Below are 57,009 nucleotides of genomic sequence, written 5' to 3'. Positions count from 1 at the left end.
TTTTTGCTGCGGTAAAAATGGACACGGCTTCATGGCATTCAGGAGCGCTAACAATAGCTGCGATTCTCAACGTTCCGTTATTTATTGGCGCACTCTTTCTTTTGCAAACTAGGTTTCGTCCTGAACTGCAGGAAGACTCGTACTACTCTACATACTTAAGCAATAGAACAAATGAACCAATAAAAGTAACTCGTGATGAAGCCCTGATTAACATGTTGGAGAAAAGATTAGAATCGATTGAGCGAGATATAAAAAAAGGTGCGGCTCCTATCGAAGAGCATACCCCTAATTTATCCAAACTTTCTTTCGCAATTAATGTTCAACTTCCAAACAAAAGCGAAATTGTTTCCGAATTAAGTGCGCTGGGAGTTCTTGGGTACGAGGAATTTGGCGAAGAGTCGAGCCCACCAGAGCTATTGAAAGTCGCTATAGCCGAATCTATTTCGAAAGTAGAGTTAAATGAGATACTAAAATTAGCAAAGAAGCTAGGGTTCACTCATTACGGCTTTATTGAGCACTTTGAGGAAATTTATGAAGATGTGCTATTTGGTGCGTACGGAGAGGAACGTCGGCGTATCGCGTAAACACAACACATATGAGTCTTCCTGGAGCCAAGAACTAAAGCGCTCTTCTGACCGCATTAACGGCCAGTCTGTTGTCATGCTTGCCACGCGATAGCCAATAATTGGGGGCAGATAAAAATTAGAGCCTAGAGTTCAGCGCGGCAACAACCGAGTTATACCCCCCAATTATCTGAGCGAATAAACTTAGACAACACAGCTTGATGTTGTTGGACCCACAGGTTTATAGCCCGGCTGTCATCCGTGGTTATTTGTGCAATAAAAGCACTGGATAGCGCCTGGGTAGCGGCTTTGATCACCTGCTGCTGTGGCTTGGTATCTTTGCTGCCGCGCCAGCCTGAAAAAATATTGTGGCTGCCTGAGCTAAACACCGCCAGCACTTTGTAGCTGCTGGCCATGGCGTTATACAACTCATACCTGTCTTGTGGCGATGAATAAAAACCCGGTACCCGAATTTCATCTTCGGTGGTGGTGATATGCAAAGTGGGGATGCTCACGTCAGCCAGCACTTTATCCAGCGGCTGATCGTTATAAAAGGGCGGTGCTGAAATTAAAATAGCCGCTTTGATGCGATCATCTTTCAAGCTGACCAGGCTGCCGTTTTGCTCAACCAGGGCACCGCTTAATAACATGGCGGTATTGGCGCCATAAGAATGGCCGGCCATCACGATATTTTGGCTGTCAAAAGCAGCGGCATGGTCTGACGCCAGTATCTGGTCTAAAGCAAACTTTACATCCTGCACTCTGGCTAGTGCTTCGGTAGTATCTGCGGCGTCCATCAAGCGAAAAGGTAACATTAGCCTGCTGCCGCGCCAGACTTTTCTGTCGCTGCCGTCGTGTTGCACATGCAAGCTGGCATAGCCCTGACTGGCCCAATATTGGCCGAGGTAAGCGTAGCGCTCTTTTGAACCACCCAGACCATGAGAAAATATAATTAATGCGCTGGCTTTTTGCTGACGCGCGGGTTTAAACAGCAAAGCGGGCACAACGCGGTCTCTGCTTTGGTCCAGCCAGTTAAAATTGATTTCTTCAATATTCAGCCACAAGCGCTCAGTAACTTCAGCTGAGTACTTTACCGAGGGCAAATTCAGTTGCTGTTGCCAGACAACAGTATCGGCTACCGGTTTTTGCGCGCATCCGCTTAACGATATCAGCAAAGCAACAATAAATGCGGCAGCGCCTGACGCATTAATGATGAAATGAGAGCGCATAAAAGTCCTCTTGGGTGGCACCAACCTGCTTAATACGTTCTAAAGTGGTTTAGGGTTTGGTTTCAGGTTATTACACGCTAACAGTAGCCGGATAAACAGTAAAACAAGAAGTGGTGAAAGTGGTATGACGCCGGGTAAAGGCAGATTTAAGCAGGAACCAGCAGATTTAACGGGGCGAGGGCAGCGGCTACTGCAATTGCAACTGCCGCTGCCAGTCAGGTTTAATGCTTATCGTGATACAGCTCGCAGGCTTCCAGGGTATTCTCTATTAAACTGGCGACTGTCATCGGGCCTACGCCGCCCGGCACCGGGGTGATATAGCGCGCGTGTTTTACCGCAGCGCCGTATTCCACATCGCCTACCAGCTTGCCGCTGTCCAGCCGGTTAATGCCGACATCTATTACCAAAGCGCCCGGTTTTACCCAATCGCCCGGAATAAACTCCGGCCGGCCAACAGCAACAACCAGTAAATCAGCGCGGCGCACCTGGGCTTCCAGGTTTTTGGTAAATTTATGACATACCGTAGTGGTGCAACCAGCCAGTAACAGCTCCAGCGCCATCGGCCGGCCCACGATATTAGAGGCACCTACCACTACCGCATCCATACCTTTTACATTAACACCGGTGCTTTGCAGCAGTGTCATAATGCCTTTGGGCGTGCAGGAGCGCAGTGCCGGCATACGCTGGGCTAAGCGGCCGATGTTATACGGGTGGAAGCCGTCGACGTCTTTGTGCGGGTTAATGCGCTCTAAAATGGCAGACGAGTCTAAGCCGGCCGGTAATGGCAACTGTACCAGGATGCCATCGACGGTATTATCGTTGTTAAGGCTGTCAATTAACTCGAGTAACTGCTGTTCGGTGGTATCAGAGGGCAGGTCGTACGATACGGAGTGAAAGCCTACTTCTTCGCAGGCTTTGCGTTTACTGCCTACATATACCTGTGAGGCCGGGTTTACGCCCACCAGCACAACGGCTAAGCCCGGTGCTCTTTTACCTGCGGCAACCCGGGCGCGAACCTGGGCAGCCACTTTATCTTTTGTTGCCTGAGCAACGGCTTTGCCATCAATAATTTGTGCTGTCATCTGCTTACGTCTCTGCCATGATTTTACTGCGGCATATTTTCGCACAGCTACCGGCTGAACGCCATCCTGGCGTAGCCGGCGCGCAATAGGTTCAAATAATAGGCAATCAGTTGATTTGTGCAAAAAAAGGTTTGACGCTATTGCCGCCCGGCTGTAATATTCCGCCCCGTTGCAGCAGTGCAGCAAAGTCGGTGATTGGCGCAGCTTGGTAGCGCACTTGGTTTGGGTCCAAGGGGTCGCAGGTTCAAATCCTGCATCACCGACCATCTTCCTGATGGTAGCTTAAAATGCAATTTTAGCTGCCGTTAAGTAGCTTGGTAGGGTTTAGATTGTGCGCCCGTAGCTCAGCTGGATAGAGCAACGCCCTTCTAAGGCGTGGGTCATAGGTTCGAATCCTATCGGGCGCGCCATAACAAGCGCAAAACAGTTTCAGTGGTGGTTGTAGCTCAGTTGGTAGAGCCCCGGATTGTGATTCCGGTTGTCGTGGGTTCGAACCCCATCATCCACCCCATCTTTCTTTGAGTTCATATAGTCGGTGATTGGCGCAGCTTGGTAGCGCACTTGGTTTGGGTCCAAGGGGTCGCAGGTTCAAATCCTGCATCACCGACCATTCTCCCAGATTCAAAATAAAACAGCCTTAAGTTCTGCATCACAGATCATTCTCCCGGCTTCAAAATTAAATAGCTTTAAATCTTGCATCACCAATCATTTTTAAAACATAAAATCCTGTTTCCAAAGCCTTAACGCTTGATGTATGCTTTTGCCAGCCAGCAAATTAAGGATAATGATTTTGGTTATAGCAGAAACCCCACGCTTACGTATTCGCCACCTTACCGCGGCTGACAGCGCTTTTACCTGTCGTTTACTTAATGAACCGTCTTTTATTGAAAATATTGCAGATCGCGGTGTGCGCTCAGAGCTGGATGCTATGCATTATTTGGCAGAAGGGCCGATTAAAAGTTACCAGCAGTATGGTTATGGCTTGTTTTTAGTTGAGCACAGTGAAAGCCAAACCCCGCTGGGCTTTTGCGGTTTGTTGTTTCGTGAGTATTTGCAGGAAACCGATATTGGCTTTGCCTTTTTGCCGCAGTTTTGGGGCAAAGGCTATGCTTTTGAAGCGGCGTCGGCGGTGATGCAGTTTGGTTATCACAAGCTGAACCTGAAACGTATAGTGGGCCTGACCAGCGCCGGTAATACCGGGTCGGTAAAGGTATTGAACCGGCTGGGCCTGCAGTTTGAGAAGATGGTGCAAATGCAGCCAGCAGCAGAATATGTGCAGCTGTATTCCTGAGTAAATACATAAAAATGTAATTAAATTACATTTTTAGTCTGTTTTGTTGCCTGCGCTTTTCCTTATGGCGGGTATTCACATTCTTTATAGTTGATGTTAATCAGTGCTTTAATTTGCTATCTGCGTCGTTCACGGCTTTGCAAACTGTAACCCAAGTGGTGCCGGGTTACAGTTTTTGCTATCATAGCCGGCGGAACAACCATTGGAGGAGTTATGATTAACCCATCCTGGCGCAGGGTCGTGCTTAAAGTCGGCAGTGCCCTGATAGCGCCGGACAATCAGGGGTGTAGCGAACAGTATTTGCGTCCCATCGCCGAATTTATCCGGCAATGCCGACTACAGGGTCTTGAAGTGATCCTGGTTTCATCAGGTAGTGTGGCCGCTGGCCGTCATCATTTTAACTTTCAACATCAACGGGTGCCGCTGGCGTTAAAGCGGGCGATGGCAGCTGTTGGCCAGAATCAGCTGATGAATTTCTGGAGCCGTTGTTTTGATTTCCCCTGTGCTCAGGTGCTGCTGACACACGGCGATTTAAGTGACCGCGTGCGTCACGTCAATATTAAAAATACCTTACGCCGTTTGCTGGACCATCAGGTGCTGCCTATCGTTAATGAAAACGATACGATAGCCACCGCTGAGCTCAAAGTAGGCGATAACGATAATCTGGCAGCGATGGTGGCGACGGTGGCTAATGCCGATGCATTAATTATCTGCTCTGATGTTGACGGTTTGTATACCGCCGATCCGAATAAAGACCCTACAGCCAGCCTGATCCCTGAAGTGCGTACTATAGATCAGCGTATTTATGCTTTGGCCGGTGGGGTGTCATCTAAAGTCGGCACCGGTGGTATGTACACCAAAATTGAAGCGGCAGAAAAAGCGGCGGCACATGGTATCGATACCGTTATTATCGACGGCCATAAACCGGACGGCTTTCAGTGTATTTTAGCGGGTAAGAATCCAGGCACCATTTTCTATGGTCAGGCCAAACCCTTAACGGCTAAAAAACATTGGGTACGCCACACCTTAAGAGCCAAAGGCGAAATTTGGGTGGACGATGGTTGTATAGAGGCATTAAGCCGGCATGGTGCGTCGTTGCTTTGCAGTGGTATAGTTAGCATCAGTGGTGAGTTTGACTCTGGTGATGCGGTACTGGTGCGCTGCTCACAAGGCAAACGCAAAATTGCCAAAGGTGTCAGCCGTTTTAGTGCCAGTGAGCTGTTTTCGATTAAAGGTCAGCAAAGTCGCGATATTGCCGCCTGCCTTGGTTATTGTCCTACCGGCAGCGACGCGGTGATCCATCGCAGTGAAATGATGTTACTGGAGAGAATATGACTACCGATGTTGCGGCTTCAATTGCCGCCAAAGCGTCACGCGCAGCTAAAGCCGTGGCGAATTTAACTACCGAGCAAAAGAATTTTGTGCTGCAAAGTATGGCCAACCATATTCGTGCCGCCAGCGAAGCCATTCTGACGGCGAATAAAGATGAAGTGGCCACCGCCAATGCCAACGGCACCAGTGCGGCCATGCTGGACCGCTTGACGCTGAATAACGACCGCATTGACGCCATGGCCAAAGCGATAGAACAAATTATTGCTCTGCCGGATCCGGTAGGCGCCACGCGGCATATCGAACAGCGGCCAAACGGCATTAATATTGAAAAGCGCCGTATTGCGCTGGGCGTTATTTGTATGATTTATGAAGCGCGGCCTAATGTTACCGCGGATGCCGGTGCCTTATGCTTTAAATCGGGTAATGCGGTTATTCTGCGCTGTGGCCGTGAAGCGATTCAAACCAGTCTGGCGATAGCGGCGGCGATGCAACAAGCGCTGCGCGAGCATGATTTGCCCGATGAGGTGATCAGCATAGTGCCGGACCCGGACCGTGATTTAATGCTGGCACTGTTAAAACAGGATCAGTATATCGATTTAGTGATCCCGCGTGGCGGCGAGGGCTTAATCCGTTTTGTTACCGAGCACAGCCGCATTCCGGTGATTCAGCACTACAAAGGTGTCTGCCATCTGTATGTTGACCAAAGCGCAGATTTGGCCATGGCGTTGGGTTTATTGCTTAACGGTAAAGTACAACGCCCTGGCGTGTGTAATGCGCTGGAAGGCTTATTGGTGAATAAACATATTGCCGCCGATTTTCTGCCGCTGGTGGCCAATGCGCTGGCACAACACGATGTGATCGTGCATGCCTGCAGCCAAAGTATCGGCTACTTTAGTCAGGCACAGCCTATTGCGGATAACGAATTTGGTCAGGAATATCTGGCGCCGGAAATTGCCATCAGGGTAGTGGACGATCTCGATGCCGCCATGGCGCATATTGACCGGTTTGGCAGCCAGCATACTGAAGTTATCTGCACCAGCGACGAGGCCAATGCACAGCGTTTTATCCGTCAGGTGGATTCAGCCGTGGTGATGCACAATGCCTCGTCACGCTTCTCTGATGGCGGCGAGTTGGGCTTAGGTGCTGAGATTGGTATTTCTACCAGTAAGTTGCACGCTTACGGCCCTATGGGGCTTGAAGCGCTGACCACAGAAAAATATGTGGTAACCGGCAGCGGGCAAACCCGCAGTTAACAATAAAAGCCATAGAAAAAGCGCAGCGCAGCAATAGTAATTTATTGACTATGCTGCGTTTTTTCATTTGTCTGCACAGTGGCTTTAACCGCTGTGGTTAAGGGCTCGACGTCAGACATTTACCCCGCTATAATGCCGCGTCCTATTTTATAACAGGTCTGGTTCAGTGCTGCGTTTTGATACCAGATCACACCAGTAAGGCGTCAATTACACGCCTGTTTTTGAATTTGAGGTAACAAGATGCAAGTTTCTGTGGAAACCACTCAAGGTTTAGAGCGCCAATTAACTATCACTGTTCCGGCCGACAAAATTGATACAGAAGTAAAAAGCCGTTTACGTGATCTGGCCAAGCGTCAGCGTATCGACGGTTTCCGTCCGGGCAAAGCGCCGGTAACACTGATCCAAAAGCGTTACGGCCTGGCTGTATTACAGGAAGTGGCTGGCGAGCAAATGCAGCGTCATTTTTATGATGCCATTATTGCCAACAAACTGACTCCTGCCGGTTCACCTACTTTTGCCCCGGGCCAACTGGAGCAGGGCAAAGATTTAGAATTTAAAGCCACTTTTGAAGTGTATCCGGAAGTTGAAGTTAAAAACCTGGATAAAATTGAAGTGAACAAGCCGGTTGTTGAGATTGCCGACGCCGACTTAGACAAGATGCTGGACACGCTGCGTAAGCAACATGCCAAGTGGGAAGCGAAAAAAGGTAAGGCTGCTACCGGTGACCGTGTAATCATCGATTTCGTTGGTTCTATCGACGGTGAAGAGTTCGAAGGCGGCAAAGCCACTAACTTTACCTTAGAGCTGGGCCAGGGCCGGATGATCCCGGGTTTTGAAGATGGCATCGTCGGCAAAAAAGCCGGTGAGCAAGTTACTGTTGAGGTAACCTTTCCGGAAGAATACCACGCTGAAAACTTAAAAGGTAAAGCCGCCAGCTTTGCGGTAACCGTAAACACAGTAGAGCAGCAAGTACTGCCTGAACTGAACGACGAGTTTGCCGCTTTATTCGGTTTGGAAACCGCTACCATTGATGCACTGAAAGTTGAAGTGCGCAAAAACATGGAACGCGAGCTGAACCAGAATATTAAAGCTAAAGTAAAAGAGCAGGTGATCAAAGGTTTACTGGCCAACAACGAAGTTGACGTACCACAAGCCCTGATCAAAGGCGAAGTTGACGTACTGCGTAAGCAGGCATTACAGCGTTTTGGTAACAACGTCGATCCGAAGCAATTACCTGAACTGCCGGCGTCATTGTTTGAAGAGCAGGCGAAAGATCGCGTTAAAGTAGGCTTGTTATTAGGCGAAGTGATCAAAACCAACGAGCTGAAAGTGGACGATAAAAAAGTTCAGGCGTTAATTGAAACTGTCGCTTCTGCTTATGAAGATCCGCAAGAAGTGGTGCAGTACTACAACAGCAATAAAGAGCTGTTACAAAGCATGCGCAATGTGGCTCTGGAAGAGCAGGCACTGGATGTTATTCTGGCCGGTGCTAAAGTAACTGAACAAAAAGCGGCTTTTGACGAGATAATGAACCCGCAAGCTGCCAACTAACGTTGACTTATTTGGGCTTGACGGCTTTAATGGCTCGGACTACAGTTCGGGCCATTTTATTTTCTGCAACAGCAAAACCCAGCCATTTAGAGGGAACCCAATAATATGTCTATGCCGCAACATTTGAATGACATAGTAAGCGCTCTGGTACCAATCGTTATTGAGCAAACTGCCAAAGGCGAACGCTCGTTCGATATCTACTCACGTCTGTTAAAAGAGCGGGTAATATTTTTAACCGGTCAGGTGGAAGACCACATGGCTAACCTGATTGTGGCGCAATTATTGTTCTTAGAATCAGAAAATCCGGAAAAAGACATCTATATTTATATTAATTCGCCGGGTGGTTCAGTAACGGCAGGTCTGTCAATTTACGATACGATGCGCTATATCAAATCAGATATCGCCACAGTGTGTGTAGGCCAGGCCGCCAGTATGGGCGCATTTTTATTATCCGGTGGTACTAAAGGCAAGCGTTATTGCTTACCTAATGCGCGGGTAATGATCCACCAGCCGTTAGGTGGTTTCCAGGGCCAGGCAACCGATTTTGAAATTCATGCCCGCGAAATTTTAAGCATTAAAGAAAAGTTAAACCGCCTGATGGCCGAGCACAGCGGTAAAACTTACGAGCAAGTGTGTAAAGATACTGAGCGCGATAATTTCTTAAGTGCGCAGCAAGCCTTGGAATATGGCCTGGTAGATGCCATATTAACCAATAGAGAAACGAAGTAATTATATTAGGCCGCTCTGCATCACAGGGCGGCACCGTAGTGAAAGAGGTAGTTACATGTCTGATCACCGCACTGACGGCGATAAGAACGGTAAACTGTTGTACTGTTCTTTTTGTGGCAAATCACAGCATGAAGTGCGTAAGTTGATTGCAGGCCCACAGGTTTATATTTGTGATGAATGCGTTGATTTATGCAACGACATTATCCGCGAGGAAATTAAAGACATTTCCCCGAAACGCGATGCCGATAAATTACCGGTGCCGCGCGAGATCCGTACTCACCTTGATGATTACGTTATAGGCCAGGATCATGCCAAAAAAGTACTGGCAGTAGCGGTATATAACCACTATAAACGCCTGCGTAATGCCCAGCACAAGCAAGATGTTGAGTTGGGTAAAAGTAACATTTTGCTGATAGGCCCAACCGGTAGCGGTAAAACCCTGCTGGCAGAAACTCTGGCGCGTTTACTCGATGTGCCCTTTACCATGGCCGATGCCACTACGCTGACCGAAGCCGGTTATGTCGGTGAAGATGTCGAAAACATTATCCAGAAGCTGCTGCAAAAGTGCGACTATGACGTTGAGAAAGCGCAGCGTGGTATCGTTTACATTGACGAAATTGACAAAATCTCGCGTAAGTCTGACAACCCGTCTATCACTCGTGATGTGTCAGGTGAAGGTGTGCAACAAGCGCTGTTAAAACTGATTGAAGGCACTGTGGCATCGGTACCGCCACAAGGTGGTCGTAAGCATCCGCAGCAGGAGTTTTTGCAGGTTGATACCTCAAAAATTCTGTTTATCTGTGGCGGCGCTTTTGCCGGGCTGGATAAAGTGATCGAGCAGCGCTGTGCCAAAGGCTCGGGTATTGGTTTTGGCGCTGAAGTACGCAGCAAAGAAAGCACGCGCAGCTTAAGTGAATCTTTCCGTGATGTAGAGCCGGAAGATTTGGTGAAGTACGGCTTAATTCCGGAGTTTATCGGGCGTTTGCCGGTCGTGGCGACGTTAACCGAGCTGGATTTATCCGCGCTGGTACAAATCCTCAGCGAGCCGAAAAATGCGCTGGTGAAGCAATTTGCTGCCTTGTTCGCGATGGAAGATGTGGAGCTGGAGTTCCGTGAAGACGCACTCAAAGCCATAGCGCAAAAAGCCATGGAGCGTAAAACCGGTGCCCGGGGTCTGCGTTCTATTGTTGAAGGTGTATTGCTCGATACCATGTACGAATTGCCATCGATGCAGGATGTGATCAAGGTAGTGGTGGATGAAACCGTGATCCGCGGTGAAACCGACCCGATCCTGATTTATCAGAGCAGCGAGCCGGTCGCGGCAGAATCGCATTAAGCCGTCGCGCAAAAGAAAAAAGGAGCTGAATCAGCTCCTTTTTCGTATATGTAATTGAAGTTTTTAAAACGAACCCCATATACTGAAACATATTCGCGCCTGCAGTAACTAATTTCGAGAGAGAATCAATGACATCAGAACACGCTGAACGTTTGCATATGCCGGTACTGGCACTGCGCGACGTGGTCGTCTATCCCCATATGGTTATCCCACTGTTTGTTGGTCGGGCGAAGTCGATTAAATGCCTTGATGCGGCCATGGAAAACGACAAACAAATTTTTCTGGTGGCCCAAAAAGATGCCACCCTGGACGACCCGGCCGCTGCTGATCTATATGAAGTAGGTACGGTTGCGACTATTTTGCAACTGCTGAAATTGCCGGACGGCACTGTTAAGGTATTGGTAGAGGGTAGCCGCCGCGCCCGTTTAGCTGAATTTACTGAAACCGATAAAGCCTTTGCTGCTTATGTAGATATTATTGAAACCGCCGAGGTAGACAGCCGTGAGCAGGAAGTATTCCTGCGCTCGGCGATTAATCAGTTTGAAGGCTACATCAAGCTGAATAAAAAGATCCCGCCGGAAGTATTAACTGCTTTAAGTGGCATTGAAGAGCCGGCACGGCTTGCCGATACCATGGCCGCCCATATGCCGTTAAAAGTTGAAGATAAGCAAAAAGTGCTGGAAATCTTCGACGTCACCGAACGCTTAGAATACCTGATGGCGATGATGGAGAGTGAAATTGACATTCTTCAGGTAGAGCGCCGTATTCGCAGCCGCGTGAAAAAGCAGATGGAAAAAAGCCAGCGCGAATACTATCTGAACGAGCAGATGAAGGCTATCCAGCGTGAACTGGGTGAGTTGGAAGATGCGCCGGACGAATTTGAAACCCTGAGCAAGAAAATTGATCAGGCGCAGATGCCGCAAGAAGTGTCTGACAAAGCCCGCAGCGAACTGCAAAAGCTGAAGATGATGTCGCCGATGTCAGCAGAGGCCACCGTAGTGCGCAGCTATATCGACTGGCTGACTAATGTGCCGTGGAAAAAACGCAGCAAGGTGAAAAAAGACCTGGCCGCGGCAGAGAAAATTCTGAATGCCGATCACTACGGCCTGGAAAAAGTAAAAGAGCGCATTGTTGAGTATTTAGCCGTTCAACAGCGGGTAAATAAACTTAAAGGCCCTATTTTATGTTTGGTGGGGCCGCCGGGCGTGGGTAAAACCTCGCTGGGGCAATCTGTTGCCAAAGCAACCGGGCGTAAATACGTGCGGATGGCGCTGGGTGGCGTGCGTGATGAAGCCGAAATTCGCGGCCACCGCCGTACCTATATCGGTTCTATGCCGGGTAAAATTATCCAGAAAATGGCTAAGGTAGGCGTGCGTAACCCGCTGTTCCTGCTTGATGAAATTGACAAGATGGCATCAGATTTTCGCGGTGACCCGGCAGCAGCGCTGCTGGAGGTATTAGATCCGGAGCAAAACACAGCATTCAGTGATCATTATCTGGAAGTGGATTACGACTTATCTGATGTAATGTTCTTCGCGACCTCTAACAGTCTGAATATTCCGGCTGCGTTGTTGGACCGGATGGAAGTGATCCGGCTGGCCGGTTATACCGAAGATGAAAAGCTGAATATCGCCAGGCAGCATCTGATCACCAAGCAAGTGGGCCGTAATGGCTTAAAAGCCAGTGAAATTGTAATTGAAGATAGCGCCATTATCGGCATTATCCGTTATTACACCCGTGAAGCCGGGGTGCGCAGCTTAGAGCGTGAAATCTCCAAACTGTGTCGTAAGGCAGTGAAGCAAATTTTGCTGACTAAAGATTTAACCCAGGTAGTAATAAACCAGCAGAATCTGGAAGATTACCTTGGCGTACAGCGCTATGACTACGGTAAAGCCGAAGACAGCAACCGTATTGGTCAGGTTACCGGCTTAGCCTGGACTGAAGTGGGTGGTGATTTACTGACCATTGAAGCGGCGTCGGTGATGGGGAAGGGCAAGCTAACCTTTACCGGCTCGCTGGGCGATGTGATGAAAGAGTCCATCCAGGCGGCGATGACCGTAGTGCGCAGCCGTGCTGCCGGCCTGCGTATCAATGAAGACTTTTATGAAAAACGCGATATCCACGTGCATGTGCCGGAAGGCGCCACACCAAAAGATGGCCCCAGTGCCGGTATTGGTATGGTCACGGCACTGGTATCGAGCTTAACCGGTAACCCGGTACGGGCGGATGTGGCCATGACCGGTGAAATTACCCTGCGTGGTGAAGTTTTACCCATTGGCGGCTTAAAAGAGAAGCTGCTGGCTGCACACCGTGGTGGTATTAAGCGGGTACTTATTCCGCATGATAACGTTCGCGACTTGAAAGATATCCCTGATAATGTCAAAGGCGACATCGAAATTTGCGCAGTAAAATGGATTGATGAAGTGCTGGAATTGGCGTTACAAGAGCCGTTGGAGCGTGTTTCGGTGGTAGAAACGGTAAAAAATCCGCCAAAAAGCAAAAAAACGGAAAAAAATCCTGCATAGGGGCTTTTCATTCCCGTTGGCTGTGCTAAGTTATGGAAAGTTTCGACCAAGCCCTTGTTATACAAGGGCTGCGGTCAAAGCAAGAATTATTAGTTTTGTCGCTTCTTTTGCTTGCAAGCCCCAAAAATGCTTGTTATAACGATGAAGCTCACTTACAGAACTAATGAAGTGTAGTTGTTGAAAATAATAACAATTGAAGGGGATGATATTGTGAACAAGTCTCAACTTATCGACAAAATTGCTGCTGGTGCAGACATTTCTAAAGCGGCAGCAGGTCGTGCTTTAGATTCGTTCATTGATGCTGTTACCGAAGCTCTTAAAGAAGGCGACTCTGTAGCATTAGTTGGTTTTGGTACTTACAGCGTACGTGAGCGTGCAGCCCGTACTGGCCGTAACCCGCAAACTGGTGCCACTATTCAAATCGCGTCTGCGAAAATTCCTTCTTTCAAGCCTGGTAAAGCGTTAAAAGACGCTTGTAACTAATCTGCCGTTTTGTCTTACGACAAACGTCAGTTTGGAAGCTTAGTGATAAACCGGTACCTGAACAGGGTGTAGTGTTGAATCAAGGTGACTCAAAGTAGTAACCGCAGGCTTCCAAGGCTTCTCTAAAAAAAGCGCATCTGTTAAGATGCGTTTTTTTTTACGGTAACTAAGATGTGTTTTCGTTGCCTTCCGGCCGCTTAACGTTGAATAGAGAGATAGCACTAAGATGTTAGAAAAAATCAGAGAAGGCTCTCAGGGAGTTGTTGCCAAGTCTATTTTAGGCTTAGTGATCCTGACATTCGCCCTGGCGGGTGTTGGCAGTTATTTAAGTACACCAGCTGAGACCAACGTGGCTGAAGTGAACGGCGAAAAAATCAGCCGTGCAGATTTTGACCAGGCGTTTCAAAATGAACGTGCCCGTATGCAGCAGCAGTTCGGCGAAATGTATGCCGTGATGGCTGCTGATACCGCTTATATGAATAATTTTCGCAGTGAAGTGCTGGAGCGTTTAATTGATGAAACGCTGCAAAAGCAATTTGCGGTAGAGTTGGGGTTACGTGTCAGCGATGACCAGGTGCGCGATGCTATTCGTGAAATGACAGAATTTCAGGTAGACGGCCAGTTTAATAATGATCGCTATATTGCTTTGTTGCGTCAGGCCGGGTATCAACCCGAGCAGTTTCGCGAATATATGCGTGAACAATTATCACGTAACCAACTGCTGGTAGGTTTACTGGGCAGTGAGTTTGCCACCGCCAAAGAAATGCAGTTACTGCTGAAATTACAGCAGCAGCAACGTGACGTTGCCTTTGTGCGTTTTGCTGCCGCAGATTTTGCCGGTAAGGTTGATCTGAGTGAACAAATGCTGCAGGACTACTACACCACTAATCTGGCGCAGTTTGAGACTGAGCCAAAAGTGGCTGTTGAGTATGTAGAAATTTCAGCTGACAACTTAAGTGCTGCTGTTGATGTTACCGACGCAGAGATAGCTGAGTACTACGAAGTTAATAAAGCCCGCTTCAGCCGCGATGAGCGCCGTCAGGTGGCGCATATCATGTTGGAGTCTGAGCAGGATGACAATGAGGTCAAAGCTCAGGCTGAGGCCTTGTTAGCAGAACTTAACGCCGGTGCAGATTTCGCTGAATTGGCAAAGACCGCATCAGCAGATACCTTTTCAGCTGAAAATGGCGGTGTGCTGGATTGGCTGACACCAGGCGATATGGATGCTGAGTTTGAACGCGTTGCTTTTGGCATGACCGAAGTAGGGGCTTTGAGTCCGGTAGTAAAAAGTGCTTACGGTTATCACATTATTAAGCTGGTGGAATTAGAGCCTGCGCAGCAACAGCCATTGGCTGAGGTGTCGGCAGATATTGCCCAGCGTATTTCGCAAGAGCGTGCCAGTGCGGCATTTTATGAGCTACAGCAGCGTTTAGCTGAAGTAAGCTTTGAGGTGCCGGATACACTGGAAGACGCCGCCGCTGCAGTGGATATGAAAGTGGTAACCACACCGTTGTTCAGTCGTGAAGAAGCGACAGCACCTTTGTCTGAGCCGGTGGTGATGAACAAGTTGTTTGATGCCGGTTTTATCAAAGAGGGTTTGAACAGCGAGCTGATTGAACTGGGTAAAGAGCGCGCTATTGTAGTGCGGGTGAAAGACTATCAGCCGGCACGCACTCAGGCGCTGGAAGAAGTAAAAGCTCAGGTTGAGTCTGCTGTGCGCGCAGAGCAAAGTGCTTTACTGGCAAAGCAACAGGCTGAAACTGTGTTAGCACAGCTGGCAGACAGTAGCCTGGCAGAGCAAGCTACGGCAGCCGGTGTTGAGTTGCAGCAGGCAATGAATACGCCGCGTTTTGGCGGTACTTTGGATGCAGAAATTCGCGCTAAAGCCTTTGCTATGCCACGGCCACAAGATAAGCCAGCGGCAGAGTTAGTCGCCCTGGCTAACGGTGATGCTGCTCTGGTATCGGTATTGGCGGTAAAAGACACTGACGTTACTGCAGTGCCTGAGCCGGCGCAATTAGAGCGTTTGGCTGAGCAGCAGGCTGAGCAAGCGTATCGTGCGGTTATTGCAGCGCTGAAGGCTGAGGCTAAGATTAGCCGCAACCTGCGCGCCACCACCGCGGAAGAGCAGCTCTGATCCGTATTTAAGTCAGATAGAAAAAACCGTGGCTTGCCACGGTTTTTTTATGTCATGGCGCTATTGATCAATTTGCGGGTGTAGTCGTGTTCCGGATTGGCAAATACCGTGGCGGTTGGGCCATAGTCCAGTTGTTTGCCCTGATGCAGTACCAGCAAGTCATCGGCAATATGTTTAACCAGGCGCAAATGATTGGTGATGAGTAAATAGGCCAGGCCTGAGTTTTGTTGCAGCTGTAATAGCAAGTTAACCATTTGTGCCCGCAGCGTTGGATCCAGTGCTGTTAGTGCTTCATCAAGGATCAGCAGTTTAGGGTCGAGGATTAATGCGCGGGCTAACGCCACCCGCTGCAACTGGCCACCGGAAAACATATGCGGATAATAATCAGCATGTTCGTCCAACAAGCCTAATTGTTTTAAGGTATGTTTAATCTTCAGTTTACGTTGTTGGTTATCCAACAGGGTACTGAAGTGCAATACGTCGTCCAGCATTTGGCCTATTTTCTGGTGCGGGTTAAGTGATTTGGCCGCGTCCTGAAAAATAAACCGGATCACATGATTATACTGGCGGTAATTACTGATTTTTACCGCTGTGCCGCCGAGTAAAATGTCACCCTGGTCGGGCTTCTCAATACCCACTAACAGCTTTGCCAGGGTACTTTTGCCAGAGCCGGTTTCACCGACAATGGCCAGGGTTTTGCCTGCCGCCAGGCTGAAACTGATATCGTCTAACGCGGTTACGCTGCGCTGGCGAAACAAGCCGGCTTGTTTACGGTAGGTTTTGCTTAAGTGTTTGACTTCAAGCAGCAGGCTCATAGGTCTTTTTTTCCGGTTAGCGGGAAATGACAGCTGAAATAGTGGTTTTGCAGGCGCTCAAGGCCCGGAGTTTTCACGCATTCCTTGCGGGCGTTCGGACAACGCGGCCCCAGCCGGCAGCCTATCGGCAGATGTTGCAGCACCGGAATGCTGCCTGGCAAGGCGTATAACGGCGTTTTGGCCACCAGCTCCGGTTGAAATTCCGGCACGCTTTTTATTAACGCATTAGTGTAGGGATGAAAAGGCTGCTTCAGAATGGCTGCGGTTTCACCGGCTTCAACTAACTGTCCGCAATACAATACACTGAGGCTTTGGGTATAGCGGGCGATGCTTTCCAACTCATGGCTGATCAGCAGTACCGACATACCTTTTAATTGATTAAAACTGGCCAGCAACCGAAATAACTGCGCCTGAGTGGTGCTTTCCAACGCAGTAGTGGGCTCATCCGCTATCAGCAGTTTGGGGTTTTTGGCAATGGCCATCGCAATCATGATTTTCTGACAAATACCTTCAGACAGCTGATAAGGGTAACTTTGTAATACTGCCTGATGATCACGAATACCGACTTTATGCAATAAAGCTACTGCTTTGCGCCGGCGCAGGTAGCTGCGCTTCCACCAGGGGCCGTCTAACAGATGATCGGGTATCGCCTCTTCTAACTGCTCAAGAATAGCGGCGGTGGGGTCGAGGCTGCGGCTGGGCTCCTGATATATCATGGCAATATCGCGGCCGATAATTTTACGCTGCTGCTCGTACGGCAGGTTCAACAAGTCTTTGCCACGCCAACTGAAGCGGTCGGCGGTTACCTGCCAGCGTTTATTCAATACTCCCACTATTGCTTTGGCCACTAAGCTTTTGCCGGAGCCGGACTCGCCCACCAGACCACGGGTTTCACCTTCGCGCAAGCTCAGATTGACGCGATCGACCGCGCGGATCATACCGTCGGGGGTATTCAACTCTATGGTCAGGTTTTTAATATCGAGTAACAGCATCAGTTTTCCCGCCGTTTTTTCATTGCCGTGCGCAGGCCATCACCTACCAGGTTTACCGACAACACCGCCATAAAAATCAACAGCCCTGGCAAAGCAACGCCAATTGGTGCGACGTAAATCAGGTCTAATGAATCGGCAATAATGGCGCCCCATTCCGCGGTAGGGGCTTGGGCGCCAAGACCAAGAAAGCCAAGCGCTGCAATATCCAAAATGGCGGTAGACAGCGCCATGGTGGCTGTAACGGTAAGGCGTTCCCAAATATTAGGCAGAATAATACGGCTGAACACCTGCAGGTTATTGGCGCCATCCAGCCGGTAGGCAATCACGTAATCCTGATTTAACTGTTCGGCAATGGCATTGCGCACACCGTGCACAAATTGCGGCAACAGTGCCAGCATAATAGCCCAGATGGTGTTTAACAGGCCCGGGCCAAGCACAGCGACAATAATGATAGCCAGTAGTAAGGAGGGGATGGTAAGTGCCAAATCAAGGATATGGTTAAATATGCTGGATTTTACGCCTTTGCTCATACCGGCCAGGGTCCCCAGCAGTAAGCCGGCGAGTAGTGCGCCCAGTACCGTAATAACGGCAATACCAAAGGTATAACGCGCACCGACAAGAAAGCGCGAAAACATATCACGGCCTAAATCATCGGTGCCAAACGGATATTGTACCAGGCCCAATTCGGACCACGACGGCGGTAACAGCAGCAGGTTATCATTTTGCAGATAAGGGCCGTGCGGTGTTAACAGCGGCGCGACTATTGCCAGCACGAAGAATGCGGAAAACAGACACAGGCCTGCCACGGCGCTGTGTTGGCGGGCAAATTCACGCCACAGTTGCCGTAGTGGTGAGCGGGCCTGATGTTCATCAGCTAATAAACGAAATCGTGCCATCTCAGCGCTTCCTTGCCAGCGGATTAAACAGCCGGTGTAAGATTTCTGTCAGCATGTTTACGCTGATCACCAGGGTAGAAATGACTAACAACCCGGCCTGAATAGCCGGATAGTTACGCTGGTAAATGCTGTCGATTAACCAGCGGCCGATACCGGGCCAGGAGAAAATAACTTCGGTAATCATCGCCAGCGTGATCAGCGTGCTGAACTGCAAGCCAATTTGGCGTATTACCGGCAGTAATGCATTGCGCAAACCATGCCGGTACAATACCTGCAGCCGGTTCAGGCCTTTGGCACGGGCGGTTTTAATATAGCTTTGTTCCCACACATCCAACATCGAGTCTTTAGTGAAGCGCACCATTACTGTTGTCGGGTATGTTGCCAGCACCAGAGTAGGCAGTAACATATGGCGTAAGGCATTGAGCAAGGCATCATTACGGTGCGCGCTGTCAGACAGTAAAATGTCCACTAACATAAAGCCGCTAATGTGTTTTACCTCATACAGTACACCTATTCTGCCGGCTGTCGGCAGCCAGCCCAGACCAAGAGAAAACAGCATAATAAGCAGCAGTGCCCACCAAAATACCGGAATGGAGTAACCGGTGATCGCCAGTGCAGAAATAATCTTGCTTAGCGTGCCTTCCGGTTTGACCGCAGCAATAATGCCCAGCGGAATGCCGGCAAAAAAAGAAATTAACAGCGCATAGGCGGCCAGTTCCAGTGTAGCCGGCAACAACACGCCGATTTCCTGCAGCAACGGCTGTTGGCTGGCAAACGACAACCCCCAGTTACCGCTGAGAATACGCTGTAAATACGCCACATACTGGGCCAGGTAGCCCTGATCCAGCCGGTACTCTGTTGTCAGTACTGCCACTTGCTCCGGTGCAATGTACCTGAGCCCAGTCAGGTTTTGCAGTATATCGCCAGGGAACATATAGGCCAGGCTAAACGCCAACAGGCTCAGCGCCAACAACACAAAAGCCAGCAAAAACAAACGGCGCAGCAAGTACAGGGTCATTTGATATCCTTCACTGCACCGGCCAGTGCAACACCGCCGTAGGGATTAATGTGTACACCTTTGATATCACTGCTGATAGCCTGAAAACGCTGCGAATGCGCAATGCTCAGCAGCGGCATTTGCTCTGCCAAATACTGTTGTGCCGCCAGATAGTAACTGCGGCGTTGCTTTTGATCGGCTGTTAACAGGGCCTGACCAATCAGCCGGTCAAAGTTTTCATCGCACCAGTTGGCGCGGTTGGTGCCGGTGTCTGCCGCGCTGCAGCTAAGCAAAGGGCGGAAAAAGTTGTCCGGGTCGGCATTATCTGCCGACCAGCCAATCAAGACTGAGTCATGCTCATTATCACTCAGCTTGCGGCGAAAGCTGTTCCATTCATACGATACGATACTGGCCCGGACACCAATTTGGGCTAAATCGGCTTGCATCAGTTCGGCCATTTTCAGAGCGTTAGGATTGTACAGCCGCTGCACCGGCATAGCCCAGATATCCATACTAAAGCCATTCGGGTAACCGGCTTCTTTTAGCAGGGCTTTGGCAATAGCCGGGTCATATTGCTGCACCGGTAAATCAGGGTTGTAGGCCCAGGATGTTGGCGGCAACACTGAATTTGCAGCAGTGGCATGGCCAAAGTATACGGCTTGTAAAATGGCGTCACGGTTTATCGCATAGGCCAGCGCCTGGCGTACTTTGGTGTTATCAAACGGTGCTTTGCGGGTGTTAAAAGCCCAAAAACCCACATTCATGCTGGTACTTTCCTGCACATCCACGTCCGGCCGCTGGCTAATCAGTTTAAGCTCGGCCACGCGAGGAAAGGCCACTACATCACATTCATGGGTAAACAGTTTTGCCATCCGCCTGGCATTATTCGGCACTATGTCAAATACCAGCTGATCGGGTTTGGCCGGTTCGCGCCAATAGTTTCTATGCCGGTAATAACGGATCAGTACATCTTTTTGGTACTCTTTAAAACGAAAGGGCCCGGTGCCGATAGGGTGGCTATCCATCCGTGACAAGGTATTGGCTGCAACTAACTGCTCCGCATATTCGGCCGATAAAATAGCAGCGAAATCGGTGGCCAGGTTAGATAAAAACGAGCTGTCCGGCCGGCTCAGTTCAAAGCGCACGCTGTCGTCGCTCTCTGCTACCACCTTATTAACCAGAGAGGCCCAGGCAACACTTTGAAAAAACGGATAGTTGCCGCCGCCCTGATAATGAAAAGGATGACCGGTTTGCATAATACGGTTAAAGGTAAACAGCACGTCCTGCGCATTCAGTGGCCGGCCGGGGGTAAAGTATTCGGTTTGGTGAAACTGCACATTGCTGCGCAGCTTAAAGCGGTATGTTTTGCCGTCTGCGCTAACCTGCCAACTTTGCGCCAGGCCCGGAGTTAACTCGCCGCTGTCCGGCGCAATATCCAGCAGACGGTCATACAGCTGCTGACTAATGGCATCAATAGTGGTGCCGGAGGTCACTAACTGCGGGTTAAACGACTCCGGCGAGCCCTCAGAGCAGTATACCAGGCCACTGCGTACTGTTTCCGGCAAATCAGGCTGGCAACCGCTAAGGGCGGCAACACCGGCCAGTAGTAATGAAGAGGTGTTCCGGCCAACCCCTGACAGTGAGATCCAACCGCGTTGCAGCTTCATGTTTGCTGGCTTTCCAGTAATTGATACTTTTTCATATAGCCACGCAGTTGATGATAGGTCAGATTCAGTAACTCAGCGGTTCTTTTCTGATTAAACTGGCTGGCAACCAGCGCTTGTTTAATTAAGCTGACTTCAAAATCCTGCGACAGGGTTTTAAAATCCTGTACCTCGCTAAAATCGACCTGAGACGGTTTGATTTCATCTGCTGCTGCGGAACCTTTGGCCGGGGTTGGCGCAGCAGCGTGGCTTTCACTTGTGCTATGCAACTGCGCCCGTGCCGCTTTAATGCGCTGTTTCGGCCGGAACGGCGACTCAAACGGGTCTAACTGAATATCGTGTACCGGCACATAAGCATTGTTGGTGCGGTAAACACTGCGCTCCACCACGTTTTTCAGCTCACGCACGTTACCCGGCCAGTGATAATCCAGCAAGGTGCGCTTGGCTTTTTCACTAAAGCCACTGAACAGTTCGAAGCCCAGCTCGCGGGCCATATTAATGGCAAAGTGCTCAGCCAGTTGCAAAATATCTTCGCGCCGTTCGCGCATTGGTGGCAGCGTTATAACATCAAACGCCAGCCGATCGAGTAAGTCGGCGCGAAACTCGCCCTGGTCCGCCAGTAGCGGCAAGTCTTCATTAGTGGCGCAAATCAGCCGTACATCGGTTTTAATAGAGCGGCTGCCGCCAACCCGCTCAAACTCGCCGTATTCAATTACCCGTAACAGCTTTTCCTGCACCAGGCCCGGCGTATTAGCCAGCTCATCTAAAAACAAAGTACCGCCATGGGCCCGTTCAAAGCGGCCTTCATGCCGTTTTGCGGCACCGGTAAAAGCGCCGGCTTCGTGGCCGAACAGTTCGCTCTCCAGCAGGTTTTCGTTTAGCGAGGCACAGTTCAGCGTAATGTATTGCTGATCCCAACGCTGTGACAAGAAATGCAGCCGCGCCGCAATCAGTTCTTTGCCGGTGCCGCGCTCGCCGATGATTAACACCGGTTTGTCTAAGGGTGCTATTTGTGACACCTGGTCCAGCACGTTAAGAAAACTGTTAGACTGGCCCACCAGATTATCTTGTTGGAATTTTCTGCTCATGGCGTACTATTTATTGGTTAATTTGGCTAATTAGTAGTGTATTTCATAAAGCCTTTTAGCAGAAGCTTTAACGGAAAATAAATAAAATAACTTATATTCAGTATCTTACGGCATTTGAAAAAGTTGGCAAGGAAACTGAATAGCTTAGAGTGTACTAATACAGTCATTCAGAGGTAATTATTATGGGTATTTTTTCACGCTTCTCCGACATTGTGAATTCAAACATCAACTCCTTACTGGATAAAGCTGAAGATCCGGAAAAAATGGTCCGGCTGATTATTCAGGAAATGGAAGATACCTTGGTTGAGGTGCGTTCGTCCTCTGCCAAAACCATTGCAGAGAAAAAAGAGCTACAGCGTGTGGTTAACCGTTTGCAGGAAGAAGTAGCAGACTGGCAGGCCAAAGCCGAGCTGGCGCTGAGCAAAGAGCGTGACGACCTGGCACGGGCAGCCTTAATTGAGCGGCAAAAAGCGGCCGAGCAAGCTGAGACAGTGGCAGCAGATATTGCTAATCTGGATGAGCACATCGGTAAACTGCAGGACGAGGTAGGGCAGTTACAGGAAAAACTGGCTGACGCCAAAGCGCGGCAGAAATCGATGTTAATGCGTCAGAAAACGGTAGCATCACGGCTGGAAGTGAAGAAAACGCTGGACAGCAACCGTATTAATGATGCGATGTACAAGTTTGAGCGTTACGAGCAAAAAATTGATACGCTGGAAGCTCAGGTTGAAGCCTATGATTTAGGTAAGAAAACCTTAAAAGACGAATTTGCTGAGCTGGCCGCTCAGGACAAAATCGACAATGAGCTGGCGGCATTAAAAGCTAAAGTAACGCAAAAAGATAAAAACGCCTGATTATCAGGCGTTCAGGAGTCGACATGGAAATTTCAGAAGTCATTGGCGTCCCGTTTATTCTGTTTATGATTTTTGTGGCACCAATCTGGGTCATAATGCATTACCGCAGTAAGAATAAAATGGGACAGGGCTTGTCAGATCAGGAGCTGTTGCAGTTAAACGATCTGGCACACAGGGCCGAGAAAATGGCCGATCGCATTAAAACGCTGGAAGCGATTTTAGATGCGGAAAGTCCGAAGTGGAGAAGTCAACATGACTAAGCCTAAGCGTGAGCTGTTACGCGACGACACCAATGGTAAGATCGCCGGTGTGTGTGCCGGCATTGCTGACTACTTTGGCTGGGAGTTGTGGTTGGTGCGTATTGTTACCGTATCAGCCTTCTTTCTCGGCGCCGGCGGTCTAGTTCTGGTGTTATATATTGCTGCCTGGGTGGTGCTGGAAAAAAAGTCCAAAGCCGCCTTCAAAACTACCGCAACGGCTGATCTAAGCCCGGCAACGGAGAAGGTGGTAGAAGTAAAAACCCGGCTGTGGCAACGCGGCGAGGCGCCAAAAGATGCGCTGCAGCATTTAACCTCGCAGTTCAATGGCCTGGAGTTGCGATTAAGGGAGTTGGAGCGTCATGTTACGTCGGCCAAATTTCAGTTAAACCGCGAGTTTAACAGCCTGTAGGGTACTTTATAACCTGATGAGTTTATTGCAGAAAATCCAACAACAACGGCACGATTTAACACATCGTGCCTTTGATCGTCATATCCGTCTTGGCGTCACCGGCCTTAGCGGCTCAGGCAAAACCGCTTTTATTACCTCGCTGGTACACCAATTAACCAGGGGCGATATACCGGACCATCTGCCATTTTTTGATGTAGTGCGTGAACGCCGCTACCTGGGTGGTAAGCTGGCGGCACAGTTGCCTGATATGCCGCGCTTCCCGCTGGAGCAAAATTTACAGCATTTGCAGCAAGAGCCGCCACAGTGGCCGCCGTCTACCTCTGGCAGCAGCCGGCTGGGGTTGCAACTGCGTTATAAAGCGGCATCCGGCATCCGGGCACGGCTGCAGTCACACAGTGAGTTAGCGCTGGATATTATTGACTATCCGGGCGAGTGGCTACTGGATTTGCCGCTGCTGGACATGAGCTACCGGCAGTGGTGCGAATTCAGCTGGCAATTGTTCGACCGTGAGCACCGTGCAGCATTAGCACAGCCATTTTTACAGCAGTTGCAGCAGGCTGATTTAACCAACGCCGGTGAGTTGTACGTACAGCAACTGACCGACAGTTATAAACAGTTATTGCAGCAATACCATGATTTGCCCGGCGCTTATTTAAACCAACCCGGCCGTTTATTAGTGCCCGGCACCCTGGCCGGTGCCCCTATGCTGCAACTGTTTCCGCTGCTGCCACAGCAGGCGGAGCAAAACACTGCCCTGGTGGCCAAACTGACGCAACACTATGACAGCTATTGCAAGCACGTGATTACGCCGTTTTACCGCCAGTACTTTGCTGCGCTTGACCGCCAGGTGATCCTTGTCGATTGTTTATCAGCATTAAATGCCGGCTATGCAGCAACCCATGAGTTACAACAGGCACTGCGGCTTATTTTACAAAGTTTTAATTATGGCCCGTCCAGCCTGCTAAGCCGGTTGTTTACACCAAAGATCAGTAAGGTGCTGTTCGCCGCCAGTAAAGCCGACCATGTTACGCCCGAGCAGCACAAAGCCTTAACTTTGTTGTTGCAACAACTGCTGCAGCAACCGCTGAAGCACAGCCAGTACCAGGCCGCTACCACAGAAGCCATGGCGATAGCGGCTATCCGCGCCAGCGACAGCGGTTTTGTCCGTGCTGATGGCCTGGCGCAGCCGTGTATCAGTGGCACCGGGCTGGCACAGCAGGCGCTGACGTATTTTCCGGGCGAAGTACCGTCGACCATTCCCTCCAGGGCGTTATTTGCCGGGCACAAATTTGACTTTATAGCGCTGCGGCCTTTGCCGTGGCAGGACGGGCAAGCGCTGCCGCACGTGCGGATGGACCATGTATTGCAGTTTTTGCTGGGAGATAAATTACGATGAGCGAATTAAAACCGGCACAGCATTTTGACCGGCAAAGCCCTAAGGTAGAGACGGCAGAGTTAAAAACTGCCGGTTACTACAATGACGACGACTTTGTTGCTGCTGTCGACGCCGGGCCGGCAAAGCTCAGCACCCCCACAGCCTGGTGGTGGCGCCTGGCCGGCGTTACGCTGCTGGCCATAGTGTTGTTATCTGTCTGGCAGTGGACACTTATACTGCAACAAAGCTGGCAACACAGTGTGCTGCAAGGCGGGCTGTTAAGCCTTATTACCGTAGCGGTGTTAGTGCTGTTGTCGAGCGTATTGTGGCGCGAGTTAAAGCTGTGGCGTCGTTTAGCACGTAACCGGCAGTGGCAACATAGTGCACAGCGTATTCGCCACAGCGTGCAGTTTGGCGAGGCTGAGCCGTTATGCCGTCAGGTTGCGGCCAGTTTACCCGTCACCCCGGCAATAACGGCGGCAGTGCAGCATTGGCAAAATGCGCTACAACCGCAACACAGCGATGAAGAGCAACTGCAGCTGTTTGAACATTTTGTGTTGTCTGAGCTGGATAAACAAGCACAGCAGTTGGTATACCGCGCCGCCACCGATACCAGCCTGGCGGTGGCAATCAGCCCCTTTGCCCTGGCCGATATGTTGCTGGTACTGTGGCGCAGCAGCCGTTTACTGCGTGAACTGGCGAAGTTGTACGGCGGTGCTATTGGCCAACTGCGTAGCCTGGTGCTGTTAAAACGCTTGTTGGCAGCGCTGTTGTGGGCCGGTGGCTCAGAGCTGGCGCTGGATATGGCATCAGACGTTATCGGTAGCGAGTTAACGGCGAAATTATCGGCTCGCGCCGGCCAGGGCGTTATCGCCGGTTTACTGGTCGCCCGGTTGGGGAACTTAGCGCAGCAACAATTGCGGCCACTGCCGGCCGGTAAAACAGCAAAAGTGAGCATTAAAGTGCTGAGTAGTGCGTTATTGCAGCGTTTTAACGGCGCAGTGCAAACTAAAGCTGACAGTTAAACCCTGTGCAAAGTTGCAGCGCCAGACTGCAAGATGTCTGGCGTGCTTCCATTAATAGTAGTTTCTGCTATTTGTTACAGCGACTTTAACTTTCAGTAGCAGTAACTTTATGCATGACAATAATAAAAAAGCCGAAACCCTGTGTATTCACGCCGGTAAAGAAAAAAATCAACACGGTACTTTAGCTACTCCGCTGTACCAAACCTCCACTTTTATTTTTGATAACGCCGAGCAGGGCGCGGCCCGTTTTGCCGGCGAAGCCGAAGGCTATATTTACACCCGGCTGGGTAACCCGACTACCCGCGAGTTGGAACTGAAAATAGCAGCACTGGAAGGCATGGCGGATGCTGCCGCCACGGCCACCGGTATGGGCGCTGTCGCAGCCAGCACCATGGCTTTTTTACAGCAGGGCGATCATCTTATCGCCAGTAAAGCTATTTACGGCTGCAGTTTTGCGCTGTTCAACCATATGTTTGCCCGCTACGGCATTGAGGTTAGCTTTGTTGATATGACAGACCATGCGGCGGTTGAACAGGCTGTTAAACCGAATACCAAAATGCTGTTTGCCGAAACGCCGATCAACCCGAATCTGGTGGTACTGGATCTGGCCTTTCTCGGTGATTTCTGTCAGCGCCATCAGCTGATTTCGGTGATTGATAATACCTTTTTGACGCCGTTGCTGCAGAAGCCGGCAGACTATGGCATCAATATTGTGATCCACAGTGCCACTAAGTACCTGAACGGCCACGGCGATGTGGTAGCCGGGCTGATTGTATCGGACGCAGAAACGATAAAAACCATCAAGCTGACTACGTTAAAAGATATGGGCGCCACCATCAGCCCGCATGATGCCTGGCTGATTATCCGCGGTTTAAAAACCCTGTCGGTACGGTTAGAGCGCCACTGCAGCAATGCGCAAACCGTGGCGGAATATCTGCAGGCACATTCCGCGGTGCGCGAAGTGTATTACCCGGGCTTGCCATCGCACCCGGGCTATAAGTTTATCGGTACTCAGATGAAAGCCGCCGGTGGTGTATTGGCGTTTGAGCTTAATGCCAGCCTGGATGACAGCCGTTATTTTATTAATCAATGTAAGTTGCTTAGCCTGGCGGTAAGTTTGGGCGATGCCGAATCGCTCATTCAACATCCGGCGTCGATGACGCACAGCCCCTATAGTGCAGAAGAGCGGAAAATGGCCGGCATCAGCGATGGCTTAATCCGCGTGTCGGTAGGGCTGGAGCATGTTGATGACATTATTGCTGACCTGGCGCAGGCGCTGGAGAAAATGCAGCAACGCCAGCGCTGATGCTCAGTCAGGTTGTAAGCTAAACTTTACGCCACGCCGGCCAACTTTAGGCGGCAACGAGATTAACTCTTGCCGCGCTATCGCTTAGTATCCGCTGTAACTAATTATCTGCCTGTATAGCAATAATAATTTAACTGCAGATAAGCGGGACACTCCCGTATAACAGAATATTCAACAGGTTGTTTATGAGTAAGTCGAGTAAATATGTTTCCCGTCAGTCGGACGAGCAGGGCGTTATTGCCTGGTCAGATGAAGAAAACCAAATTTGGCACGAGCTGATCACCCGTCAGCTTAGTGTGATTAAAGGTAAAGCCTGCGATGAGTATATGGCCGGGCTGGACAAGCTGCAGCTGCCAACGGATCGTATTCCGCAATTAGAAGAAGTCAGCAAGGTACTGCGTGCCACCACCGGTTGGGAATGCGCCGAAGTACCGGCGCTAATCAGCTTCGATAAGTTTTTTGAATTGCTGGCCAATAAACGCTTTCCGGTGGCGACGTTTATCCGTAGCCGCGAAGAGTTTGATTATCTGCAGGAGCCGGATGTATTCCATGAGATTTTCGGTCACTGCGCTATGCTTACCAACCCGGCTTTTGCCGAGTTTACCCATATTTACGGTAAACTGGGCCTGGCGGCCAGCAAGCAAGATCGTGTTTATCTGGCACGGCTATACTGGTTTACCATAGAGTTTGGCTTACTGAACACTGAAAATGGCCTGCGTATATACGGTGGCGGTATTTTATCGTCGCCGGGGGAAACCACCTACGCACTTGAATCTGCAGTGCCTGAGCGTAAAGCCTTTGATGCTGTTGATGTTTTGCGTACACCGTACCGCATCGATATTATGCAGCCGGTGTACTTTATGATTGAACGCATCGATCAGCTGTTTGATATTGCCCACCTGGATATGATGGCCTTAGTTGAACAAGCTAAAGCACTGGGGCTGCATGCGCCGAAATTTCCGCCCAAAGAAAAACAAGCAAGTTAGGATTACAGAATGTCTGAATTAAAAGCAATGCAATGTGAAGCCTGCCGCGCTGATGCGCCTAAAGTATCTGATGCCGAGTTACCTGAATTAATGCGGCAGATCCCTGATTGGGCGCCGGTAGTACGTGACGGTATTTTGCAGCTGGAACGTGAGTTTAAATTTAAAAACTTTAAGCTGGCGTGGGCGTTTCATAATAAAGTAGCAGAGCTGGCAGAAGCCGAAGGGCACCATCCTGCGCTGTTGCTGGAATGGGGCAAGTTAACGGTCACCTGGTGGTCGCATTCGATTAAAGGCCTGCATAAAAACGATTTTATTTGTGCGGCTAAAACCGATAGCCTGCTGTCTGCTTAATGTGCCCTGCTGAGTGGCGTCCAAGCGCCACTCATGGCTACCTTTTTTATTCTTCACTACCGCTATGCCTTTATTGCCGCTTGTCGCAATAAGCCGCTAAATCGTCTTTTTGTTCACATTTCTTTACAAAACTACTGGTCTCTTGTTGGCGTTATACCGTATTATGCGGTTAATTACTTGGGCTTGGGACATATTGCGGTATGCGTTTAGAAATTCAATGCCAGAACCGGCTGGGGCTGGCGCAGGAAGTATTAAATGTATTGGTGAGTTATCAGCTGGATTTGCGCGGCATTGAAGTCGATCCCGGTTTAAGCCGGATGTATGTGTCATTTCCAACGGTAAATTTTGAAAAGTTTCAGGAATTGATGACCAAGATGCGCCGCATTGCCGGCGTAGAAGATGTAAAAACCACTGCCTTTATGCCCTCCGAGCGTGAGCACAACGAATTGTCTACCCTGCTGCGCACCTTGCCCGATGGCTTAATTGCCGTAGACATTAAAGCCAATGTTACGGTGATTAACGATGCGGCGCTGGAGGCCTTGGCGGTAGAGCGTGAAGCCGTGGCCGGCCAGTCTTTGCAGGGCATGGTCAGAGGCTTTAATTTTCAGCGTTGGTTAGAAGGTGATGACGTGCTGGCGCAAACGCGGCGGTTGGAAATTCATGGCAAGCGCTTTGTGGCCGATATTCTGCCGGTAATGGTGCCGGATGAAACCGGCCATGAGATTTTGGCCGGTGCAGTGATCAACTTAAAATCGGAAAGCCGGCTGGGACAGCATATGGTGGCGTTTAAGAAAGGCGACCAGGAAAGCTTTAACACCTTACAAGCGCATAGTAACTTGATGCGTAAAGTGGTGCGCGAAGCAAAAAAAATGTCGCAGCTGGATGCGCCTATTTTAATCATGGGCGAAACCGGCACCGGTAAAGAATTGCTGGCGCGCGCCTGTCATGCTGCCAGCAGCCGCTCGGGTAAACCTTTTTTAGCGTTAAACTGCGCGTCCTTGCCGGACAATGTTGCCGAGTCTGAACTGTTTGGCTACGGCACCAATGCTTTTCCCGGCACCACTGAAGGTAAAAAGGGTATTTTCGAGCAAGCCAACGGCGGCACGGTATTTTTAGATGAAGTTGGTGAGATGTCACATTCATTGCAAACCAAGCTGATCCGCTTTTTGCAAGACGGCAGCTTTCGCCGCGTCGCCGATGAAAATGAAGTAAAAGTCGATGTGCGGGTAATTTGCACCACGCAAAAAGACTTGCCCGGCATGGTGCAGGAAGGTAAGTTCCGCGAAGACCTGTTCTACCGCCTTAATGTACTGACGCTGGCGTTACCGGCGCTGCGTGAGCGTAAACAGGATGTGCTGCCGCTGGCTGAATTCTTTATCGCCCGTTTTGCTGCACGGCTGGGCCGCAAATCGCCGAAGCTAACCGATAACTGCGCGAACTTTCTACAGAATTACCCGTGGCCGGGCAATGTGCGCCAGTTAGAGAACGCTTTATACCGCGCCATTACGTTGCTGGAAGGCTTTGAGTTGGACAAAGAGCATTTGCAATTACCAAGCTACAACAACGATTTCGGCTACTTAGAGCAAGACTTTGACGGCACTCTGGACGAAGCGGTAAAACGCTTTGAAGCTAACTTACTGCGTAAGTTATTTCCGGCTTATCCCAGCTCGCGTCAGTTAGCGAAAAAGCTGGGCTTAAGCCACACCGCTATTGCCAATAAGCTGCGAGATTATGGCATTAACCGTAAGAGTGTAAAAATTTAACTACACTTTGTGCGAAAAACTGTACTGCAGAAGGGCTGCCAACGCGATTTGGCGGCCCTTTTTGATCGCATTTGCGCAAAAACTGACTTTCGTATTGCCAACTTTACAAAACAAGCAGTTAGCCTTGATTGCACTGTCGCATGCCGGCCTCTTTCTTTTTTTTGCCGCAAGCGCATCATAGCGCCATCGAAGACGTAGCAGGGAACAAACAGATGTTAGATAAAATAAACCCACTGGGTACTGATGGTTTTGAATTTGTTGAATATACCGCCGCTGATGCTGATGGCATTCAGAAGCTGAAAGATTTATTTCATTCGCTTGGCTTTACCGAAGTGGCACAGCACCGCTCTAAGCAAGCCTGGTTATACAAGCAGGGCGATATCAACTTTATTGTTAATGCCGAGCCTAATTCGCAAGCAGAAGAGTTTGCCCGTCAGCACGGCCCCAGCGTGTGCGCCATGGCGTTTCGGGTAAAAGATGCTGCTCACGCATTAAAGCATGCTGTTGCCAACGGCGCCAAAGAGTACAAAAACCAGATTGGCCCGATGGAGCTGAATATTCCTGCCGTATACGGTATTGGCAGCAGCTTGCTGTATTTTGTTGACCGTTATGGTGCCAGCAGTGTGTACGACGTCGACTTTAAATATTACGACAACTGGCAGCTTGAGATGGCCAAACACAGTGTTGGCCTGGAAGTGCTGGATCATTTAACCCACAACGTGATGCGCGGCAATATGAATGTCTGGGCCGGTTTCTATGAAAATATCGGTAACTTTCGTGAGATCCGCTATTTTGATATTGAAGGTAAACTGACAGGCCTGGTGTCTAAAGCCATGACAGCGCCCTGCGGTAAGATCCGTATTCCGATTAACGAGTCTTCTGATGACAAATCTCAGATTGAAGAATTTATCCGTGAATACAAAGGCGAGGGTATTCAGCATATCGCGCTGACCACCGAAAACATCTATGAAACAGTGCGTACGCTGCGTAAGCGCGGTATGGACTTTATGCCAACGCCGGAAACCTATTACAACAAGGTAAACGAGCGGGTAGTGGGCCACGACGAAGATTTAGACCAGCTGCGTGACTTACGTATTCTGATTGACGGCGCGCCGATGAAAGACGGCATTTTGCTGCAAATCTTCACCAAAACCGTAATTGGCCCGGTGTTCTTTGAAATTATTCAGCGTAAAGGCAACGAAGGCTTCGGCGAGGGCAACTTTAAAGCACTGTTCGAGTCTATCGAAGAAGATCAAATCCAGCGCGGAGTGTTAAGCAATGCGTAAATGGGCATCGTTTCCGTTAAAGGAAGGGGATGTATCAAGGCAAGCGCATGCTGATTTTCCTGAGCAGGCGATATATGAGCGTGAAACCGGCCGCAGCGGCTTTTTTGGCCCTGCCACGCACTTTCATCACCGCCATGCGCCTACCGGTTGGACTGACTGGCAAGGGCCATTGCGGCCGCACCTGTTTAACTTTAATGAAATAGGTGCAGATAACGCTAATTCACCGTGGGCAGTACCCAACCTGCTGTTTAATGCGCATTGTAAAATGCGTACCTGGCGCTTAAGTGACAATATGAGCAAGCTGGTGCGCAACGCCGACGGTGATGAGCTGTTGTTTATTCACGAGGGCAGCGCTGAGCTTTACTGCGACTACGGCCATATGACAGTGCGCGACGGCGATTACATAGTGATCCCGCGCTCGACCATGTGGCGCTTAGAGCCAAAAGAGCCGATGTTTATCCTGCTGATAGAGGCCACTAACGACAGCTTTCAGCTGCCGGAAAAAGGCCTGGTGGGTAATCACGCAATTTTTGATCCGGCAATGTTGGATACGCCGAAAATTGATGATGCCTTTAAAGCGCAATACAGCGAGCAGCAATGGCAGGTTGAGGTAAAACGCCACGGCCAGGTATCGGTTATTACTTACCCGTATAATCCGCTGGATGCGATAGGCTGGCACGGTGATTTAGCGCTAATGCGCATTAACTGGCGCGATATCCGGCCGCTGATGAGCCACCGCTATCATTTACCGCCCTCGGCGCATACGACCTTTGTCGCGCAGCGCTTTGTGGTCTGTACTTTTGTGCCCAGGCCGATTGAGAGTGATCCCGGCGCATTAAAAGTACCGTTTTATCACAACAATGACGATTATGATGAAGTGTTGTTTTACCATGCCGGTGACTTTTTCAGCCGCGATAATATCGAAAAAGGTATGGTCACTTTCCATCCGGCCGGTTTTACCCATGGCCCGCACCCGAAAGCTTTTGCAGCGGGGCGCGAGTATAAAAAGAAATTTACCGACGAAGTTGCCGTTATGCTGGATACCCGTGATGCACTGGAGATAGGCACTGCGGCACTGGCCACGGAAAACCCGGAATATGTGAATAGCTGGAAAGTAAAACCTGAGCAGGCTAAGGAATAAGAATGAAGTTAGCAAGTTTAAAAAATGGCAGCCGTGATGGTTTGCTGGTTGTCGTCAGCCGCGATTTAAGCCGTTGTGTAGCCGTGCCGGCAGTAGCTGCCACTATGCAGCAATTGCTGGATAGCTGGGTGCAATTAAGCCCGAAGCTGGAACAAGTGTATCAGGCACTGAACAGCGGTAGCGTAGACGGTGAAATGGCGTTTGACGAAGGCCAGTGTGAGTCGCCTTTACCACGTGCTTATCAATGGGCCGATGGCAGTGCCTATGTTAACCATGTAGAGTTGGTGCGCAAAGCGCGTAATGCCGAAATGCCGCCAAGCTTCTGGACCGATCCGTTAATGTATCAGGGTGGCTCGGATGACTTTATCGGCCCGCGTGACAATGTTGAAGTGGTCAGTGAAGACTACGGTATCGACTTTGAAGGCGAAGTAGCCGTCATTACCGATGATGTAGCAATGGCATGCAGCGCTGATGAAGCACGCAGCAAAATCCGCTTACTGATGCTGGTCAATGACGTATCCTTGCGTGGTCTTATTCCGAATGAGTTAGCCAAGGGTTTTGGCTTTTTTCAGTCCAAGCCGTCATCTGCATTCAGCCCGGTAGCGGTAACACCGGACGAGCTGGGTGATAACTGGCGCGATGGCCGTGTGCATCTGCCGCTGCTGTCTACCTACAACGGTAAGCTGTTTGGCAAACCAAATGCCGGTATCGATATGACGTTCGACTTTGGCCAGTTAGTCGCGCATGCGGCGAAAACCCGTAATCTGGGCGCCGGGGCGGTTATTGGTTCGGGCACCGTATCAAACAAGCAGGGTACAGAGTATGGTACTGCTGTGGATGAGGGCGGTGTGGGCTACAGCTGTATTGCTGAGATCCGCATGATTGAAACCATTCGTGATGGTAAGCCGTCTACCGCCTTTATGAAGTTTGGCGATACCATCCGCATGGAAATGCTGGATACTCAGGGCAACAGCATCTTTGGCGCCATTGATCAGCAAGTGGTGCAATATAAAGCTTAGCCATTAGCAAGCGGATGCGGATGTACTTTTTTCTGCGACCGTTGAAGGCCCGGATGGCCTGACAAATTCGCCGGGAGCGAATTTGAACAGCGTCGCTGGCCGGAACGGTGAATTTCATGGACGAAATTCATAAACGAGCCCCCAGGGATGGGTTTACGGCGTGTTGCAGAAAAAATGTACGCAGCAGCCGCGTATTCGAAGCTCCGTACGTTAAGGACCTGCAATGAAACTTTACGGCTATTGGCGCTCTTCAGCAGCCTATCGTGTGCGTATAGCACTGAATTTAAAACAGCTGAGTTTTGAAAACCTGCCGGTGCACCTGGTAAAAAACGGCGGTGAGCAACACAGTGACAGCTATAAAGCGTTAAACCCATCTGAACTGGTGCCAACCCTGGTAGATGGCGATATCAGCCTGAACCAGTCGTTAGCGATTATTGAATATCTGGACGAGATGTACCCCAAGCCGGCGTTATTGCCGCAAGATGTCGCGACTAAAGCCAAAGTACGGGCGCTGGCACTGGATATTGCCTGCGATATTCATCCGCTGAACAACCTGCGCGTATTGCAGTACCTTAGCGGTACTTTGGCCGTGACTGACGCCGCAAAAGCCGACTGGATAAATCACTGGTTGCACAGCGGCTTTACCGCGCTGGAACAGCGGCTGAGCCAAAGCGCGGGGCAGTTTTGCTTTGGCAATGAGGTGACCCTGGCTGATATTTGTCTGGTGCCGCAAGTGTATAACGCGCTGCGCTTTGCGCAGGATATGAGCGCATTTCCTACCGTTATGGCTATTCAGCATAACTGTCAGCAGCTGGCCGCTTTCGCGCTGGCCGCGCCTGAACAACAACCCGACGCCCAATAAAGTTGTCCCGACTGATGCCGGCCTGTGATGCCGGCATCAGCATTTACTGCCCGGCACTAGACGATTAGCTATAGTCGCCTATGCTTAACTCTGTAGCGTAATCCCCATTGCTTTTGCTGTGTTGGCAACGGCCGGCAAAAATAACAGCGACGTGCGTGTCCGCTTCGGACATAATAGGCAATACATCGGCAAGAGGTTGAGAGTAATGAGTAATTTAATGGCATCAGTCAACCAGCGCACCAATCTGGTTGGACAAAACAGGTTAGAGTTATTGTTGTTTCGCCTGAATGGCTCTCAGCGCTTTGGCATCAACGTATTTAAAGTACGTGAAGTGATCCAGTGCCCGGAGTTAACCGAAATGCCGGGCTCACACCCCTGCGTGCGCGGCATTGCCCATTTACGTGGTGTGCCGGTGATGGTAATTGATATGAGCCAGGCCACAGGCGGCAAGCGGTTAGAAGATTTATCGGCGGCTTATATTCTGGTAACGGAGTACAACCGTAATACCCAGGGCTTTTTGGTCGCTGGCGTAGATCGCATTGTGAACCTGAATTGGGAGCAAATTATGTCGCCGCCGCAAGGCTCCGGCAAAGCGCATTATTTAACTGCTGTGACAGAAATAGACAATAAATTGGTGCAAATACTGGATGTGGAAAAAGTATTTGCCGAAATTTGTCCGATGAACGAAGAGGTCAGTGAAAGCGTTAAATCCAAGGTATCAGCCATTGATTTATCGCAAATTACTGTACTGGTTGCTGACGATTCCGCCGTAGCACGTAATCAGGTGAAACGCGCGCTGGCCTCTATTGGCGTTAAAGTTGAGCTGGCCAATGACGGCAACGAAGCACTGCAATGGTTGCTTAAAAAAGCCGATGAGTTAGGTGATAATTTTGTCCGTGAAATACCGCTGCTGATTTCGGATATTGAAATGCCGAAAATGGATGGCTACACCTTGTGCAGTGAAATTAAAGCCAATGAAAATCTGCGTAAAATCCATATTATCCTGCATTCATCCTTAAGCGGTGTGTTTAACGAAGCTATGGTAACCAAGGTAGGTGCAGATCAATTTATTGCCAAATTTCACCCGGATGAGTTAACGTCAGCAGTACAAAAGTGGTTAAATGCCGGTTAAGTGTTATTGCCTGAACAGCTGGTTTTGCCACGTTCAGGCTTTGCCGTGTGAGTGGATATGACGCAACAATACAAGTTACCCAAAAGATGGCTTAACAAAAGCCTGGTATATGCCGGGCTGTTTGGCTTAGTGTTTCAGCTGTGTGCCGTTACGTTTTCCTGGTGGCATGGTATTGCTTTGTATGAGGGCTGGTGGCTAATGTTGCTGGCACCGTGCTTATGTATTGCATCGGGCATGTTGCCGTCGCTGCAGTTGCAGCAAGAGCCGGAATAACAGCTTAACGCTTGGGTTTAAACATACCTTCAACACGTACGTCTTTGATGCCTTGCTCGGTGAAATAGAAATTGACCTGACCAGGGCCGCGGCTGAACTGATAGTTTTCATCGTTAAATTGCAAAATAAACTTACCCGGCTGGTCATCAACGGCGGGCTGCTGATAGAGTTTCAGTTTGTAGCCTTCTATCTGCAGTTCAAAGCCGGATAGGGGTTCGTTAATAAAATCCGGCACCCAGACCTGCTTGTCATCTTGCAGAATTAACGCCAGCGAGTATTTTTGTGGCACCGTATGCACAGACAAACTGTGGCGGCCAACGATAAAGCGATAGCTACCATCCTGACGAAAATAGCTGAAGCCGAAGTCAAACTCCTGCTCGCCACCTTTTATAAGCTGCACCTTGCCTTCACCTGCGATATCAAATTGCGCATAACAGGGCAAGCAGAAGAGCATTGTTGCAGACAACAACCAGCCTGATAATAAACCGGCTTTCATAACAAGGCTCCTTTTGACAATGGCAGCTTTAAACCTGGGTTAAACCTACCACCAGTTTTAATTGCTGTCCTGGCTGCAGGTAATTGCTGCTGTTGATATTGTTCCATTTAACAATGTCAGCCACGCTAACACTGAAGCGCTGGGCAATACGGGCTAACGAATCACCTTTTCGCACTTTATAGGTCACAGTACGCGAGATGCCGGTACTGCGGCTGTCTGACGCTTGCTGCCATATAACTAACTGCTGGCCTAATTTGAGTGGCGCGCGTTGGGCAATGCCATTCCACTTTGCCAGTTGCTCTACGCTGACCTTATGCTCGCGGCTGATATCCCATAGGGTGTCACCATGTTTGACAGTATATGCCAGTTTGTTACCGCTTGCCGTTTGTTGCTGTGCTTTGGCTATACGGTTGGGCTGGCTCAGGCTGTAATCTGCTGTGTCGGCGTTTGCCATCGGGATCAATAAATGTTGGCCAATGCGAATGGTGTTGCCCGACAACTTATTAATACGCTGTATAGCACCCACTGCGGTGCTGTGTTGCTGTGCAATTTTGCCGAGGGTATCACCTTTTACCACGGTATAGCGCTGCCAGCGCAGCCAGTTTTGTACCGGGGTTTGTGCCAGCTGTTGTGAAAACGCTGCGGTGGTATGTTGCGGTAACACCAGATAATGCGGGCCTTCCGGATCGGTAGCCCATTGGTTGAAGCCGGGGTTTAATGCCTGAATATCAGATACGTTTAACCCGGCCATTTCTGCTGCTATCGCCAGGTCTATCTGGCCGCCAACGTCAACGATATCAATTTTCGGTTCGTTGGCAATAAACTTCCAGACAATATCAAAATCATCCGGGCGTTTTAAAATATCGACTAATGCCAGTAGCTTAGGTACATAAGCTGTGGTTTCTGCCGGCAAGTCCAAAGACCAGAAGTCGGTAGGCAAGCGCCGTTGTTTATTACGTTTTATTGCTGCAAGAATGCGGCCTTCGCCGGAGTTATACGCTGCGATAGCATTTAACCAGTCACCTTCGAGCCGGTCGTGCAAATACTGCAGATATTCCAACGCCGCGCGGGTAGAGGCTATAACATCACGGCGGCCGTCGTACCAGAAGTTTTGTTTCAGACCAAAGCGCTTGCCGGTAGCGGGCATAAACTGCCACATACCTGATGCAGCGGCATGGGAATAGGCAAAGGGGTCAAAAGCACTTTCTACAATAGGCAGTAACGCCAGTTCCAGCGGCATGTTACGTTTTTCAATTTCCTGCACTATATAGTACAAAAAAGGCTGGGCGCGGTTAGCAATGCGGTCAAGATAAGCTTGATGGCTGCTGTAATAATTACGCTGTTCAATAATAGGCCGGGTTTGTGGCACATTAAAGGTCAGTTGAAACTGAATGCGCTGCCATAAGTCTTCCAGCTCAGCGGCGTCTGGTGTGACGATTTCCGGCTCTGCGGCAATATTCAGATTCCACAAGCGGTTGGCAATTTGTTCTGCGGATGCTGCCTGTTTATGAAAATCTGCCGGCTGCACGTCTGATGCAGTCGCTGCGGCGGTGCTGATCTCGTCGGAATTGTTGGTACTGACGCATCCTGCGAGTAAAACGGCACTTGCCAGAGCAGAGATTTTTTTAAACATTACTTCATCCCAAGGGTAAAAATACGAATGTTACCTGTTCGACAGCGTATTGCAAGTCAGGCTTTAAACTGGTCTTTAGCTGCTCTTAGCATAGTAAATAGAGCAAGAGCCGTGTCTTTTTGCCATTTTTTTTGCAACAGTTTGTTATTGCAGCGTAAAAAAGGGTTAATTTGTTTTTCATTTGCCAGTATTGCCGGCAGGGTTGGCTGTTTTGCCAAACGTAAATCACGGCAATGCTGTGTATATCCCACTAACGCAGCATTATCCGCATCAACGTGCAGGGCAAACTGTAAATTTGCCAGGGTGTATTCATGTGTGCAGTAAATCAGTGTGTTATCGGGCAAGGCCAACAGTTTTTGCAACGAATGCCACATTTGAGCAGGGCTACCTTCAAATAAGCGACCACAGCCAGCGCTAAATAAAGTATCACCGCTAAACAAAACCGGGGCTGAATAAAACGCTATATGGCCCAGGGTATGGCCGGGTAGGTCCAGTACATCAAACGTCAGGTTAAACGGTGGTAACGACACCGTATCGCCTTGCTTAACCTGTTCAGTTAGCGAAGGAATAAGATGTTGCTCTGCCGCCGGGCCTATAACCCGCGCATCCGGAAACTGGTGTCGCAGTTTGGCAATTCCGCCGGTATGGTCGGCGTGGTGATGGGTGATCAAAATACTTTGTAGCTGCTTTTGCTGCTGCGCCAAAAATTGTAATACAACGTCGGCATCACCCGGGTCTACTACCAGGCAATATGAGTGCTCAGGCTGACACAGGGCCCAAATATAGTTATCCTCGAACGCAGGTATGGGTGTAATCTGGTACATAATGGCAGCGATATTGATTAATCCGGATAGCAATTTAACATGAAACCGGCGTTAAGCGAAAAAGACAGAGCTTTTCCCTCACAGTGGCAGCAGTTGCCGCAGGGCGATGCGCTGGCTGCTGCTGTCGCAGTTAAACTGCAGCCGTGGTGGCAGCGTATTTTCGGTTATTACCTGCTCAAAGTGGGCGATTTAAGCTGTCAGTTAGACACCAGTGGTTGCAAAATTCAGCAGCATATTACTATTGGCCGCTACGGCAGCAATCTGATGATGCAGGCGGAAGCCGATGCACTGCCGGTTAGCGACAGCAGTGTCGATGCGGTATTGCTAAGCCACAGCCTGGAATACACGCCGGATCCACACCATGTGGTGCGCGAAGCCCACCGTGTGCTGATGCCGGACGGTTATTTGTTACTAACCGGCATTAACCCTTACAGTATGGTTGGCCTGCTTAAGTGCTGGCCGGGTTTGGCGCAGCAGTACCCGTGGCAAGGGCGTTTTTTCAGCCCGGCGCGGATTAAAGACTGGTTGCATCTGGTGGGGTTTGAAGTTTTATCCGAGCAGCGCTTTTTCTGCTCGGCGATGTTGGCAAAGCACTATGATGACGGCTGGTGGCAGCAGTGGCAGGAGCAATATCTGCATTATTTCGGCGCAAGTTATCTATTGGTAGCCCGCAAGCGTGAATTACCGTTAACGCCTATCCGGCCGAAATGGCAATTAAACCCGGCATTCGCGCAGCAGGTTAAAGGCGTCAGTGCCAGACAACGCAGCAGTTAGATTTGTGCAAGATATTGATTGGCCCGGCTAATGGCTTCAGTCGCTGTTAGCGTCATAAAATACAAACGGCTGTTTTCCAGCTCCGGTGGCGGGCTGGCAGTAAAACCTAAACGGCTGTAACACTGCACAGCAATCTTATTGTGCCGGTGTACATACAGCGAGATATCGCGTCGCTGTTGTCCTAACGCCTGAATAATCAGCTCAAAAATCAGCACTCTGGCCAGGCCTTTGCCACGATGCTGCGGCCGGATCACTAACCTGGCCAAATGATGACGTTCAAAGCGGTCACACACTTGGCCAAAGCCTAATAACTCACCGCTGTGCGCATCTGACAAACTGTAGCTTTGTGTACCGGGCCGACACAGCAATTCGAGAAAACGCCGCTCGCTGCACGGGTAATCAAAGTTGTCACCGCCCCAGCTTTGCTGCTGCTCTGCTGAAACAAACCAGCTTTGCAGCTGGATCATTTCAGCGATATTCGCCAGTGCCAATTGTGTTGTCATGTCAGGCTCCCTGCCGGCTGTGGTAGCCGAACAATCTGCTTACCACATTAAATCGTCAGGGATCTTAAAGTCGGCATACGGATCGTCTTCGTCCACTTGTTGCTGTTTTACGTTAAGTACAATAATGCTGTCGCTCTGGCGCTGCTTAATTTTTTCTGCCACTGCAGCCGGTACCAGATAATACTGTTCATCCTGTTTGGCAATAGCTAGCATGCCACGGCTGAGTTCATCATGCAGTTTGTTATTCACATACAGTCGTTTTACCAGCTTGCCGTCGGTAAAGTTGTACGCCACGTCGCCCTGAGCTCTGATGGTATTGTTGTTAATCAACTGTTTTACCTGGGCGGCAATGGCTTTTTGCTGTAACAGCGCCTGCTTTTGCTGGTTGAGCTGGCGGTCGCGTTCAATTTGTTGCTCGCGGCTTTGCTGAGCCAGTACGCTGGCTTCGTTTACCACAGCTTGTTTTTTACCGGCCTGTACTTTTTGCTGGTGCTTTTCTTTTTTCACCGCTTTTAGTTTTTTTGCATCGGCCAGGCCGGCTTTTAACAGTTGTTCTTTTAATGCATTACTCATAATAAACCTTGCTGATTGCGTGCTGAAAGGCGCTGCCACGAATGCGCATATAGTAGCGCAAAGCATCCGCTTGTAGAAATCAAACTAACTCAATTTGTCAGCTTCGGTTATCATATAGCGGTAATTTAAGGTTGAAGAGGTTCACTTTGCCATTTAATGATTTATCGCTTGATCCGCGTCTGTTGCGCTCGGTACAGCATCTGGGGTTTGTTAAGCCAACTGAAATTCAGCACGAAGCCATTCCTGCTGTAATGGTGGGCCGTGATTTAATCGTGTCATCGCAAACCGGCTCGGGTAAAACCCTGGCTTATTTACTGCCAATGATGCAGCGTTTGCTGAAAAGCCGGCCGTTGTCAAAACGTGATGCCAGGGCGTTAATTTTGGCGCCAACCCGTGAATTAGCCAAGCAGGTTTATGCACAGTTGCGCTTGTTTGTGTCTAATACACCGCTAACGTCGGCATTGATTGTCGGTGGCGAAAACTTTAACGATCAGGAAAAGCTGCTTAAACGCCAACCGAATATCATCGTGGCGACCCCCGGCCGTTTTGTCGATCATCTGGAGCATAAATCAGTCTTTATTAACGGCCTGGAAATGCTGATCCTCGATGAAGCCGACCGTATGCTGGATTTGGGTTTTATGCCGCAGCTAACTGTCATCAATAAAGCAGCGGACCACCGTCTGCGCCAAACCTTGCTGTTTTCTGCTACCCTGGATCATGCCGAAGTAGATGAGCTGGCACTGGCTCTGCTGAAAAACCCACACCGTGTTGCGGTGGGCTCATCACATCAGCAACATCAGGATATCAGTCAGCAGTTTTATCTGGCGGATCACCTGACACATAAAGAAGCGCTGCTGCAGCACTTCTTGCAGCAAAGCGATATTAAACAGCTGATTATTTTTACCGCCACCCGCGAAGATGCACAGCGCTTAGCGCTGCTGTGTGAACAACTGGGCCGCAGCGCTGTGGGGTTAAGCGGCAAATTAACCCAAAGCAGCCGCAATGCCGTAATGCAGGCGTTTGCGACCGGCAAACATCAGGTTTTGGTGACCACAGATCTGGCCTCACGCGGGCTGGACTTACTGCAGGTATCACACGTCATCAATTTTGACTTGCCCAAACACGCTGAAGAGTATGTGCACCGCATTGGCCGCACCGGCCGTGCCGGCGCCAAAGGGCAGGCGATTTCGCTGGTTGGGCCAAAAGATGTACCGGCACTGACACGGATTGAAGCGTTTTTACGCCAACCTACCGATTTTAGTGTGGTAGAGGGTCTGGCAGCGAAATTTGACGGTAAGTTAAAAACAGCAGCTGAAACACCGATAGCGAAGGCCGGGAAAAAGACCGCGCCTGGTAAAACCAAAGCGAAAACGACTAAGCCCGTGCAAAAAGCCAAAGCGCAATTTTTCGAAGGCGGTGATGATGGTTTAGCCCCGGTGCGGCGCAAGCAAAAATAAATTCAGGGCTGGTTATTTTTTCAGCAATAATGCTGCTACACTGAAATTGTTGTTGTTCGGTACGCCGACAATAACAGGGTTATCAGTAACGTGGCACACGTTGCTGGTACGGCCGTAGCAGAAAATATTTTCTGCGCAGCAGGCAAGGTTATTGACCCCTTATTTGGCTTCACTGATAATGAGGGCGAAAATATGTACTGGCCGGCTGCAATGGCCGGTACTATTTAAGTCGCCAGCGAGCTGGCAAATCTAGTTAAAGTAAGAGAGTGTTATGTCACAGTTAATTTCCGGTTCAGTTAAGTGGTTCAACGAAGAGAAAGGTTACGGTTTCCTTGAGCGTGATGGTGGTAAGGACGTTTTCGTTCACTTCCGTGCTATCAACGGTACCGGCCGCAAAACTTTAGTTGAAGGTCAGAAAGTTACTTTTGAAGTAACTGAAGGCCAAAAAGGCCCACAAGCTGAGAACGTAACTGTTATCGGATAATTCCGGCCAGGCTTGCATAAAACCGGCAACAGCCGGTTTTCTGTTATCTGCAGCATGGTATTTTATATTAAAACGGCAGTACCAGTTGTTGCAGGGCGTCGGTTTTAAACCCTATCTGTAAACCAATTAACCTTACCCCTTGTTGCTGGCGGCGTTGCCAGGCTTCATCCAACAATGGCAGCAGCTTATCCAGTTGCAGCGGTTGGCCTTGTTTTTCTACTGTGGTTTGGCGAAAGTCACTGAATTTAAGCTTTACCCCTACTTTTTGGATCGGTGCCTGGCGTCCGGCTGCGGTGTTGCTGTAATGCTCCAGCCGGCGTTGCAACTGCGGTAACAACTGGCTCAGCATTTCTACACATTCAGTGTATTGCAGTAAGTCGTGCTCCAAAGTGCGCTCTACACCCAGCGATTTACGTTGCTCGCGACTGCATACCGGCCGCTCATCTATGCCCTGACTGCGTTTTAACAGGCTATCGGCCAGGCTACCGAAGTGTTTTATCAACAGTGGCAGCGGTGCGGTGGCAATATCGGCACAATGATGTAACCCCAGCTGGCTGAGCCGCTCTGCGGTTTTTGTACCTACGCCTGGCAGGCGTTTTAAGGGCAGGGTTTTAACAAAAGTACTGACATTGTCCGGGGTGATAACAAAGAGGCCATCGGGTTTATTTTCGTCGCTGGCTATTTTGGCCAGAAACTTGTTTGGCGCAACCCCGGCCGAAGCGGTAAGGCCGGTCTCAGCAACGATACTACGGCGGATATCTTCAGCAATACGCGTAGCGCTACCCTGAAATAAACTGCAGTCGGTAACATCTAAATAGGCTTCATCTAAAGACAGTGGCTCTATCTGGTCGGTGTAACGGGCAAATATTGCGCGAATTTGCCGGCTTGCTGTAACGTACTTATCCATACTGCCGCTTAGCAGCGTCAGGTGCGGGCATAACTTTAATGCCTGGCCGGTGGGCATGGCTGAGCGCACACCATAAGCGCGGGCAGGGTAGTTACAGGTAGATATTACGCCACGGCTTTGTCTGGAGCCGCCTATAGCCAGCGGTACATGTTTTAGTGCCGGGTTATCGCGCATTTCCACAGCGGCAAAAAAGCAATCCATATCAATATGTATGATTTTGCGCATTTCGCACCTTAGCTGTTTATATATACAGTATATTAGGTGGTTGCACCCCGGTTGTAAAGCCTGCGCCACGTTAAGCCAGACGAATACTATCAGACTATTTTTATTTCAGACGTTTAGATGGCTAAATTCTAAGTGCATAAAAACCGATTTAGCGGTAGAATAGCGGCCAATTTTTACCAGCCCGTTTGGTTGTAGCGCATTTTTATTAAAACTTATTTTTATTGAGACTACGCGTGCAAGCCGCGCCAGGAGAGAGCATGTTAAAGCGTGATATGAATATTGCCGATTTCGACCCACAATTATGGCAAGCGATAACAGATGAAAATGACCGTCAGGAAGCCCATATCGAGCTTATCGCGTCAGAAAACTATGCCAGCCCACGCGTATTGCAGGCGCAAGGCTCTCAGCTGACCAATAAATATGCTGAAGGTTACCCGCATAAACGCTACTACGGTGGTTGTGAGTATGTTGACGTTGCTGAAGACCTGGCGATTGCCCGCGCTAAAGAGCTGTTCGGTGCGGATTACGCCAACGTGCAACCGCACTCCGGCTCACAGGCTAACTCTGCAGTATTTCTGGCGCTGTTAAATGCCGGTGACACTATTTTAGGTATGAGCTTGGCGCACGGTGGCCACTTAACGCACGGTGCTCATGTCAGCTCATCCGGTAAACTATATAAAGCTGTGCAGTACGGCCTGCACCCTGAAACCGGCGTAATTGATTATGATCAGGCTGAAGCTCTGGCGTTGGAGCACAAGCCAAAGCTGATTATCGCCGGTTTTTCTGCCTACTCAGGTATTGTTGATTGGCAACGGTTTCGTGATATCGCCGACAAAGTAGGTGCTTACCTGATGGTGGATATGGCCCACGTTGCCGGTTTAGTTGCCGCTGGTTTGTACCCTAACCCGGTGCCGGTGGCCGATGTAGTAACTACAACTACACATAAAACCCTGGCCGGCCCGCGCGGTGGTTTAATTCTGGCGCGTAAGAACGAAGAAATTGAGAAAAAGCTGAACTCGGCGGTATTCCCGGGTGGCCAGGGCGGCCCGCTGATGCACGTGATTGCGGCTAAAGCCGTTGCGTTTAAAGAAGCGCTGCAGCCGGAATTTAAAACGTATCAGCAGCAGGTACTGAAAAACGCTGTAGCAATGTGTGATGCGATGATTGCGCGCGGTTACAAAATTGTCTCCGGCGGCACGCAGAACCACCTGTTCCTGATGGATTTAATTGACAAAGATATCACCGGTAAAGAAGCCGATGCCTGGTTAGGGCAAGCGCACATTACTGTGAATAAAAACTCAGTGCCGAACGATCCGCGCTCACCTTTTGTTACCTCTGGTTTGCGTATCGGTACCCCGGCTATTACCCGTCGCGGCTTTGTTGAAGCTGAAGCCCGCACTGTCGCCAACCTGATTTGCGACGTGCTGGACAGCCGTGGTGATGCTGCGGTAATTGATAGGGTGCGTAGCCAGGTTTCTGAGCTGTGCAGCCGCTTGCCGGTTTATGCGTAAGCGCTGATTAAGTGCTATGATGGCCGCTGTTGCGGCCATTTCTTTATCTGGCTTTTTAACGCCTTAGCAGGATTTTTATTATGTACTGTCCGTTTTGTAATGCTGATGATACTAAGGTAATAGATTCGCGGCTGGTGGCGGATGGCCATCAGGTACGGCGCCGGCGTGAATGCCTGGCCTGCCATGAACGCTTTACCACCTTTGAATCAGCCGAATTGGTGATGCCGCGCATTATCAAACGCGATGGCTCGCGTGAGCCTTTTAATGAAGACAAATTGCGCAGCGGTTTGCTGCGCTCTTTGGAAAAACGCCCGGTATCGACCGAGCAAATTGAACAGCTGATCAACAAAATTAAATCTCAGTTACGTGCCACCGGCGAGCGTGAAGTCGGCAGTCAGTTGCTGGGGAACCTGATTATGGATGAGTTGGTTAAAGTGGATAAAGTGGCCTACGTGCGCTTTGCCTCGGTGTACCGCTCGTTTAAAGATATCCGTGAATTTGGCGAAGAAATTGCCCGCTTAGGGGAAAAAGCCTGATGTTCAGTGCTGCTGATACGGCCTTTATGGCACAAGCCATTCGTCTGGCAGAACTTGGCCGTTACACCACCAGCCCGAACCCGAATGTCGGTGCTGTGCTGGTGCAAAATGCTGTAGTGGTGGGCTGCGGTTATCATAAGCAAGCCGGCGGGCCCCATGCCGAAGTGTTTGCCCTGCGTGAAGCGGGCATTAAGGCAAAAGGGGCTACCTGCTACGTTACGCTTGAGCCCTGCAGCCACCATGGCCGCACGCCGCCGTGCGCAGAAGCCTTGATTGCCGCCGGTGTAGCGCGTGTAGTAATAGCGATGCAAGATCCCAATCCGCAGGTAGCCGGCCGTGGTGTCGCATTGCTGCGCGCTGCCGGCATCCTGGTTGATATTGGCCTGCTTGAAGCTCAGGCGCGGGCATTAAACCCGGGCTTTTTAAGCCGGATGGAGCGCAACCGGCCTTATGTGCAGCTGAAACTGGCTGCCAGTTTAGACGGGCGCACTGCGCTGGCCAATGGCGACAGTAAGTGGTTGACCGGTGACGCCGCGCGCGCCGATGTACAACATTACCGCGCACAAAGCTGTGCTGTTTTATCTACCGCCACCACAGTATTGGCCGATAATGCGCGGCTGAATTTACGCACTGAGCAGTTATTACACAGCGTGGCAACACTGGAAAACGGTGAACTGCGCCAGCCAAAACGGGTGATCCTTGATCGTAATGCCGTGCTTGATGCGAAGCTGGCAATATTTCAACACGGTGGTGAAGTGCTGTTGTGTGTCAGCAATGTTGAAAATAGCCGCCAACTGCCCAATATCGCCAGACAAATTCATTGTCCGTTGGATGACAAAGCTCAGTTTGATTTACCGGCACTGCTTGAACACTTAGCGTTGCGTGAAAACGTCAACACTCTGTGGGTAGAAGCCGGTGCTACGCTGGCCGGCACCTTGTTGCAATTAAAGCTGGTGGATGAACTGATTGTATATGTAGCACCCAAATTGCTCGGTAACACGGCGCAGCCGCTGGCAATACTGCCGCAGTTTACGGTATTGGATGCAGTACCGCAGCTGAGCTGGACGGATGTACGCATGGTAGGGCAGGATTTACGTCTCACTGCCCGGCTTACCTGAATGAACGGCTACACGGGATAACTTATGTTTACAGGTATTATTGAAGCCACAGGTAAGCTTGGCGCTGTGCAGCGGCGTGGTGCTGATATTACGGTTACGGTTTACAGCGACAGCCTGGATTTTGCCGATGTAAAGTTGGGCGACAGCATTGCCAGCAATGGTGTGTGCTTAACGGTAACCAAATTGACCACACACAGCTTTGATGCCGATGTTTCCTCTGAAACCCTGGCCCACACCCTGTTTGGCCGCTATCAGCCGGGCCAGGTGATTAACCTGGAAAAGGCCATGTTGCCCACTACGCGGATGGGCGGACATATCGTCAGCGGCCATGTGGATGGCATTACTCAGGTAACAAAAATTGAGGCCAGCGGCCGCGCCTGGCATATCTGGCTGGCGCTGCCCAAAGCGCTGGCACATTATATTGCCGCTAAAGGCTCGGTTACTGTTGATGGTGTAAGCCTGACGGTGAATGAGCTCAGCGCAGAGGCATTTCGTCTTACCATAGTGCCGCATACGGCCACTCATACCACGCTTTCACTACTTAAAGCCGGCAGTCAGGTACACCTTGAAGTGGACTTAATTGCCCGTTATCTCGAACGTTTACTGAAAAAAGACAGCGACAGCGCGACGGGCGGTGTCAATATGGCGCTGCTGGCACAGCGCGGCTTTTTATAAATAAGGTTTGTTATGCAACTGAATACTCCAGCTGAAATTATTGAAGACATCCGTCAGGGCAAAATGGTGGTGCTGATGGATGATGAAGATCGCGAAAATGAAGGCGATCTGGTGATGGCGGCGGATTATGTTACGCCGGAAGCTATAAATTTTATGGCGACCCATGGCCGCGGTTTAATTTGCTTAACGCTGAGTAAAAAGCGCTGTAAGCAATTAGCTTTGCCCTTAATGGTGGATGCAAATAAATCACCGTTTTCTACCAACTTTACTGTGTCGATTGAAGCGGCTGAAGGCGTTACCACCGGTATTTCTGCCGCAGACCGCGCCCGCACCGTTAAAGCTGCCGTAGCCCGTGATGCCAGACCAACCGACATAGTACAACCCGGGCATATTTTCCCGTTAATGGCGCAAGATGGTGGTGTGCTGGTAAGGGCCGGCCATACCGAAGCCGGTTGTGATTTAGCCCGTTTAGCCGGGCTTGAGCCGGCAGCGGTAATCGTGGAAATTTTAAATGACGACGGCACTATGGCCAGACGACCGGATTTAGAAGTGTTTGCAAAAAAACACGGTATTAAAATCGGCACCATTGCCGATTTAATTGAATACCGCAACTTAAATGAAACCACCATTGAACAGGTTGCCAGTTGCCAGCTGCCAACCGAAGTGGGCGAGTTTAAGTTAGTGACCTTTAAAGACACTATTGATAACCAAATTCACTTTGCGCTGGTCAAAGGCGAAATCAGTGCCGACGAACCCACCCTGGTGCGGGTGCATTTGCATGACACCTTCAGCGATTTGCTGATGGCCGACAGGGCTGCTAACCGCAGTTTTCCGCTGCATACCGCGATGGAACGTATTGCCCGTGACGGTGGTGTGCTGGTGCTGCTGGGTAAGCATGAGTCTACTGAAGAGCTTATCCGCACCGTGCAGGCGTTTGAAGCCGAAGATAAAGGCGAAAAACCGCGCAGCACGCCGTGGAAAGGTACGTCGCGCAATGTTGGTGTGGGCTCGCAAATTCTGGCCAGTTTGGGCGTGAAGAAAATGCGCTTACTCAGCCAGCCGAAAAAGTACCATGCGCTGTCCGGTTTTGGCCTGGAAGTAGTGGATTACGTTAGCGAGTAAAGGCGGTTAAACAAAGCATGGCGCGGCATAACAAAGACTATGCCGGTTTATGTCGTGTTGTGCTATTATGCACGGCTAATTTTCAGCGGTCAGATTTTAAGGGCAACTTATGCAGGTTATTGAAGCAGGGTTTTCTGCCAAGGGTAAGAAGTTTGCGATAGTGGTAGCGCGGTTTAACAGCTTTATTGTTGAGAGCTTATTAAGCGGTGCAACCGATACCTTGCAACGTATTGGTAATGTATCAGAGCAGGATATCACTGTAATTCGTGTGCCGGGTGCCTTTGAATTGCCGCTGGCGGTGCAACGCGTTGCTGCCGGGAAGAAATATGATGGCATTATTGCGCTGGGCGCAGTGATCCGTGGCGGTACGCCGCATTTTGAATATGTATCCGGCGAATGTACCAAAGGTATTGCTCAGGTGATGATGCAACATGACATCCCGGTTGCCTTTGGTGTACTCACCGTAGACAGCATTGAGCAAGCCATTGAGCGTGCCGGCACTAAAGCCGGTAACAAAGGCAGTGAAGCTGCCATGTCGACGCTGGAAATGGTTAATTTACTGGCCAAGCTGTAACAGGAAGAGACACACAAATGAAACCTAATGCCCGTCGTCAGTCACGGTCACTTGCAGTGCAGGGAATTTACAGCTGGCATGTCAGCCAAAACCCTATTGCAGATATTGAGCAACAATTATTGCTGGAAACTAACGTTAAACATCTCGATGTTGGTTATTTCCAGGATCTTGTGCGTGGTGTGGTAAAAAACCACGCTGTGCTGGATGAAGCGTTAAAACCATATTTAGACCGGCCGTTCGATGAAATTGATTTTGTTGAAAAAGCCGTACTGCGGGTGTCAGCCTATGAGCTGAAGTACCGTCTTGATGTACCGTACAAGGTTATTATCAACGAAGCGATTGAGCTGGCCAAAGCGTTCGCCGCTGACGACAGCCACAAGTTCGTTAACGGCATTCTGGATAAAGCCGTACGCGTACTGCGTCCAAGTTAAAGGAGAGCCGGCGTTAGTCGGCTTCTTAGTTTTATGGGTGAATTCGAACTCATTTCCCGCTATTTTGCCAGCTGCGGTGCTAAACGCAACGATACCGCTATGGGTGTCGGCGATGATGGTGCCGTGCTGCAGCTGCGCGATGGCTACGACCTGGTCGTAACCACCGATACCATGGTAGTGGGCACGCATTTTTTCCCCGATGATGACCCGCGTGCACTGGGCCATAAACTGGTGGCGGTGAATGTCAGCGATTTAGCTGCCATGGGCGCCGAGCCGGCCTGGTTGTCATTAGCGTTAACCGTGCCTGCGGTAGACGAACCCTGGGTGGCGGCCTTTGCGGCCGGCCTGCATGAAACGGCTGAGTACTATAACTGCCAGCTGATTGGCGGTGACACCACCCGTGGCCCGCTTAGCCTGACCATGATAGCCAAGGGCATAGTGCCGCGTGGCAAAGCGCTGACCCGCAGTGGCGCTAAAGTAGGTGACTATATTTATGTTACCGGTACTTTAGGTGACGCAGCGCTGGGGCTGAAGTTGTGCCAGGGCCTGCATGAGGTGAGTAAAAAACACCAGACTCATATATTGCAGCGGTTTCATTATCCTTCTGCCCGTGTCGCCCTGGGCCAGGCGCTGCGTAATATTGCCAGCAGCGCCATGGATTTATCCGATGGTCTATACGGTGACATTCAGCATATTTTAAAACGCTCGGCTGTCGGTGCCAGTATTGATATTACGCGTTTGCCGTTGTCGCAGGCGCTGAAGGACAGTTGCGATTACAGCACGGCCATGCAACTGGCGTTATCGGGCGGCGAAGACTACGAACTGCTGTTTACTGTGCCTGAGGCCAAACGCGGTTCGCTTGATGTACTGTTGTCACCCTATGGCGTGCCGGTCAGCTGCATTGGCCGTATTACCGGCGTGGCCGGTAAGCTGGAGTTAAAACAGGGTGAGCAGGTGTTTAGTTATCAGCATCAGGGTTTTAAACACTTCGAATGAGCACAGCACAGTTTAATCTGAAAAAATGGTATCAGTTTCTGGCATTAGGTTTTGGCAGCGGTTTAGCGCCAAAAGCGCCGGGTACTTTTGGCACTTTAGCAGCAGTGCCGCTGGTCGCACTGTTGTTATGGCTGGGGAACAGCTATTTGCTGGCGTTTGTGCTGCTGGGCAGTGTACTGGGTGTGTATCTGTGTGGCCAAACCGCGCGCGATATTGGCGAGCACGACCATGGCGCTATTGTTTGGGATGAGATTATCGGCTTTGGCATTACCATGCTGTGGCTGCCGCTGCACTGGCAAACTTTAGTGCTGGGCTTTGTATTATTCCGCCTGTTTGATATTGTAAAACCCTGGCCTATCAGTTGGCTGGACAAAAAACTGCATGGCGGCCTTGGTATTATGCTGGACGATATTTTAGCCGGTGTTGCAGCATTACTATTGCTGCATTTGCTGTTACCGTTTTTACCCCTGGGTTAACCCATCATAAGCAAGAGACTGCATCAATGAAAAACGCCTTACTGTTGCTTTTATTGTTGTGCTCTTGCTCTGCTTTTAGCTACAACCAGCAATCGGTATACGACTTTGACATTAAGCATTGGGGCAGCACTGAAGGCTTATCCAGCAATTCTGTGCGCTCGGTCAGCCAGGATGCCCAGGGTTATATCTGGTTGGCAACCCAATTTGGCCTGAACCGTTTTGACGGTGTACAGTTTGAACACTTCACTAAAGAAACTCACCGGCAATTAGCCAGCAATGTGCTGACAAAATTACTACACGACAGCCGCGGCTATATGTGGGTAGGCACTAAAGCCGGTTTATCCGGCTTTGATCCCGTGACACTAAAGTTCGATCGCTATCAGATTTTAGCTGAAGTCACCGCCATCCTTGAAGTGCGGCCGGGTGAAATTTGGGTGGCCGCAGATAACCTGTTCCGCATTAGCAACGGTAAGGTGAGCCGGGTAGAGCAGGTACGCTCTCAGGTTAGTCAGTTAGAGCTGGTAGGCAACCAGGTGTGGGTCAGTAGTACAGAGCAACTGTATCGTATTGATATTGACGGCAACACCAGCAGCTTTGCCTTACCCGCTGAATTAATGCAAACACCGGTGTATGATTTATACCAAACCGAAAGCGGCTTACATATTGCCGGTGAGTCCGGCTTTTATCATCTGGACGAGTCGGCGACGGTAAAAAAATGTCAGTTGCCGGATCACAGCAATACTGCCGTGTACAAGCTATTACGCGACAGCCGGGGCAACAGCTGGATCTCAGCCCACCGCAAGTTATTTCACCGCCACCCGAATCAGCCCTGGCAGCATATTACCGGCGACGAATTGGGCAGTTACCCCTGGTTCAGTGATATTTTTGAAGATAAAGATCAGAACATCTGGCTGGCCAGCTTCAGCGACGGTATTTACCGTGCCTCGGCCGGCAATATTCGTCGCGTATTACCCAAAGATGCTGATCCTATAATCCGCAGCGTATCGGTAACACCGGATAATACCCTGCTGATAGCAGGCCAGTCTGATGTCGGTGAAATGCAGGCCGACGGCAGTTACAGCGGGTTGATCACGGCAGAAAGTCTCGGTGCGGCTACGGTGTATGATATTTACTGGCCACAAGCTGATGTAATGTGGTTAGCGCTGGATAAAGGCGTTATGCAGTACCGTCGTGGTGAAGTTGGGCTTACGCCGATATTTGATGCGTTAAAAGGCTTTACCGTCAGATTGTTACAGCCGGATAATCAGGGCGGCGTCTGGTTGGGCGGGGTAATGGGGTTATACCGTTATCAGCAAGGTGAGCTAACACCCTTTAGTAAGAATGATGAGCTGGAGTCGCGCAATATTACCGTATTGCAGCAACAACAACAGCGGCTGGTGTTTGGTACTACCCGCGGCCTGTACCAGTACGAGCAGCAGCAACTGAGCCGGCTGGGCGTGGGTACGGCGCTGTTTAACAGTTATGTCACGGCGTTACAGGTGTTGCCGGACAATTCGGTACTGGCCGCCACGCTGGATGATGGTATTTTTGTGCTACTGCCGGGCCAGGCGCAGTGGCTGCAATTACATGCCGGTAACGGCCTGCCACACAGCCCGGTAGTCAGCCTGGAGTTTGATGCGGCCTCTGATTATATTTGGGTTAGCAGCCACAAAGGTATTTTCCGGCTGCGCGCAGCCGATTTAGCGCAGTTAGCAACAGGCACTTTGGTGGTAGAGGAAATTCTGGGGCCCTACGATCGCCAGTTGGGTACTGTGCCCGGACGCTGCTGCAATGGTGCCGGCCATGCGAAGGTTGCGCTATGGCAACAGCAATATTGGTATCCCACGCTCAAAGGTTTGGTGGCTGTGCCGGCAGATTTAAACCCCGCGCTTAGCCGCAGCGCCAGCCCGGTGATAAAAAGTGTAGTGGGGCAGCAGCATTATATTGTCGACAGCGAACAGGCCAAGCTGGTACTGGAGCTGGATGATCGCAACCTGAGTATTCAGTATTCGGCGCTGGAATTTGTTAAACCGGCGGCGCTGAAGTTCCGCTACCGCTTGCGTGGTTTTGACCAGCAATGGCATGAGGTCGGCGAGCGGCGCGAAGCGGTATACACCAACCTGACGCCCGGCAGTTTTGTGTTTCAATTGCAAAGCCGGTTTGACAATGAAGCCTGGCGTGACAGTCAGAGCGTGCAGTTAGAACTGGTTATCCCGAAGCGTTTTGATGAAACGCTGATTTACCGTGCGCTGTGGTTACTGTTAGTGTTGTTTTGTTTGTACGGCCTGTTATGGCTGCTGCGGCGCAATACCCAGCACCAGCAACAACAGATGACAAGATTGGTGCGTCAGCGTACTCAGGAGTTAGAAAACAGTAACCTTAAGCTCAACGAGCTGAACGAACAGCTGGCGCTATTGACTCACAAAGACAGTTTAACCGGGCTGCGTAACCGGCGTTTTATGTTTGAACAGTTACCCAAAGATATTGAACATTTCCAGCGCAACCGCGAGTCGATGCAGCAGCAGGGTAAATGTGTGGCGCTGATCCATTTGGATTTGGATAACTTTAAGCAGGTAAACGACCAATTTGGTAACAGTGCCGGTGACAGCTGTATTCAACAGGTCGCCGGTATTTTGATCCGTGAAACCCGTGGCTCAGACTATGTAGTACGCTTTGCCGGTGAGGAGTTTGTACTGGTATTGCGTGATATTCAGCTGGAGCTGGTAGCACAGTTTTGTTATCGCCTGAATGAACTGATCGCTAAAACAGTGTTCAGCTTGCCGGACGGGCACCGCACCCGGTTAACCTGTTCGGTGGGCTATGCGGTGTATCCGTTGGCCTTGCTTGGCGGCCAGTTGATTAACTGGGAAATTTCACTGCAGCTGGCAGAAATGTCATTGTATCAGGTGAAACATGCCGGCAAGAACGGTGTGGCGACCATCCATTTTGATCAACAGGTCGATGCGTTTGAATTTGAAGACTCGTCACATATTGAAGCCCAGGTCGAGCGCTTGCTGGCCGCCGGGTTGGCACGGTTTGACGTAAAAAATAACCTGTAAAAAAACCGCCTTCAGGCGGTTTTTTTTATCATAGTAAGCTGTTACAACAAGGCTTTTATCGCTGCCAGAATGCCGGCACTGTCCAGTCCCAATTCGGCGTAAATTTCCTGCTGGGTACCGTGTTTAATAAAATGATCCGGTAAGCCCAGATGCGTCATGCTGACATCAAGCTGCGCCTGCGCCACAAATTCACTCACCGCCGAGCCGGCACCGCCCATAATGGCATTATCTTCTACGCTGACAAAGCGGCTGTGGGTAGCGGCCAACTGCCGCAGTAAGTCGTGATCCAGCGGCTTAACAAAGCGCATATCCACCAGGGTAGCATTTAATTGCTCTGCAGCCAGGGTACAGGCACTTAACAGCGGACCAAATGCGAGGATCGCCAGTTTTTCACCCTGCCGCACTACTTTGGCTTTACCGGTTGGCAACAACTGCATTTGCGTCTGTGCGGTGATACCGCTGGCGGAACCGCGCGGATAACGTACTGCCGCAGGGCCCTGATATTGATAACCGGTGTAAAGCATCTGGCGGCATTCATCTTCGTCTGAGGGCACCATGATCAGCATATTTGGAATGCAGCGCATAAAGCTCAGGTCAAAGGCGCCCTGGTGAGTCGGTCCATCAGCACCGACAACGCCGGCACGGTCAATCGCGAACAACACGTCTAAATCCTGCAGTGCGACATCGTGGATCAGTTGATCATAACCGCGCTGCAAGAAGCTGGAGTAAATGGCTACTACCGGCTTTAAGCCTTCAATCGCCATGCCGGCGGCCAGGGTTACCGCATGTTGCTCGGCAATGGCGACATCAAAATAGCGTTTCGGGTAGGTTTTGGAGAACCGCACTAAATCGGAGCCTTCGCGCATTGCCGGGGTAATGGCTTGTAGCCGTTCATCCTGCGCAGCCATATCGCAGATCCAGTTGCCGAAGATATTGGAAAAGCTGGGCAAGCCGGCCTTTTTGGCTGGTTGCTTGCAATCGTCCGGATTAAATTTTGCCACCGCATGATAGCCGATAGGATCGGCTTCGGCCGGCGCATAGCCTTTGCCTTTTTTAGTGACAATATGCAGTAGTTGCGGGCCTTTTAGATTGCGCATATTACGGATGGTATCAACCAGCCCCAGCACATCATGGCCGTCAATCGGGCCTATATAGTTAAAGCCCAGCTCTTCAAAGAAGGTGCCCGGCGTTACCATGCCTTTAAAGTGTTCTTCTGCGCGGCTGGCCAGCTCATGTAATGGCGGCACACCACTTAAAATCTTTTTACCACCCTCGCGCAGGCTGGTGTAAAAACTGCCGGATAAAATCCGCGCAAAGTAGCGGTTTAACGCGCCGACATTTTCTGAAATTGACATTTCGTTGTCATTCAAAATCACCAGCATATCGGGGCGTACCTCACCGGCGTGGTTCAATGCTTCAAACGCCATACCGGCGGTAATGGCACCATCGCCGATCACCGCAACCACTTTACGGTTATTGCGCGCTTGTTGCGCAGCAATGGCCATGCCCAGGGCTGCACTGATGGACGTGCTGGAGTGGCCGACAGATAGCACATCGTATTCGCTTTCTTCACGATACGGAAAAGGGTGCAAGCCGTCTTTCTGGCGGATGGTGTGCATGCGCTCGGCGCGGCCGGTCAGAATTTTATGTGGATAAGCCTGATGGCCCACATCCCATATCACGCGGTCAAATGGCGTGTTGTAAACGTAATGCAGCGCTACTGTTAGTTCAACGGTGCCTAAACCAGAGGCAAAATGGCCGCTGCTTTGGCTAACGCTTTGCAATAAATAGCTGCGCAGCTCGTCACTGAGTGCGGGCAGCTTGTCTTGTGCCAGCTGACGCAGCTGCGCGGGTAAATTAGCCTGGGCTAATAACGGGTAATCGTTAATATCTAACGCCATAATCCATGCCTGTGTTAAAACCTGCGTTCGATAATGTACTGCGCAAAAGCGCGTAATTCATCAGTGTTATACGGTAATACTGCCAGAGCGTTCAATGCATCCAGGTAAAGTTGTTGCGCTTTGGCTTTGGCGTTGTTCAGCCCAAGCAGCGCAGGGTAAGTTGATTTGTTCGCCCGGGTGTCAGACCCCTGAGGTTTCCCTAAGGTTGCGGTGTCACTTTCGATATCGAGAATATCATCCTGCACCTGAAACGCCAGCCCTAATGCACGGGCGAAGCTTAACAGCGCATCAAGCTCGGTCGTATCGCGTTTCGGGCTGCATAACCAGGCTAAGTGTACCGCGCTTTCAATCAGTGCGCCGGTTTTTAACCTGTGCATACGCTCCAATTGTGCCAAAGTGCTGCTTTGGTTAGTTTGGGCTAAATCTATCGCCTGGCCGCCACACATACCGCTGTAGCCGGCGGCTGCAGCCAGTTGTTGCACCATTTGCAGTATCTGAGCACTGCTAACTTGTTGATACGGGTGGCTGCTGATAAGCTCAAACGCCAGGGTTTGCAAGGCGTCGCCGGCCAGTATCGCGGTGGCTTCATCAAAGGCTTTGTGACAGGTGGGTTTGCCGCGGCGCAAGTCGTCATTATCCATCGCCGGTAAATCGTCGTGAATCAGCGAATAGCTGTGTATGGCCTCCAACGCGGCAGCCGGGCCATCCAAATCATTAAGATCAGCACCA

54 protein-coding genes and 4 tRNA genes (2 of these 58 cut by a window edge) are annotated in these 57,009 nt (G+C 50.2%); 42 read left to right on the top strand and 16 right to left on the bottom strand.

Translation table 11 applies throughout. The annotated features are described in order from the left end of the window. A protein-coding gene (locus tag Q8O77_RS04105) for a hypothetical protein (RefSeq protein WP_305551596.1) crosses the window boundary here: on the top strand, positions 1-584 show its 3' portion. The gene continues 97 nt to the left of window position 1, outside the view; only the last 584 of its 681 coding nucleotides appear in the window; its start codon lies off the left edge, out of view; its stop codon occupies positions 582-584. A gap of 152 nt (positions 585-736) precedes the next feature. Here Q8O77_RS04105 and Q8O77_RS04100 read toward each other — a convergent pair whose 3' ends face one another. Further along, positions 737-1,792, bottom strand: a complete 1,056-nt coding sequence (locus tag Q8O77_RS04100; protein WP_305551595.1) for a serine aminopeptidase domain-containing protein — start codon at positions 1,790-1,792, stop codon at positions 737-739. Positions 1,793-2,013: 221 nt separating this feature from the next. Further along, on the bottom strand, positions 2,014-2,874 hold the full coding sequence (folD, locus tag Q8O77_RS04095; RefSeq protein WP_305551594.1) for a bifunctional methylenetetrahydrofolate dehydrogenase/methenyltetrahydrofolate cyclohydrolase FolD: 861 nt from the start codon (positions 2,872-2,874) through the stop codon (positions 2,014-2,016). Positions 2,875-3,063: 189 nt separating this feature from the next. Between folD and Q8O77_RS04090 the strand changes: the two genes are divergently transcribed. The 13 genes from Q8O77_RS04090 (at position 3,064) to Q8O77_RS04030 (ending at position 15,511) form a co-directional block, all read left to right on the top strand. Beyond that, positions 3,064-3,140 (top strand) — tRNA-Pro (locus Q8O77_RS04090). A gap of 67 nt (positions 3,141-3,207) precedes the next feature. Continuing rightward, a tRNA-Arg gene (locus Q8O77_RS04085) sits at positions 3,208-3,284 on the top strand. A 25-nt stretch (positions 3,285-3,309) separates the two neighbouring features. After that, positions 3,310-3,385, top strand: a tRNA-His gene (locus Q8O77_RS04080). A gap of 22 nt (positions 3,386-3,407) precedes the next feature. Next, positions 3,408-3,484, top strand: a tRNA-Pro gene (locus Q8O77_RS04075). 174 nt (positions 3,485-3,658) lie between these two features. Beyond that, positions 3,659-4,165, top strand: a complete 507-nt coding sequence (locus tag Q8O77_RS04070; RefSeq protein WP_305551593.1) for a GNAT family N-acetyltransferase — start codon at positions 3,659-3,661, stop codon at positions 4,163-4,165. Positions 4,166-4,378: 213 nt separating this feature from the next. Continuing rightward, positions 4,379-5,500 carry a glutamate 5-kinase gene (gene proB, locus Q8O77_RS04065; RefSeq protein ID WP_305551592.1) on the top strand — a complete coding sequence of 374 codons (1,122 nt, stop codon included), beginning with the start codon at positions 4,379-4,381 and terminating at the stop codon, positions 5,498-5,500. Beyond that, the gene (locus Q8O77_RS04060; protein WP_305551591.1) at positions 5,497-6,750 is read left to right on the top strand and encodes a glutamate-5-semialdehyde dehydrogenase; all 1,254 of its coding nucleotides are present in this window, start codon (positions 5,497-5,499) and stop codon (positions 6,748-6,750) included. Before proB ends, Q8O77_RS04060 begins: the two co-directional genes overlap by 4 nt. 240 nt (positions 6,751-6,990) lie before the next feature. Beyond that, positions 6,991-8,301, top strand: coding sequence for a trigger factor (gene tig / locus Q8O77_RS04055; protein WP_305551590.1), 1,311 nt, complete (start codon positions 6,991-6,993; stop codon positions 8,299-8,301). Between the two features lie 105 nt (positions 8,302-8,406). Beyond that, complete coding sequence (gene clpP / locus Q8O77_RS04050) at positions 8,407-9,030, top strand: ATP-dependent Clp endopeptidase proteolytic subunit ClpP (protein ID WP_205310949.1); 624 nt, start codon at positions 8,407-8,409, stop codon at positions 9,028-9,030. Between the two features lie 55 nt (positions 9,031-9,085). Beyond that, complete coding sequence (gene clpX / locus Q8O77_RS04045) at positions 9,086-10,366, top strand: ATP-dependent protease ATP-binding subunit ClpX (protein ID WP_305551589.1); 1,281 nt, start codon at positions 9,086-9,088, stop codon at positions 10,364-10,366. A gap of 128 nt (positions 10,367-10,494) precedes the next feature. Continuing rightward, positions 10,495-12,891: an endopeptidase La gene (gene lon / locus Q8O77_RS04040; protein WP_305551588.1), complete on the top strand. Its 2,397-nt coding sequence runs from the start codon at positions 10,495-10,497 to the stop codon at positions 12,889-12,891. A gap of 210 nt (positions 12,892-13,101) precedes the next feature. Next, positions 13,102-13,374 carry a nucleoid-associated protein HU-beta gene (gene hupB, locus Q8O77_RS04035; RefSeq protein WP_008220336.1) on the top strand — a complete coding sequence of 91 codons (273 nt, stop codon included), beginning with the start codon at positions 13,102-13,104 and terminating at the stop codon, positions 13,372-13,374. A 226-nt stretch (positions 13,375-13,600) separates the two neighbouring features. Further along, positions 13,601-15,511: a SurA N-terminal domain-containing protein gene (locus Q8O77_RS04030; protein WP_305551587.1), complete on the top strand. Its 1,911-nt coding sequence runs from the start codon at positions 13,601-13,603 to the stop codon at positions 15,509-15,511. 47 nt (positions 15,512-15,558) lie between these two features. On the opposite strand, the gene Q8O77_RS04025 is transcribed toward Q8O77_RS04030, so the two are convergent. The 6 genes from Q8O77_RS04025 to pspF are packed head-to-tail and all read right to left on the bottom strand — an operon-like array spanning position 15,559 to position 21,963. Further along, a complete protein-coding gene (locus Q8O77_RS04025; RefSeq protein ID WP_305551586.1) occupies positions 15,559-16,326 on the bottom strand; it encodes an ATP-binding cassette domain-containing protein in 768 nt (255 codons plus the stop codon). Further along, the gene (locus Q8O77_RS04020) at positions 16,323-17,318 is read right to left on the bottom strand and encodes an oligopeptide/dipeptide ABC transporter ATP-binding protein (protein ID WP_305551585.1); all 996 of its coding nucleotides are present in this window, start codon (positions 17,316-17,318) and stop codon (positions 16,323-16,325) included. The genes Q8O77_RS04025 and Q8O77_RS04020 overlap by 4 nt, the downstream gene beginning before the upstream one ends. Further along, entirely contained in the window at positions 17,318-18,214 is an 897-nt protein-coding gene (locus Q8O77_RS04015) for an ABC transporter permease subunit (RefSeq protein ID WP_305551584.1), read from the bottom strand. Before Q8O77_RS04015 ends, Q8O77_RS04020 begins: the two co-directional genes overlap by 1 nt. Before the next feature lies 1 nt (position 18,215). Then, entirely contained in the window at positions 18,216-19,232 is a 1,017-nt protein-coding gene (locus Q8O77_RS04010; protein WP_305551583.1) for an ABC transporter permease subunit, read from the bottom strand. Further along, complete coding sequence (locus tag Q8O77_RS04005; protein WP_305551582.1) at positions 19,229-20,878, bottom strand: ABC transporter substrate-binding protein; 1,650 nt, start codon at positions 20,876-20,878, stop codon at positions 19,229-19,231. Before Q8O77_RS04005 ends, Q8O77_RS04010 begins: the two co-directional genes overlap by 4 nt. Then, positions 20,875-21,963 carry a phage shock protein operon transcriptional activator gene (gene pspF, locus Q8O77_RS04000; RefSeq protein WP_305551581.1) on the bottom strand — a complete coding sequence of 363 codons (1,089 nt, stop codon included), beginning with the start codon at positions 21,961-21,963 and terminating at the stop codon, positions 20,875-20,877. The genes Q8O77_RS04005 and pspF overlap by 4 nt, the downstream gene beginning before the upstream one ends. A 182-nt stretch (positions 21,964-22,145) precedes the next feature. Here pspF and pspA point away from each other — a divergent pair, with 182 nt between their 5' ends. The 15 genes from pspA (at position 22,146) to Q8O77_RS03925 (ending at position 36,005) form a co-directional block, all read left to right on the top strand. Beyond that, positions 22,146-22,817: a phage shock protein PspA gene (pspA, locus tag Q8O77_RS03995; protein WP_305551580.1), complete on the top strand. Its 672-nt coding sequence runs from the start codon at positions 22,146-22,148 to the stop codon at positions 22,815-22,817. A 23-nt stretch (positions 22,818-22,840) separates the two neighbouring features. Further along, complete coding sequence (gene pspB / locus Q8O77_RS03990) at positions 22,841-23,077, top strand: envelope stress response membrane protein PspB (RefSeq protein ID WP_305551579.1); 237 nt, start codon at positions 22,841-22,843, stop codon at positions 23,075-23,077. Then, positions 23,070-23,486, top strand: a complete 417-nt coding sequence (gene pspC, locus Q8O77_RS03985) for an envelope stress response membrane protein PspC (protein ID WP_305551578.1) — start codon at positions 23,070-23,072, stop codon at positions 23,484-23,486. Before pspB ends, pspC begins: the two co-directional genes overlap by 8 nt. Before the next feature lie 16 nt (positions 23,487-23,502). Beyond that, a complete protein-coding gene (locus tag Q8O77_RS03980) occupies positions 23,503-24,882 on the top strand; it encodes a YcjX family protein (RefSeq protein WP_305551577.1) in 1,380 nt (459 codons plus the stop codon). After that, positions 24,879-25,886 (top strand): TIGR01620 family protein, encoded by a 1,008-nt coding sequence (locus Q8O77_RS03975; RefSeq protein ID WP_305551576.1) that lies wholly within the window; start codon positions 24,879-24,881, stop codon positions 25,884-25,886. The genes Q8O77_RS03980 and Q8O77_RS03975 overlap by 4 nt, the downstream gene beginning before the upstream one ends. Positions 25,887-25,995: 109 nt before the next feature. Continuing rightward, positions 25,996-27,192: a PLP-dependent aspartate aminotransferase family protein gene (locus tag Q8O77_RS03970; RefSeq protein WP_305551575.1), complete on the top strand. Its 1,197-nt coding sequence runs from the start codon at positions 25,996-25,998 to the stop codon at positions 27,190-27,192. Between the two features lie 185 nt (positions 27,193-27,377). Continuing rightward, the gene (gene phhA, locus Q8O77_RS03965) at positions 27,378-28,178 is read left to right on the top strand and encodes a phenylalanine 4-monooxygenase (RefSeq protein ID WP_305551574.1); all 801 of its coding nucleotides are present in this window, start codon (positions 27,378-27,380) and stop codon (positions 28,176-28,178) included. 9 nt (positions 28,179-28,187) lie between these two features. Then, positions 28,188-28,529: a 4a-hydroxytetrahydrobiopterin dehydratase gene (locus Q8O77_RS03960; RefSeq protein ID WP_305551573.1), complete on the top strand. Its 342-nt coding sequence runs from the start codon at positions 28,188-28,190 to the stop codon at positions 28,527-28,529. Between the two features lie 200 nt (positions 28,530-28,729). After that, positions 28,730-30,292: a transcriptional regulator TyrR gene (gene tyrR, locus Q8O77_RS03955; protein WP_305551572.1), complete on the top strand. Its 1,563-nt coding sequence runs from the start codon at positions 28,730-28,732 to the stop codon at positions 30,290-30,292. A gap of 212 nt (positions 30,293-30,504) precedes the next feature. After that, entirely contained in the window at positions 30,505-31,578 is a 1,074-nt protein-coding gene (gene hppD / locus Q8O77_RS03950) for a 4-hydroxyphenylpyruvate dioxygenase (protein ID WP_305551571.1), read from the top strand. Continuing rightward, a complete protein-coding gene (locus tag Q8O77_RS03945; protein WP_305551570.1) occupies positions 31,571-32,719 on the top strand; it encodes a homogentisate 1,2-dioxygenase in 1,149 nt (382 codons plus the stop codon). Before hppD ends, Q8O77_RS03945 begins: the two co-directional genes overlap by 8 nt. Positions 32,720-32,721: 2 nt before the next feature. Continuing rightward, positions 32,722-33,738, top strand: coding sequence for a fumarylacetoacetate hydrolase family protein (locus Q8O77_RS03940; RefSeq protein WP_305551569.1), 1,017 nt, complete (start codon positions 32,722-32,724; stop codon positions 33,736-33,738). A 223-nt stretch (positions 33,739-33,961) separates the two neighbouring features. Continuing rightward, positions 33,962-34,600 (top strand): maleylacetoacetate isomerase, encoded by a 639-nt coding sequence (gene maiA / locus Q8O77_RS03935; RefSeq protein ID WP_305551568.1) that lies wholly within the window; start codon positions 33,962-33,964, stop codon positions 34,598-34,600. 205 nt (positions 34,601-34,805) lie between these two features. After that, the gene (locus Q8O77_RS03930) at positions 34,806-35,732 is read left to right on the top strand and encodes a chemotaxis protein (RefSeq protein WP_305551567.1); all 927 of its coding nucleotides are present in this window, start codon (positions 34,806-34,808) and stop codon (positions 35,730-35,732) included. Between the two features lie 57 nt (positions 35,733-35,789). Beyond that, the gene (locus Q8O77_RS03925; RefSeq protein ID WP_305551566.1) at positions 35,790-36,005 is read left to right on the top strand and encodes a hypothetical protein; all 216 of its coding nucleotides are present in this window, start codon (positions 35,790-35,792) and stop codon (positions 36,003-36,005) included. 4 nt (positions 36,006-36,009) lie between these two features. Here the strand turns inward: Q8O77_RS03925 and Q8O77_RS03920 are convergent, their stop codons facing one another. The 3 genes from Q8O77_RS03920 to gloB are packed head-to-tail and all read right to left on the bottom strand — an operon-like array spanning position 36,010 to position 38,958. Next, entirely contained in the window at positions 36,010-36,501 is a 492-nt protein-coding gene (locus tag Q8O77_RS03920; RefSeq protein WP_305551565.1) for a hypothetical protein, read from the bottom strand. Positions 36,502-36,529: 28 nt separating this feature from the next. Continuing rightward, a complete protein-coding gene (locus Q8O77_RS03915; protein ID WP_305551564.1) occupies positions 36,530-38,134 on the bottom strand; it encodes a LysM peptidoglycan-binding domain-containing protein in 1,605 nt (534 codons plus the stop codon). 56 nt (positions 38,135-38,190) lie between these two features. Then, on the bottom strand, positions 38,191-38,958 hold the full coding sequence (gene gloB, locus Q8O77_RS03910; protein ID WP_305551563.1) for a hydroxyacylglutathione hydrolase: 768 nt from the start codon (positions 38,956-38,958) through the stop codon (positions 38,191-38,193). 39 nt (positions 38,959-38,997) lie between these two features. On the opposite strand from gloB, the gene Q8O77_RS03905 reads away from it, so the two are divergent. Then, positions 38,998-39,732 carry a class I SAM-dependent methyltransferase gene (locus Q8O77_RS03905; RefSeq protein ID WP_305551562.1) on the top strand — a complete coding sequence of 245 codons (735 nt, stop codon included), beginning with the start codon at positions 38,998-39,000 and terminating at the stop codon, positions 39,730-39,732. Here Q8O77_RS03905 and Q8O77_RS03900 read toward each other — a convergent pair. Next, the gene (locus Q8O77_RS03900) at positions 39,729-40,235 is read right to left on the bottom strand and encodes an N-acetyltransferase (protein ID WP_305551561.1); all 507 of its coding nucleotides are present in this window, start codon (positions 40,233-40,235) and stop codon (positions 39,729-39,731) included. The genes Q8O77_RS03905 and Q8O77_RS03900 overlap by 4 nt on opposite strands. A gap of 39 nt (positions 40,236-40,274) precedes the next feature. Then, positions 40,275-40,808 carry a DUF2058 domain-containing protein gene (locus Q8O77_RS03895; protein ID WP_305551560.1) on the bottom strand — a complete coding sequence of 178 codons (534 nt, stop codon included), beginning with the start codon at positions 40,806-40,808 and terminating at the stop codon, positions 40,275-40,277. 146 nt (positions 40,809-40,954) lie between these two features. Between Q8O77_RS03895 and Q8O77_RS03890 the strand changes: the two genes are divergently transcribed. Beyond that, positions 40,955-42,265, top strand: a complete 1,311-nt coding sequence (locus Q8O77_RS03890; RefSeq protein ID WP_305551559.1) for a DEAD/DEAH box helicase — start codon at positions 40,955-40,957, stop codon at positions 42,263-42,265. Between the two features lie 271 nt (positions 42,266-42,536). Beyond that, the gene (locus Q8O77_RS03885) at positions 42,537-42,749 is read left to right on the top strand and encodes a cold-shock protein (protein WP_068230058.1); all 213 of its coding nucleotides are present in this window, start codon (positions 42,537-42,539) and stop codon (positions 42,747-42,749) included. A gap of 67 nt (positions 42,750-42,816) precedes the next feature. Here the strand turns inward: Q8O77_RS03885 and dinB are convergent, their stop codons facing one another. Beyond that, positions 42,817-43,881: a DNA polymerase IV gene (gene dinB, locus Q8O77_RS03880; RefSeq protein WP_305551558.1), complete on the bottom strand. Its 1,065-nt coding sequence runs from the start codon at positions 43,879-43,881 to the stop codon at positions 42,817-42,819. A 257-nt stretch (positions 43,882-44,138) separates the two neighbouring features. Between dinB and glyA the strand changes: the two genes are divergently transcribed. From glyA to Q8O77_RS03830, 10 genes are all read left to right on the top strand, one after another. Then, entirely contained in the window at positions 44,139-45,392 is a 1,254-nt protein-coding gene (gene glyA, locus Q8O77_RS03875) for a serine hydroxymethyltransferase (protein WP_305551557.1), read from the top strand. 80 nt (positions 45,393-45,472) lie between these two features. Beyond that, a complete protein-coding gene (nrdR, locus tag Q8O77_RS03870; protein ID WP_068231240.1) occupies positions 45,473-45,928 on the top strand; it encodes a transcriptional regulator NrdR in 456 nt (151 codons plus the stop codon). Then, positions 45,928-47,046, top strand: a complete 1,119-nt coding sequence (gene ribD / locus Q8O77_RS03865; protein WP_305551556.1) for a bifunctional diaminohydroxyphosphoribosylaminopyrimidine deaminase/5-amino-6-(5-phosphoribosylamino)uracil reductase RibD — start codon at positions 45,928-45,930, stop codon at positions 47,044-47,046. Before nrdR ends, ribD begins: the two co-directional genes overlap by 1 nt. Positions 47,047-47,070: 24 nt before the next feature. Further along, complete coding sequence (locus tag Q8O77_RS03860) at positions 47,071-47,721, top strand: riboflavin synthase (protein WP_305551555.1); 651 nt, start codon at positions 47,071-47,073, stop codon at positions 47,719-47,721. Between the two features lie 12 nt (positions 47,722-47,733). Then, positions 47,734-48,843 (top strand): bifunctional 3,4-dihydroxy-2-butanone-4-phosphate synthase/GTP cyclohydrolase II, encoded by a 1,110-nt coding sequence (gene ribBA / locus Q8O77_RS03855; protein WP_305551554.1) that lies wholly within the window; start codon positions 47,734-47,736, stop codon positions 48,841-48,843. 109 nt (positions 48,844-48,952) lie between these two features. Beyond that, positions 48,953-49,417 (top strand): 6,7-dimethyl-8-ribityllumazine synthase, encoded by a 465-nt coding sequence (ribE, locus tag Q8O77_RS03850; protein ID WP_305551553.1) that lies wholly within the window; start codon positions 48,953-48,955, stop codon positions 49,415-49,417. A 17-nt stretch (positions 49,418-49,434) separates the two neighbouring features. After that, positions 49,435-49,848, top strand: coding sequence for a transcription antitermination factor NusB (gene nusB, locus Q8O77_RS03845; RefSeq protein ID WP_305551552.1), 414 nt, complete (start codon positions 49,435-49,437; stop codon positions 49,846-49,848). Between the two features lie 33 nt (positions 49,849-49,881). Continuing rightward, on the top strand, positions 49,882-50,844 hold the full coding sequence (gene thiL, locus Q8O77_RS03840; protein WP_305551551.1) for a thiamine-phosphate kinase: 963 nt from the start codon (positions 49,882-49,884) through the stop codon (positions 50,842-50,844). Continuing rightward, positions 50,841-51,320, top strand: a complete 480-nt coding sequence (locus Q8O77_RS03835) for a phosphatidylglycerophosphatase A (protein ID WP_305551550.1) — start codon at positions 50,841-50,843, stop codon at positions 51,318-51,320. Before thiL ends, Q8O77_RS03835 begins: the two co-directional genes overlap by 4 nt. 26 nt (positions 51,321-51,346) lie before the next feature. Further along, complete coding sequence (locus tag Q8O77_RS03830; protein WP_305551549.1) at positions 51,347-54,379, top strand: diguanylate cyclase; 3,033 nt, start codon at positions 51,347-51,349, stop codon at positions 54,377-54,379. 41 nt (positions 54,380-54,420) lie between these two features. Here the strand turns inward: Q8O77_RS03830 and dxs are convergent, their stop codons facing one another. Both dxs and ispA read right to left on the bottom strand, forming a co-directional pair. Continuing rightward, the gene (gene dxs, locus Q8O77_RS03825; RefSeq protein ID WP_305551548.1) at positions 54,421-56,280 is read right to left on the bottom strand and encodes a 1-deoxy-D-xylulose-5-phosphate synthase; all 1,860 of its coding nucleotides are present in this window, start codon (positions 56,278-56,280) and stop codon (positions 54,421-54,423) included. Positions 56,281-56,294: 14 nt separating this feature from the next. After that, positions 56,295-57,009, bottom strand: partial view of a (2E,6E)-farnesyl diphosphate synthase gene (ispA, locus tag Q8O77_RS03820; protein ID WP_305551547.1) — the 3' portion only. It continues 173 nt past the right edge of the window; the window shows 715 of its 888 coding nt (coding positions 174-888); its start codon lies off the right edge, out of view; the stop codon is at positions 56,295-56,297.

The sequence above is a fragment of the Rheinheimera sp. genome, assembly GCF_030690345.1.
In the GTDB taxonomy this organism is placed as follows: Bacteria; Pseudomonadota; Gammaproteobacteria; order Enterobacterales; family Alteromonadaceae; genus Alishewanella.
The sequence above is the reverse complement of the archived record's forward strand: the minus strand, read 5'-3'. Positions and strand labels throughout refer to the sequence as shown.

Bases quoted from the DNA above. Each gene is read 5' to 3' on its own strand.
- Q8O77_RS04100 (WP_305551595.1), bottom strand. From the start codon at position 1,792: ATGCGCTCTCATTTCATCATTAATGCGTCAGGCGCTGCCGCATTTATT.
- folD (WP_305551594.1), bottom strand. From the start codon at position 2,874: ATGACAGCACAAATTATTGATGGCAAAGCCGTTGCTCAGGCAACAAAA.
- Q8O77_RS04070 (WP_305551593.1), top strand. From the start codon at position 3,659: ATGATTTTGGTTATAGCAGAAACCCCACGCTTACGTATTCGCCACCTT.
- proB (WP_305551592.1), top strand. From the start codon at position 4,379: ATGATTAACCCATCCTGGCGCAGGGTCGTGCTTAAAGTCGGCAGTGCC.
- Q8O77_RS04060 (WP_305551591.1), top strand. From the start codon at position 5,497: ATGACTACCGATGTTGCGGCTTCAATTGCCGCCAAAGCGTCACGCGCA.
- tig (WP_305551590.1), top strand. From the start codon at position 6,991: ATGCAAGTTTCTGTGGAAACCACTCAAGGTTTAGAGCGCCAATTAACT.
- clpP (WP_205310949.1), top strand. From the start codon at position 8,407: ATGTCTATGCCGCAACATTTGAATGACATAGTAAGCGCTCTGGTACCA.
- clpX (WP_305551589.1), top strand. From the start codon at position 9,086: ATGTCTGATCACCGCACTGACGGCGATAAGAACGGTAAACTGTTGTAC.
- lon (WP_305551588.1), top strand. From the start codon at position 10,495: ATGACATCAGAACACGCTGAACGTTTGCATATGCCGGTACTGGCACTG.
- Q8O77_RS04030 (WP_305551587.1), top strand. From the start codon at position 13,601: ATGTTAGAAAAAATCAGAGAAGGCTCTCAGGGAGTTGTTGCCAAGTCT.
- Q8O77_RS04025 (WP_305551586.1), bottom strand. From the start codon at position 16,326: ATGAGCCTGCTGCTTGAAGTCAAACACTTAAGCAAAACCTACCGTAAA.
- Q8O77_RS04020 (WP_305551585.1), bottom strand. From the start codon at position 17,318: ATGCTGTTACTCGATATTAAAAACCTGACCATAGAGTTGAATACCCCC.
- Q8O77_RS04015 (WP_305551584.1), bottom strand. From the start codon at position 18,214: ATGGCACGATTTCGTTTATTAGCTGATGAACATCAGGCCCGCTCACCA.
- Q8O77_RS04010 (WP_305551583.1), bottom strand. From the start codon at position 19,232: ATGACCCTGTACTTGCTGCGCCGTTTGTTTTTGCTGGCTTTTGTGTTG.
- Q8O77_RS04005 (WP_305551582.1), bottom strand. From the start codon at position 20,878: ATGAAGCTGCAACGCGGTTGGATCTCACTGTCAGGGGTTGGCCGGAAC.
- pspF (WP_305551581.1), bottom strand. From the start codon at position 21,963: ATGAGCAGAAAATTCCAACAAGATAATCTGGTGGGCCAGTCTAACAGT.
- pspA (WP_305551580.1), top strand. From the start codon at position 22,146: ATGGGTATTTTTTCACGCTTCTCCGACATTGTGAATTCAAACATCAAC.
- pspB (WP_305551579.1), top strand. From the start codon at position 22,841: ATGGAAATTTCAGAAGTCATTGGCGTCCCGTTTATTCTGTTTATGATT.
- pspC (WP_305551578.1), top strand. From the start codon at position 23,070: ATGACTAAGCCTAAGCGTGAGCTGTTACGCGACGACACCAATGGTAAG.
- Q8O77_RS03980 (WP_305551577.1), top strand. From the start codon at position 23,503: ATGAGTTTATTGCAGAAAATCCAACAACAACGGCACGATTTAACACAT.
- Q8O77_RS03975 (WP_305551576.1), top strand. From the start codon at position 24,879: ATGAGCGAATTAAAACCGGCACAGCATTTTGACCGGCAAAGCCCTAAG.
- Q8O77_RS03970 (WP_305551575.1), top strand. From the start codon at position 25,996: ATGCATGACAATAATAAAAAAGCCGAAACCCTGTGTATTCACGCCGGT.
- phhA (WP_305551574.1), top strand. From the start codon at position 27,378: ATGAGTAAGTCGAGTAAATATGTTTCCCGTCAGTCGGACGAGCAGGGC.
- Q8O77_RS03960 (WP_305551573.1), top strand. From the start codon at position 28,188: ATGTCTGAATTAAAAGCAATGCAATGTGAAGCCTGCCGCGCTGATGCG.
- tyrR (WP_305551572.1), top strand. From the start codon at position 28,730: ATGCGTTTAGAAATTCAATGCCAGAACCGGCTGGGGCTGGCGCAGGAA.
- hppD (WP_305551571.1), top strand. From the start codon at position 30,505: ATGTTAGATAAAATAAACCCACTGGGTACTGATGGTTTTGAATTTGTT.
- Q8O77_RS03945 (WP_305551570.1), top strand. From the start codon at position 31,571: ATGCGTAAATGGGCATCGTTTCCGTTAAAGGAAGGGGATGTATCAAGG.
- Q8O77_RS03940 (WP_305551569.1), top strand. From the start codon at position 32,722: ATGAAGTTAGCAAGTTTAAAAAATGGCAGCCGTGATGGTTTGCTGGTT.
- maiA (WP_305551568.1), top strand. From the start codon at position 33,962: ATGAAACTTTACGGCTATTGGCGCTCTTCAGCAGCCTATCGTGTGCGT.
- Q8O77_RS03930 (WP_305551567.1), top strand. From the start codon at position 34,806: ATGAGTAATTTAATGGCATCAGTCAACCAGCGCACCAATCTGGTTGGA.
- Q8O77_RS03925 (WP_305551566.1), top strand. From the start codon at position 35,790: ATGACGCAACAATACAAGTTACCCAAAAGATGGCTTAACAAAAGCCTG.
- Q8O77_RS03920 (WP_305551565.1), bottom strand. From the start codon at position 36,501: ATGAAAGCCGGTTTATTATCAGGCTGGTTGTTGTCTGCAACAATGCTC.
- Q8O77_RS03915 (WP_305551564.1), bottom strand. From the start codon at position 38,134: ATGTTTAAAAAAATCTCTGCTCTGGCAAGTGCCGTTTTACTCGCAGGA.
- gloB (WP_305551563.1), bottom strand. From the start codon at position 38,958: ATGTACCAGATTACACCCATACCTGCGTTCGAGGATAACTATATTTGG.
- Q8O77_RS03905 (WP_305551562.1), top strand. From the start codon at position 38,998: ATGAAACCGGCGTTAAGCGAAAAAGACAGAGCTTTTCCCTCACAGTGG.
- Q8O77_RS03900 (WP_305551561.1), bottom strand. From the start codon at position 40,235: ATGACAACACAATTGGCACTGGCGAATATCGCTGAAATGATCCAGCTG.
- Q8O77_RS03895 (WP_305551560.1), bottom strand. From the start codon at position 40,808: ATGAGTAATGCATTAAAAGAACAACTGTTAAAAGCCGGCCTGGCCGAT.
- Q8O77_RS03885 (WP_068230058.1), top strand. From the start codon at position 42,537: ATGTCACAGTTAATTTCCGGTTCAGTTAAGTGGTTCAACGAAGAGAAA.
- dinB (WP_305551558.1), bottom strand. From the start codon at position 43,881: ATGCGCAAAATCATACATATTGATATGGATTGCTTTTTTGCCGCTGTG.
- glyA (WP_305551557.1), top strand. From the start codon at position 44,139: ATGTTAAAGCGTGATATGAATATTGCCGATTTCGACCCACAATTATGG.
- nrdR (WP_068231240.1), top strand. From the start codon at position 45,473: ATGTACTGTCCGTTTTGTAATGCTGATGATACTAAGGTAATAGATTCG.
- ribD (WP_305551556.1), top strand. From the start codon at position 45,928: ATGTTCAGTGCTGCTGATACGGCCTTTATGGCACAAGCCATTCGTCTG.
- Q8O77_RS03860 (WP_305551555.1), top strand. From the start codon at position 47,071: ATGTTTACAGGTATTATTGAAGCCACAGGTAAGCTTGGCGCTGTGCAG.
- ribBA (WP_305551554.1), top strand. From the start codon at position 47,734: ATGCAACTGAATACTCCAGCTGAAATTATTGAAGACATCCGTCAGGGC.
- ribE (WP_305551553.1), top strand. From the start codon at position 48,953: ATGCAGGTTATTGAAGCAGGGTTTTCTGCCAAGGGTAAGAAGTTTGCG.
- nusB (WP_305551552.1), top strand. From the start codon at position 49,435: ATGAAACCTAATGCCCGTCGTCAGTCACGGTCACTTGCAGTGCAGGGA.
- thiL (WP_305551551.1), top strand. From the start codon at position 49,882: ATGGGTGAATTCGAACTCATTTCCCGCTATTTTGCCAGCTGCGGTGCT.
- Q8O77_RS03835 (WP_305551550.1), top strand. From the start codon at position 50,841: ATGAGCACAGCACAGTTTAATCTGAAAAAATGGTATCAGTTTCTGGCA.
- Q8O77_RS03830 (WP_305551549.1), top strand. From the start codon at position 51,347: ATGAAAAACGCCTTACTGTTGCTTTTATTGTTGTGCTCTTGCTCTGCT.
- dxs (WP_305551548.1), bottom strand. From the start codon at position 56,280: ATGGCGTTAGATATTAACGATTACCCGTTATTAGCCCAGGCTAATTTA.